This is a genomic window from Sphingomonas sp. SDUR79 (assembly GCF_056821745.1).
Map to the genome: position 1 here is coordinate 1356797 of NZ_JBPDIN010000001.1, position 57328 is coordinate 1414124.

General features: G+C 65.3%; 52 protein-coding genes and 1 other RNA gene (2 of these 53 cut by a window edge). 24 read left to right on the top strand and 29 right to left on the bottom strand.

Annotation, left to right across the window (positions count from 1 at the left end):
• From ACRYLO_RS06550 to eno, 3 genes are all read right to left on the bottom strand, one after another.
• Positions 1 to 615: the 5' portion of a hypothetical protein gene (locus ACRYLO_RS06550; RefSeq protein WP_482659419.1), read on the bottom strand. Its footprint begins 123 nt before the window's first position; the window shows 615 of its 738 coding nt (coding positions 1–615); the start codon lies at positions 613 to 615; the stop codon falls past the left edge of the window.
• A 90-nt stretch (positions 616 to 705) separates the two neighbouring features.
• A complete protein-coding gene (locus ACRYLO_RS06555; RefSeq protein WP_294016486.1) occupies positions 706 to 1017 on the bottom strand; it encodes an FtsB family cell division protein in 312 nt (103 codons plus the stop codon).
• Positions 1018 to 1048: 31 nt separating this feature from the next.
• Positions 1049 to 2326, bottom strand: a complete 1278-nt coding sequence (eno, locus tag ACRYLO_RS06560; protein WP_482659420.1) for a phosphopyruvate hydratase — start codon at positions 2324 to 2326, stop codon at positions 1049 to 1051.
• Between the two features lie 142 nt (positions 2327 to 2468).
• Here eno and ACRYLO_RS06565 point away from each other — a divergent pair, with 142 nt between their 5' ends.
• The 5 genes from ACRYLO_RS06565 to ACRYLO_RS06585 all read left to right on the top strand — a co-directional run bounded on the left by ACRYLO_RS06565 (position 2469) and on the right by ACRYLO_RS06585 (position 4349).
• Entirely contained in the window at positions 2469 to 2990 is a 522-nt protein-coding gene (locus ACRYLO_RS06565) for a hypothetical protein (RefSeq protein ID WP_482659421.1), read from the top strand.
• 18 nt (positions 2991 to 3008) lie between these two features.
• Positions 3009 to 3350 (top strand): phage holin family protein, encoded by a 342-nt coding sequence (locus ACRYLO_RS06570; RefSeq protein ID WP_482659422.1) that lies wholly within the window; start codon positions 3009 to 3011, stop codon positions 3348 to 3350.
• Positions 3347 to 3706, top strand: a complete 360-nt coding sequence (locus ACRYLO_RS06575; protein ID WP_482659423.1) for a hypothetical protein — start codon at positions 3347 to 3349, stop codon at positions 3704 to 3706. Before ACRYLO_RS06570 ends, ACRYLO_RS06575 begins: the two co-directional genes overlap by 4 nt.
• The gene (locus ACRYLO_RS06580) at positions 3703 to 4032 is read left to right on the top strand and encodes a hypothetical protein (RefSeq protein ID WP_482659424.1); all 330 of its coding nucleotides are present in this window, start codon (positions 3703 to 3705) and stop codon (positions 4030 to 4032) included. The genes ACRYLO_RS06575 and ACRYLO_RS06580 overlap by 4 nt, the downstream gene beginning before the upstream one ends.
• A 98-nt stretch (positions 4033 to 4130) precedes the next feature.
• Positions 4131 to 4349 (top strand): DUF4170 domain-containing protein, encoded by a 219-nt coding sequence (locus tag ACRYLO_RS06585; RefSeq protein ID WP_482659425.1) that lies wholly within the window; start codon positions 4131 to 4133, stop codon positions 4347 to 4349.
• Between the two features lie 39 nt (positions 4350 to 4388).
• Here the strand turns inward: ACRYLO_RS06585 and greA are convergent, their stop codons facing one another.
• The 3 genes from greA to carA all read right to left on the bottom strand — a co-directional run bounded on the left by greA (position 4389) and on the right by carA (position 9758).
• A complete protein-coding gene (gene greA, locus ACRYLO_RS06590) occupies positions 4389 to 4865 on the bottom strand; it encodes a transcription elongation factor GreA (RefSeq protein WP_482659426.1) in 477 nt (158 codons plus the stop codon).
• Positions 4866 to 4948: 83 nt separating this feature from the next.
• A complete protein-coding gene (carB, locus tag ACRYLO_RS06595; RefSeq protein ID WP_482659427.1) occupies positions 4949 to 8281 on the bottom strand; it encodes a carbamoyl-phosphate synthase large subunit in 3333 nt (1110 codons plus the stop codon).
• A gap of 316 nt (positions 8282 to 8597) precedes the next feature.
• Positions 8598 to 9758, bottom strand: a complete 1161-nt coding sequence (gene carA, locus ACRYLO_RS06600; protein WP_482659428.1) for a glutamine-hydrolyzing carbamoyl-phosphate synthase small subunit — start codon at positions 9756 to 9758, stop codon at positions 8598 to 8600.
• A 133-nt stretch (positions 9759 to 9891) separates the two neighbouring features.
• Between carA and ACRYLO_RS06605 the strand changes: the two genes are divergently transcribed.
• From ACRYLO_RS06605 to ACRYLO_RS06640, 8 genes are all read left to right on the top strand, one after another.
• Positions 9892 to 10344, top strand: coding sequence for a GatB/YqeY domain-containing protein (locus ACRYLO_RS06605; protein ID WP_482659429.1), 453 nt, complete (start codon positions 9892 to 9894; stop codon positions 10342 to 10344).
• A 105-nt stretch (positions 10345 to 10449) separates the two neighbouring features.
• Positions 10450 to 11679: a tryptophan synthase subunit beta gene (trpB, locus tag ACRYLO_RS06610; RefSeq protein WP_482659430.1), complete on the top strand. Its 1230-nt coding sequence runs from the start codon at positions 10450 to 10452 to the stop codon at positions 11677 to 11679.
• The gene (locus tag ACRYLO_RS06615; RefSeq protein WP_482659431.1) at positions 11679 to 11978 is read left to right on the top strand and encodes a hypothetical protein; all 300 of its coding nucleotides are present in this window, start codon (positions 11679 to 11681) and stop codon (positions 11976 to 11978) included. Before trpB ends, ACRYLO_RS06615 begins: the two co-directional genes overlap by 1 nt.
• Entirely contained in the window at positions 11975 to 12778 is an 804-nt protein-coding gene (gene trpA / locus ACRYLO_RS06620; protein WP_482659432.1) for a tryptophan synthase subunit alpha, read from the top strand. Before ACRYLO_RS06615 ends, trpA begins: the two co-directional genes overlap by 4 nt.
• Positions 12775 to 13632 (top strand): acetyl-CoA carboxylase, carboxyltransferase subunit beta, encoded by an 858-nt coding sequence (accD, locus tag ACRYLO_RS06625; protein ID WP_224920906.1) that lies wholly within the window; start codon positions 12775 to 12777, stop codon positions 13630 to 13632. The genes trpA and accD overlap by 4 nt, the downstream gene beginning before the upstream one ends.
• 229 nt (positions 13633 to 13861) lie before the next feature.
• A complete protein-coding gene (locus tag ACRYLO_RS06630) occupies positions 13862 to 15556 on the top strand; it encodes a hypothetical protein (RefSeq protein ID WP_482659433.1) in 1695 nt (564 codons plus the stop codon).
• A gap of 89 nt (positions 15557 to 15645) precedes the next feature.
• Positions 15646 to 16962 carry a bifunctional folylpolyglutamate synthase/dihydrofolate synthase gene (locus tag ACRYLO_RS06635; RefSeq protein ID WP_482659434.1) on the top strand — a complete coding sequence of 439 codons (1317 nt, stop codon included), beginning with the start codon at positions 15646 to 15648 and terminating at the stop codon, positions 16960 to 16962.
• Between the two features lie 66 nt (positions 16963 to 17028).
• Complete coding sequence (locus ACRYLO_RS06640) at positions 17029 to 17469, top strand: DUF6628 family protein (protein ID WP_482659435.1); 441 nt, start codon at positions 17029 to 17031, stop codon at positions 17467 to 17469.
• 140 nt (positions 17470 to 17609) lie between these two features.
• Here ACRYLO_RS06640 and ACRYLO_RS06645 read toward each other — a convergent pair whose 3' ends face one another.
• The 3 genes from ACRYLO_RS06645 to ACRYLO_RS06655 all read right to left on the bottom strand — a co-directional run bounded on the left by ACRYLO_RS06645 (position 17610) and on the right by ACRYLO_RS06655 (position 20538).
• Complete coding sequence (locus ACRYLO_RS06645; protein WP_482659436.1) at positions 17610 to 18359, bottom strand: tetratricopeptide repeat protein; 750 nt, start codon at positions 18357 to 18359, stop codon at positions 17610 to 17612.
• On the bottom strand, positions 18356 to 20038 hold the full coding sequence (locus ACRYLO_RS06650; protein ID WP_482659437.1) for an AmpG family muropeptide MFS transporter: 1683 nt from the start codon (positions 20036 to 20038) through the stop codon (positions 18356 to 18358). Before ACRYLO_RS06650 ends, ACRYLO_RS06645 begins: the two co-directional genes overlap by 4 nt.
• Positions 20039 to 20103: 65 nt before the next feature.
• Entirely contained in the window at positions 20104 to 20538 is a 435-nt protein-coding gene (locus ACRYLO_RS06655) for a response regulator (RefSeq protein ID WP_482659438.1), read from the bottom strand.
• 102 nt (positions 20539 to 20640) lie between these two features.
• Here ACRYLO_RS06655 and ACRYLO_RS06660 point away from each other — a divergent pair, with 102 nt between their 5' ends.
• On the top strand, positions 20641 to 22005 hold the full coding sequence (locus tag ACRYLO_RS06660) for a pseudouridine synthase (protein ID WP_482659439.1): 1365 nt from the start codon (positions 20641 to 20643) through the stop codon (positions 22003 to 22005).
• Positions 22002 to 22541 carry a 16S rRNA (guanine(966)-N(2))-methyltransferase RsmD gene (gene rsmD, locus ACRYLO_RS06665; RefSeq protein ID WP_482659440.1) on the top strand — a complete coding sequence of 180 codons (540 nt, stop codon included), beginning with the start codon at positions 22002 to 22004 and terminating at the stop codon, positions 22539 to 22541. Before ACRYLO_RS06660 ends, rsmD begins: the two co-directional genes overlap by 4 nt.
• Positions 22542 to 22579: 38 nt before the next feature.
• Here the strand turns inward: rsmD and ACRYLO_RS06670 are convergent, their stop codons facing one another.
• From ACRYLO_RS06670 to ACRYLO_RS06685, 4 genes are all read right to left on the bottom strand, one after another.
• Positions 22580 to 24682, bottom strand: coding sequence for a catalase (locus tag ACRYLO_RS06670; protein WP_482659441.1), 2103 nt, complete (start codon positions 24680 to 24682; stop codon positions 22580 to 22582).
• Positions 24683 to 24765: 83 nt separating this feature from the next.
• Complete coding sequence (locus tag ACRYLO_RS06675) at positions 24766 to 26031, bottom strand: MFS transporter (RefSeq protein ID WP_482659442.1); 1266 nt, start codon at positions 26029 to 26031, stop codon at positions 24766 to 24768.
• Positions 26032 to 26065: 34 nt separating this feature from the next.
• Positions 26066 to 26284 carry a hypothetical protein gene (locus ACRYLO_RS06680; protein WP_482659443.1) on the bottom strand — a complete coding sequence of 73 codons (219 nt, stop codon included), beginning with the start codon at positions 26282 to 26284 and terminating at the stop codon, positions 26066 to 26068.
• 60 nt (positions 26285 to 26344) lie between these two features.
• Positions 26345 to 27475, bottom strand: a complete 1131-nt coding sequence (locus tag ACRYLO_RS06685; protein WP_482659444.1) for a hypothetical protein — start codon at positions 27473 to 27475, stop codon at positions 26345 to 26347.
• A 106-nt stretch (positions 27476 to 27581) separates the two neighbouring features.
• Between ACRYLO_RS06685 and ACRYLO_RS06690 the strand changes: the two genes are divergently transcribed.
• Complete coding sequence (locus ACRYLO_RS06690; RefSeq protein ID WP_482659445.1) at positions 27582 to 29912, top strand: ATP-dependent helicase; 2331 nt, start codon at positions 27582 to 27584, stop codon at positions 29910 to 29912.
• 64 nt (positions 29913 to 29976) lie between these two features.
• Here ACRYLO_RS06690 and ACRYLO_RS06695 read toward each other — a convergent pair whose 3' ends face one another.
• Both ACRYLO_RS06695 and ACRYLO_RS06700 read right to left on the bottom strand, forming a co-directional pair.
• Entirely contained in the window at positions 29977 to 30288 is a 312-nt protein-coding gene (locus ACRYLO_RS06695) for a type II toxin-antitoxin system RelE/ParE family toxin (protein WP_482659446.1), read from the bottom strand.
• Positions 30285 to 30581, bottom strand: coding sequence for a ribbon-helix-helix domain-containing protein (locus ACRYLO_RS06700; RefSeq protein WP_482659447.1), 297 nt, complete (start codon positions 30579 to 30581; stop codon positions 30285 to 30287). The genes ACRYLO_RS06695 and ACRYLO_RS06700 overlap by 4 nt, the downstream gene beginning before the upstream one ends.
• 200 nt (positions 30582 to 30781) lie before the next feature.
• Here ACRYLO_RS06700 and ACRYLO_RS06705 point away from each other — a divergent pair, with 200 nt between their 5' ends.
• From ACRYLO_RS06705 to ACRYLO_RS06715, 3 genes are all read left to right on the top strand, one after another.
• A complete protein-coding gene (locus ACRYLO_RS06705; protein WP_482659448.1) occupies positions 30782 to 31477 on the top strand; it encodes a DUF433 domain-containing protein in 696 nt (231 codons plus the stop codon).
• Positions 31478 to 31482: 5 nt separating this feature from the next.
• Positions 31483 to 31875, top strand: a complete 393-nt coding sequence (locus ACRYLO_RS06710; RefSeq protein ID WP_482661690.1) for a PIN-like domain-containing protein — start codon at positions 31483 to 31485, stop codon at positions 31873 to 31875.
• A gap of 94 nt (positions 31876 to 31969) precedes the next feature.
• Positions 31970 to 32404 (top strand): hypothetical protein, encoded by a 435-nt coding sequence (locus tag ACRYLO_RS06715; protein WP_482659449.1) that lies wholly within the window; start codon positions 31970 to 31972, stop codon positions 32402 to 32404.
• 21 nt (positions 32405 to 32425) lie between these two features.
• Here ACRYLO_RS06715 and ACRYLO_RS06720 read toward each other — a convergent pair whose 3' ends face one another.
• Positions 32426 to 32872 (bottom strand): DoxX family protein, encoded by a 447-nt coding sequence (locus tag ACRYLO_RS06720; protein WP_482659450.1) that lies wholly within the window; start codon positions 32870 to 32872, stop codon positions 32426 to 32428.
• A 5-nt stretch (positions 32873 to 32877) separates the two neighbouring features.
• Positions 32878 to 33624 (bottom strand): triose-phosphate isomerase, encoded by a 747-nt coding sequence (tpiA, locus tag ACRYLO_RS06725; protein WP_482659451.1) that lies wholly within the window; start codon positions 33622 to 33624, stop codon positions 32878 to 32880.
• 152 nt (positions 33625 to 33776) lie between these two features.
• Here tpiA and ACRYLO_RS06730 point away from each other — a divergent pair, with 152 nt between their 5' ends.
• Together ACRYLO_RS06730 and trpE are read left to right on the top strand one after the other, a co-directional pair.
• A complete protein-coding gene (locus ACRYLO_RS06730; protein ID WP_482659452.1) occupies positions 33777 to 35723 on the top strand; it encodes a SurA N-terminal domain-containing protein in 1947 nt (648 codons plus the stop codon).
• Between the two features lie 5 nt (positions 35724 to 35728).
• Positions 35729 to 37243, top strand: a complete 1515-nt coding sequence (trpE, locus tag ACRYLO_RS06735) for an anthranilate synthase component I (RefSeq protein ID WP_482659453.1) — start codon at positions 35729 to 35731, stop codon at positions 37241 to 37243.
• Here trpE and ACRYLO_RS06740 read toward each other — a convergent pair whose 3' ends face one another.
• Positions 37244 to 37669, bottom strand: coding sequence for a hypothetical protein (locus tag ACRYLO_RS06740; protein ID WP_482659454.1), 426 nt, complete (start codon positions 37667 to 37669; stop codon positions 37244 to 37246).
• Between the two features lie 362 nt (positions 37670 to 38031).
• Between ACRYLO_RS06740 and ACRYLO_RS06745 the strand changes: the two genes are divergently transcribed.
• Positions 38032 to 39396: a class II 3-deoxy-7-phosphoheptulonate synthase gene (locus ACRYLO_RS06745; protein ID WP_482661691.1), complete on the top strand. Its 1365-nt coding sequence runs from the start codon at positions 38032 to 38034 to the stop codon at positions 39394 to 39396.
• 3 nt (positions 39397 to 39399) lie between these two features.
• Here the strand turns inward: ACRYLO_RS06745 and ACRYLO_RS06750 are convergent, their stop codons facing one another.
• The 11 genes from ACRYLO_RS06750 to ACRYLO_RS06800 all read right to left on the bottom strand — a co-directional run bounded on the left by ACRYLO_RS06750 (position 39400) and on the right by ACRYLO_RS06800 (position 55644).
• Positions 39400 to 41649, bottom strand: a complete 2250-nt coding sequence (locus ACRYLO_RS06750; RefSeq protein ID WP_482659455.1) for a TPR end-of-group domain-containing protein — start codon at positions 41647 to 41649, stop codon at positions 39400 to 39402.
• Positions 41650 to 42139: 490 nt separating this feature from the next.
• Positions 42140 to 46687 (bottom strand): CHAT domain-containing protein, encoded by a 4548-nt coding sequence (locus tag ACRYLO_RS06755; protein WP_482659456.1) that lies wholly within the window; start codon positions 46685 to 46687, stop codon positions 42140 to 42142.
• Positions 46688 to 46760: 73 nt separating this feature from the next.
• An RNA gene (gene rnpB, locus ACRYLO_RS06760) (RNase P RNA component class A) lies at positions 46761 to 47157 on the bottom strand.
• 17 nt (positions 47158 to 47174) lie between these two features.
• Positions 47175 to 47810 carry a DUF2306 domain-containing protein gene (locus ACRYLO_RS06765; RefSeq protein ID WP_482659457.1) on the bottom strand — a complete coding sequence of 212 codons (636 nt, stop codon included), beginning with the start codon at positions 47808 to 47810 and terminating at the stop codon, positions 47175 to 47177.
• Entirely contained in the window at positions 47807 to 48172 is a 366-nt protein-coding gene (locus ACRYLO_RS06770) for a hypothetical protein (protein ID WP_482659458.1), read from the bottom strand. Before ACRYLO_RS06770 ends, ACRYLO_RS06765 begins: the two co-directional genes overlap by 4 nt.
• Positions 48173 to 48197: 25 nt before the next feature.
• On the bottom strand, positions 48198 to 49919 hold the full coding sequence (gene ilvD / locus ACRYLO_RS06775) for a dihydroxy-acid dehydratase (RefSeq protein ID WP_482659459.1): 1722 nt from the start codon (positions 49917 to 49919) through the stop codon (positions 48198 to 48200).
• A gap of 7 nt (positions 49920 to 49926) precedes the next feature.
• On the bottom strand, positions 49927 to 50658 hold the full coding sequence (locus tag ACRYLO_RS06780) for an N-formylglutamate amidohydrolase (protein ID WP_482659460.1): 732 nt from the start codon (positions 50656 to 50658) through the stop codon (positions 49927 to 49929).
• Positions 50655 to 51383, bottom strand: coding sequence for an enoyl-CoA hydratase/isomerase family protein (locus ACRYLO_RS06785; RefSeq protein WP_482659461.1), 729 nt, complete (start codon positions 51381 to 51383; stop codon positions 50655 to 50657). Before ACRYLO_RS06785 ends, ACRYLO_RS06780 begins: the two co-directional genes overlap by 4 nt.
• A gap of 175 nt (positions 51384 to 51558) precedes the next feature.
• Complete coding sequence (locus ACRYLO_RS06790; protein WP_482661692.1) at positions 51559 to 52392, bottom strand: 4-(cytidine 5'-diphospho)-2-C-methyl-D-erythritol kinase; 834 nt, start codon at positions 52390 to 52392, stop codon at positions 51559 to 51561.
• A complete protein-coding gene (locus ACRYLO_RS06795; protein WP_482659462.1) occupies positions 52389 to 53957 on the bottom strand; it encodes a tetratricopeptide repeat protein in 1569 nt (522 codons plus the stop codon). The genes ACRYLO_RS06790 and ACRYLO_RS06795 overlap by 4 nt, the downstream gene beginning before the upstream one ends.
• Positions 53958 to 53982: 25 nt before the next feature.
• Complete coding sequence (locus tag ACRYLO_RS06800; protein WP_482659463.1) at positions 53983 to 55644, bottom strand: electron transfer flavoprotein-ubiquinone oxidoreductase; 1662 nt, start codon at positions 55642 to 55644, stop codon at positions 53983 to 53985.
• 115 nt (positions 55645 to 55759) lie between these two features.
• Here ACRYLO_RS06800 and ACRYLO_RS06805 point away from each other — a divergent pair, with 115 nt between their 5' ends.
• Complete coding sequence (locus ACRYLO_RS06805; RefSeq protein WP_482659464.1) at positions 55760 to 56491, top strand: uracil-DNA glycosylase family protein; 732 nt, start codon at positions 55760 to 55762, stop codon at positions 56489 to 56491.
• Positions 56488 to 57328, top strand: the 5' end (the start) of a protein-coding gene (locus ACRYLO_RS06810; RefSeq protein ID WP_482659465.1) for a lytic transglycosylase domain-containing protein. It continues 932 nt past the right edge of the window; the window shows 841 of its 1773 coding nt (coding positions 1–841); the start codon lies at positions 56488 to 56490; its stop codon lies off the right edge, out of view. Before ACRYLO_RS06805 ends, ACRYLO_RS06810 begins: the two co-directional genes overlap by 4 nt.

Here is a 57328-nt window from a genome sequence, read left to right on the forward strand (position 1 = left end):
CCCAAGGCCACCGGTTCGCACCAGTTCGATCGCCAGATCCGCTTCGCGCTGCGTCAGCCCGAACACCTCGCGCAGCACCCCACGATCGGGCAAATGGACGGTGCCGAGATCATAGATATGCACCGCGCATGCGACCTCGTCCCAGGCACGGCCTGTTTTCGGGGCCGTCGGCACCAATCGGACGAGATAGGGATGGCGACCCGAAGCGCGGGTGACCAGCATCTGCATCCGGACGATTTGCGACACCGTTGGCGACAAACACAGGCTGTTTGACACCATCTGCCGCAATCGGCGCGTTTCCGGCCCCCGTCCGGTTGCCAATCCGTCAATTGCCCACCACAGCCCGTCTCGCATGGTCAGGATCGCCAGCGCACCCGCATCCGCAAAGATGAGGTCGCCGCTCCGATCGAGCAGTACCAGCCCGCTGACCCGAGCCACCAACGCCTGCTGCAATAGCGCCTGGACCTCTTGCACCAATATGGCAGCAGGCGTGCGTCGGCCGATCCGCGGAACAGGCTTGCTCGCGCCGCAGGAAGCGCAGGACCCGTCGCCCTGCGCGTGCGCGGCAGCGTGAAGCATCGCCACGACATCGTCGTGAACGCCCTGGATGGCCATATTTCGGATACCCCGTCGGCACGGATATACCGCATGCGCAACGGTTAGGCAAAATCCGGCATCACGCCGTGCGCTGCCGACCCGCCCCGCTCAATCGAGGGTGACGATAACCTCGTCCGGGTGCACGACGTTGAGCTTCTTGCGGGTCAGTTCGTCCACCATGTCGGGATCGGCGCCGCTCTGCTTGAGCAGCGCCACCCGGTTGCGCAGCTGGGCGCGCTGCGCCTCCAGCTTGGCCAGTTCGGCCTGCTTGACCTCGAGCTGGCGCTTGTAATCGCCGTAGACCAGCACGCCGTTCGGACCCAGCACCGCCGAATAGGCGAAAAAGCCCATCAGGATGATCGCCACGGCGGGCAAGCCGGCGCGACGCAGGATCGTATTGAACGGAGTGGACCGGCTCATACAGTTAATCTCGCCTAAACCGACTCGGCGATCAACCCCGTAGAATGCCGCGACCGGCATAAACCGACGCATCACCCAGTTCTTCCTCGATCCGGATCAGCTGGTTATACTTGGCCAGCCGGTCCGAACGCGCGAGCGACCCGGTCTTGATCTGCCCGCAGTTAGTCGCGACCGCGAGGTCGGCGATCGTCGCATCCTCGGTCTCGCCCGAACGGTGCGACATGACGGCGGTATAGGACGAACGCTGCGCCAGGCTCACCGCTTCCAGCGTTTCGGTCAGCGTGCCGATCTGGTTGACCTTGACCAGCAGCGAGTTGGCATAACCGCCATCGATGCCGCGCTTCAGCCGCTTGGGGTTGGTCACGAACAGATCATCGCCAACCAGCTGGACCTTGCCGCCGAGCTTCTCGGTCAGCAGCTTCCACCCGTCCCAATCATCCTCGGCCATGCCGTCCTCGATCGAGAAGATCGGGTAGCCTGCGCACAAATCGGCGAGGAAATCGGCATTCTGCGCCGACGACAGCGTCTTGCCCTCACCTACCATCTTGTAGGCGCCGTCGCGATAATATTCGGTCGCGGCGCAATCGAGCGCGAGCATCACGTCATCGCCGGGCTTGTATCCAGCCTTCTCGATGCTGGCCATGATGAAGTCGAGCGCTTCGCGCGTCGATGCGATATTGGGCGCAAAGCCGCCTTCGTCGCCAACCGCTGTCGACAGGCCCTTGTCGTGCAGGCCCTTTTTCAGCGTGTGGAAAATCTCCGCGCCGCACCGCACTGCCTCGGCCAGCGAGTCCGCGCCGACGGGGACGATCATGAATTCCTGGAAGTCGATCGCGTTGTCGGCATGCTCGCCGCCGTTGATGATGTTCATCATCGGAACGGGCAGAACATGCGCCGACACGCCACCGACATAGCGGTAGAGCGGCAGGCCGCGCGCGTCCGCCGCCGCCTTGGCAACCGCCAGGCTCACGCCCAGAATTGCGTTCGCGCCCAGCCGGCCCTTATTCTCGGTCCCGTCCAGCTCGATCATCGCATAATCGATCTCGGCCTGATCCTCGGCGTCGAGGCCGGTGATCTCCTCGGCGATCTCGCCATTCACGCCCTCGACCGCCTCGAGTACACCCTTGCCGAGATACATCGACGTGTCACCGTCGCGCTTTTCGACTGCCTCATGCGCACCGGTCGACGCGCCCGACGGCACCGCCGCGCGCCCGAAGCTGCCATCTTCGAGCAACACATCGACCTCCACCGTGGGGTTGCCGCGGCTGTCGAGAATCTGGCGTGCATGGATGTCGATGATTGCGGTCACGAAATGGTCTCCCTACCTTGGGTCAAGACGGTGTCGCGCGGGCCTCTATCCCGTTCGTCGCCGCTGGGCAAATCACGGATGGCGGGGAACCCTCGCGCCGCGCCATGGTTGTCTGGATGAACCAGCAGAAGGGATTCGAGCGATGGCTGACGAAACATTCCCCAAGGACCAGAGCATGGACCCCGCGACCGACGCCCTCGTCGCCGCCCCACCGCTCAAGGACACCGGCGCCGCCGGTGAAGAGGGCAAACGCAGCGCAGGCGCATTCGTCCGTGACGAGGCCGGCAAGCTCGCCGGGCAGGCCGGCGACAAGGCCCGCTCCTTCGCCGACACCGGCAAGGAAAAGGCCACCGGCGCGCTCGACGAGTTCTCGACGATGATGCGCGACGCCGCCGGGACGGTCGATGAAAAGCTTGGCGAACAATATGGCCAATATGCCCGTTCCGCCGCTGACCAGATTTCCGGCCTCGCCGAATCGCTGCGCGGCAAGCAGGTCGATGATCTGCTCGACGACGCCCGCGAGTTCGTGAAGAAAAGCCCCGCGGTTGCCGTCGGCATTGCGGCTGGCGTCGGCTTCGTCCTCGCACGTTTGCTCAAGTCCGGGCTCGACGCTGCAGGCGACCTTGCGGACAAGGGTGATCCAAACGACAGCACCAAGGCATAATATGGCCTGGGGGGCATAGTGGACGAACGGGAAGACGACAGCATCGGCGCACTGGCGGCTCAGGCAGTTGCCGATGCGCGCGCCTTTGCCGATGCGGAAATCGGCTATTGGAAGGCACTCGCGCTCGCCCGGCTCAGCGACGCGCGCGCGGCTCTGATCTTCGGCGCGCTGGTATTCCTGCTCGCCAATTCGGCCGCGATTGCGCTGATCGTCGGTCTGGTTCTGATCCTCTCCCCCCATGTCGGCCCGGCCGCCGCGACATTGATCGTGGTCGTTACCGCCCTCGGCGCGGCCGCCGTGGCCGGGCGTGCCGCGTTCGTCCGCTACCGCCGCGCCATCCGACCCCGGAACATGCCATGACTGAAGTGCTTCCCACTGAACTGACCGAGGCCGAAGCCCGCAGTCGCAATGCCCGCGCCCGGCTGTTCGGCACGCTGGGGCGGATGCAGGACAAGCTGAACCCAATGGCGCTGGCGCAGGATGCGGTCGAGAATGTCGCAATCAATGTCGCCCGCGACACCGTAGCGACGGTCCGCGCCAATCCGCGCACCGTCGCGCTCGCGGCGGGCGCAGCGCTGCTCTTCCTCACGCGCCGTCCGCTCGCCCGATTGCTGGTTGGTGGTGCAACCGCTGCGGCCAAGGCGAGTTTGAAGAACCGTAGCACCGCCCCCAAATCCAGGACCAACGCCCGTCCGAAGAAAGGATCGTCGAAATGACCACGCCCCGCAACACACAGAAGCCCAGCACCGTCGAAGGACTCGCGAAAAACCCGATCGCGCTCGTCGCCGGCGGGGTCGCGCTGGGCGCTGTCATCGGCGCGCTGATCCCGCGTCCACAGCAGGAGAAGGACCTGCTCGCTCCCGTCGGCAAGCGCCTCGCGGAGGGTGCCACGGCCGCCGCCACCGCCGCGCGCGACGCCGGAAAAGCCGAGATCGACGCGATCCTCCCCCAGCGCGACGCCGCCAAGGAACAGATCGGCAAGATCATTGGATCGGCCTTCACCGCCGCCAAGGAAGCGGCGGCGAGCAAGACCGACGCATGATATCTCGCCGTGCCGCGCCGTTACGGTGCGGCACGGTATTGAGTGCAGTGCAACAACGCGGCTAAGGCACCCGGGTATCTCATTCCCCGGGAGCATTTATGAGCAAGCTGCACCTCGTCTTCGGCGGTCGCGTGAAGGACCCCATGACGCTCGATTTCCAGGATCCGACCAAGCTCGACGTGGTCGGCATCTTCCCCGACTATGCCAGCGCCGAAAAGGCATGGCGCGGCGCCGCGCAGCGCACGGTCGACGATGCCGAGATGAAATATGTGGTGGTCCACCTCCATCGGCTGATGGAGCCTGACGCAGAGGGGTGACCCGGAATCTCCCCTCCCGCAAGCGGGAGGGGGACCCGATCAGATAAACTCGATCTTGTTGACCTCGTACCAGCGGTCGCCGGCCGGAACGGTCACTTCGACCTCATCGCCCAGGCTCTTGCCGATCAGTGCGCGGCCCAGCGGCGAATTGTAGCTGATCCGCCCCGTCTTGGCGTCCGCCTCGGCCTGGCCGACGATCTGGTACTTCACCGTCTTGTCTTCCTCATCGAGCAACGTGACCGTCGCACCGAATACGATGCGGTCGCCCGACAGGTCGCGCGGATCGATGATCTGCGCGCGGCTCAGCTTGTCCTCGATATCGGCGATCGTCGCCTCGACCTGGCCCTGCCGTTCCTTCGCCGCATGATATTCGGCGTTTTCCGACAGGTCGCCATGCGCCCGCGCTTCCTCGATGGCGTCCACGATCAGCGGACGCTCGGCTTTCAGCACTTTGAGCTGCTCGTTGAGCTTCTCATAGCCTTCCGCCAGCATCGGCATCTTCTCGACCGTCGCCATTCAAACCCGTCCTTCGTCAAAAGCCCCGTGTCCCCGGCGTGCCTCAATCGGCCCGCTCGCACCCTAACCTTCGTTGTGGGGGATCAATTGTGCGATTGCGAATAGTAAGCCTGCAACGGACGGACTTCAAGGGACTGGCCACTCAGCGCCGTAATGGCCTGCGATGCGGCGACGCTGGCGGGCGCCGTGGTGAAGTACGGGATCTTCAGCGACAGCGCCGATGCACGGATCGATTCGCTGTCCTTCAGCGACTGCCACCCTTCGGTGGTGTTGAAGATCAACGCGATATCGCCGTCGCGAATCCGGTCGACGATGTGCGGGCGGCCCTGCGCGACCTTGTTGACCCGTTCGACCGGGACGCCTTGCGCGGCCAGATAATCGGCCGTCCCGCCAGTCGCAACGATGGTAAAGCCCTGTTCGACCAGCAGCTTCACCCCCGGCAGCACCACCGGCTTGTCGCTGTCCTTGACGCTGACAAAGACATTGCCACCGCTCGGCAGCACCGTTCCCGCGCCCAGCTGCGCCTTGGCAAAGGCCGTGGGAAAATCGCGATCGATCCCCATCACTTCGCCGGTCGACTTCATTTCCGGTGACAGCACCGGATCGACGCCGGGGAAGCGGCCCCACGGGAACACCGCTTCCTTGACCGCAATATAATCGATGTTGCGATCGATCTTGGGCAGGTCCTTCAGCTTTTCGCCCGCCATTACGCGGCTCGCGATCTTGGCGATCGGGATGCCGATGGCCTTGGCGACGAACGGCACGGTGCGCGAGGCACGCGGATTGACCTCGATCAGGTAGACCTCGCCGTCCTTGACCGCGAACTGGATGTTCATGAGGCCGCGAACCTTCAGCGCCCGCGCCAGCGCATCGGTCTGACGCTCGATCTCCGCGATGATCGCATCGGGCAGGCTATAGGGCGGCAGCGAACAGGCGCTGTCGCCCGAATGGACCCCCGCCTCCTCGATATGCTGCAGCACGCCCGCGACCACGACATCGTCGCCATCGCAAATCGCGTCGACATCGACCTCGATCGCGTCGCGCAGATACTGGTCGATCAGCACCGGGGCGTCGCCCGACACCTGCACCGCAGTCTGGATATAGTGATCAAGCTGCTCGACCGTATCGACGATCTCCATCGCGCGGCCACCGAGCACGAAGCTCGGCCGCGTCAGCACCGGATAGCCGATCCGCTCGGCCACCGCGATCGCCTCTTCACGGCTGCGCGCAATGCCGTTCTGCGGCTGCTTGAGCCCCAGCTTTGACACCAGATCGGCAAACTGCTCGCGGTCTTCGGCGAGATCGATCGCGTCGGGCGAGGTGCCCAGGATCGGAATCCCCGCCTGCTCCAGCGCGCGCGCCAGGTTCAGCGGCGTCTGCCCGCCAAACTGGACGATCACCCCCGCCAGCGTGCCGTTCGACATTTCGACTGCCAAGATTTCCAGCACATCCTCCGCCGTCAGCGGCTCGAAATACAACCGGTCCGACGTGTCATAATCGGTGCTCACCGTCTCCGGGTTACAGTTGACCATGATCGTCTCATAGCCCGCATCCGCCAGCGCGAAGCACGCGTGGCAGCAGCAATAGTCGAACTCGATCCCCTGCCCGATCCGGTTCGGCCCGCCGCCCAGAATGACGACCTTCTTGGCGGACGTCGGCATGCTCTCGCACTCGGGCGCGCCAAAGGACGGCGCCTCATAGGTCGAATACATATACGGCGTCTTGGCATTGAACTCGGCGGCGCAGGTGTCGATCCGCTTGAACACCGGGCGCACGTTCAGCTTGTGGCGCAGCTTGCGCACATCGGCCTCGGTCACGCCGCCGGTCATCGCCTTGACGACCTCACCGATCAGCCCCGACGACTTCGCCATCGCGTCGGTGCCTTCGCGCAGGTTCGCCGAGCGCAGCGCCAGCCATGCCAGACGCTTGTCGCTGAACCCCATCGACTTGAGCCGCCGCATCCCCGCCGCGTCCTGCGGCAGGCCGCCCCGGCACACTTCCTCTTCCGCCGCGATGATCTCGGCAATCCGCTCCAGGAACCACGGGTCGTACGCCGCCAGCGCATGCACTTCGGCGACCGTAAAGCCCTCACGCAGCGCCTGCGCCGCGATCAGCAGCCGGTCGGGCGTGCGCTGCGCCAGCGCCGCCTCGATCACGTCGCGCGGCGCGCCCTGCAGACGCTCGACATTGTTGAAGCCCGACAGGCCGGTCTCCAGCCCGCGCAGCGCCTTCTGCATCGATTCATGGATGTTGCGGCCAATCGCCATCACTTCGCCGACCGACTTCATCGCCGTGCCCAGCGTCGCTTCGGCGCCCTTGAACTTCTCGAACGCAAAGCGCGGAATCTTGGTCACGACATAGTCGATCGTCGGCTCGAACGACGCCGGGGTCGCACCGGTGATGTCGTTGGTAATCTCGTCCAGCGTGTACCCGACCGCCAGCTTCGCCGCGACCTTGGCAATCGGGAAGCCGGTTGCCTTCGACGCCAGCGCCGAACTCCGCGACACGCGCGGGTTCATCTCGATCACGATCAGGCGCCCGTCCTTCGGGTTCACCGCGAACTGCACGTTCGACCCGCCGGTTTCGACGCCGATCTCGCGCAGCACCGCGATGCTGGCGTTGCGCATGATCTGATATTCCTTGTCGGTCAGCGTCAGCGCGGGCGCGACCGTGATCGAGTCACCCGTGTGGGTGCCCATCGCATCGACATTCTCGATCGAACAGATGATGATGCAGTTGTCGTTGCGGTCCCGCACGACCTCCATCTCATATTCCTTCCAACCGAGCAGCGATTCCTCGATCAGCACCTCGGTCGTCGGCGATGCGTCCAGCCCCTTGCGGACGATCTCGATGAACTCTTCCTTGTTATACGCAATCCCGCCGCCGGTGCCGCCCAGCGTGAAGGACGGACGGATGATCGCCGGCAGCCCGACCTTCTCCAGCCCCTCCAGCGCCTCGGCTTCGCTATGAGCAATCGCCGAACGCGCGCTGTCCAGCCCGATCTTGTCCATCGCGTCGCGGAACTTCAGCCGATCCTCGGCCTTGTCGATCGCCTCGGCATCCGCGCCGATCATGATGCAGCCGTACTTCTCCAGCGTGCCATCATTGGCCAGCGCCAGCGCGGTATTCAGCGCCGTCTGCCCGCCCATCGTCGGCAGGACGGCATCGGGCCGCTCCTTCTCGATGATCTTGGCGACCACCGCCGGCGTGATCGGCTCGACATAGGTCGCGTCGGCCAGCTCGGGATCGGTCATGATCGTCGCCGGGTTCGAATTGACCAGGACGATGCGATAGCCCTCTTCCTTGAGCGCCTTGATCGCCTGCGTGCCCGAATAATCGAACTCGCACGCCTGACCGATCACAATGGGACCAGCGCCGATGACGAGGATGGAGGAGATGTCAGTGCGTTTTGGCATTATTTCTTCTCGTAAGCAGTCAGCTTCGGGATCGCTCCGAGCCGATTGATCGTGCAAGTGCGTGCAGGCTGGGTCACTGCGGGTTCGAACTTGAACACAACCCAGTCATACCCGTCAGGAACCGGCTCATGGTGAGCGACTGCGCCATGCGTCGTCGCCGAGCAAGCTGTCGCCGCTTCGACAATTTGTGTCGCGGATGTGCCTTTCGGAACCCAGTACCATCCGGTTTCCGGACGCCTCCAAGCATAGGACGCATCCTGCGGAGGCGTTACGCCTGTTGTGCACGCGCTCAGGAAAAAGAGAGCCAAAACAGCTCTCACCGCAACATCCCCACAAACCGCTCGAACAGATAGAAGCTATCCTGCGGCCCCGGCGACGCCTCGGGGTGATACTGCACCGAAAACGCCCGCCCGCCGTCGATCTCGATCCCGCAATTGCTGCCGTCGAACAGCGACACATGCGTCTCGACCACGCCTGCGGGCAGGGTCGCGCTCTCGACCGCAAAGCCGTGGTTCATCGACGTGATCTCGACCGCGCCGTCGCTCAGCCGCTTGACCGGATGGTTCGCGCCGCGATGCCCCTGGAACATCTTGGTCGTCTGCGCGCCCACCGCCAGCGCCAGCAACTGATGGCCAAGGCAGATGCCGAACAGCGGCTTCTTGGTGGCCAGCAGCTCGCGGATCACGGGCACGGCATAGGCGCCGGTCGCGGCCGGATCGCCCGGCCCGTTCGACAGGAAAATGCCGTCGGGGTTGAACGACAACACCTGCTCGGCAGTCGCGGTCGCGGGCAGCACCGTCACCTTCGCCCCGGCCTTCACCAGATTGCGGAAGATATTGTGCTTCGATCCATAATCGATCGCCACGACATGCGGCCGCGCGCCATCGCCATCGACCTCATAGCCAAAGCCCAGCCGCCACACGCCGCCTTCCCACCCGAAATGCGTTTCGGTGGTGACGGTGATGGCCAGGTCCATGCCCTCCAGCCCCGGCCAGGCCTTTGCCTGTTCGATCAGCGCGGGAATGTCGAACTCACCCGAAGCCGAATGCGCGATCACGCCATTGGGCGCGCCCTTGCCGCGAATGCGCCGCGTCAGCGCGCGGGTGTCGATGCCCGACAGGCCGATGCGGTTATGCTTGCGCATCCAGTCGTCCAGCCGCTCGACGCTGCGGAAGTTGGACGGCGCAGTCACATCCTCACGCACGATCATGCCGAGCGCGTGCGGATTGTCCGCCTCGACATCATCGGGGTTCGCGCCGACATTGCCGATATGGGGGAAGGTGAAGCAGATCATCTGGCCCGCGAACGACGGGTCGGTCATGATCTCCTGATATCCGGTCATCGCGGTGTGGAAGCAGACTTCCCCCGCCGCCGCGCCCTCGGCCCCGAATCCACGGCCCCAGATGACCTCGCCGCTCGCGAGAACCAGAACGCCTGTAGCTCCTTCAGGCACGATAATGGGCGTGGCTTCGGCCATCAGAGAAGGTCGCTCCTGTCAGTTTTTCCGGCGATGTCGCTAAGCGCTGCCCGCTAGACCCCTACCCCCCTCGCGTCAACCGCCTGTCGCGACTATCTGGGGACAATTCCGATTCAGTTGAGAGATAAATCAAATGATCCGCGACGACATCAAGGCAGCCCTGATCACCGCGATGAAGGGCGGCGACAAGGACGGCACCGCCGCCATCCGCCTGATCCAGAGCGCGATCAAGAACCGCGACATCGAAGCGCGCACGCAAAGCCCCGTCGCCGACGACGACGCGCTGGTCGTCGAAGTGCTGCAGAAAATGGTCAAGCAGCGCCGCGAATCGATCGAGATGTTCGAAAAGGGCGGCCGCCAGGAACTCGCCGACAAGGAAAAGGCCGAAGTCGCGGTGATCGAAGGCTTCCTCCCCGCCCAGATGAGCGCGGAAGAAACCGCCGCCGCGATCGAGGCGATCAAGGCCGACCTCGGCGCCACCGGCATGAAAGACATGGGCCGCGTCATGGCCGAGCTGAAAGCGCGGCATGCGGCCAGCCTCGACATGAGCAAGGCCAGCGCAGCGGTGAAGGCGGCGTTGGGCTGAGTCCGAGCTGATCCTCCCCCGCCAGGGGGAGGATAACCAAGCCAAGAATTCCTTCCGCCAACAATGCTTGGCGTCGCGGCAATCCCCGCCTAAACGCCCCTCATCATGAACCAGCCCAACTCCTTCCGCGCCCAGCCCGATGACCGCGGCCATTTCGGCCAGTTTGGCGGGCGCTACGTCGCCGAAACGCTGATGCCGCTCGTCCTCGACCTTGAGCGCGAGTATCGGGCCGCGAAGGCTGACCCGGCCTTTGCCGCGCAGTTCGACGACCTGCTCGAACATTATGTCGGCCGCCCCAGCCCGCTTTATTACGCCGAACGGCTGACCGACGCGCTGCGCGAGAACGCGCCCGAGGGGATGGGCGCCGAAATCTGGTTCAAGCGCGACGAGCTCAACCACACCGGCGCGCACAAGATCAACAATTGCATCGGCCAGATCCTGCTCGCGATCCGCATGGGCAAGACGCGGATCATCGCGGAGACCGGCGCGGGCCAGCACGGTGTCGCCACCGCCACCGTCTGCGCGCGCTTCGGCCTGCCCTGCACCATCTTCATGGGTGCCAAGGACGCCGCGCGCCAGCAGCCCAACGTGTTCCGCATGAAGCTGCTCGGCGCCGAAGTCCGCCCCGTCACCAGCGGCGCGGGCACGCTCAAGGACGCGATGAACGAAGCGCTGCGCGACTGGGTCGCCAACGTCCACGACACCTTCTACATCATCGGTACCGCCGCCGGCCCGCACCCCTATCCGGAGCTGGTCCGCGACTTCCAGAGCGTGATCGGCAAGGAAGCGCGCGCGCAGATGCTCGCCCGCACCGGTCGCCTCCCCGACCTGCTCGTCGCCGCGATCGGCGGGGGCAGCAACGCGATCGGCCTGTTCCACCCGTTCCTCGACGACGCGGATGTCGCGATGCTCGGCGTCGAAGCAGCGGGCGAAGGGCTGAACAAGAAGCACGCAGCGTCCCTCGCGGGCGGCGAACCCGGCATCCTCCACGGCAACAAGACCTATTTGCTGCAGGACGAGGACGGCCAGATCACCGAAGCGCATTCGATCAGCGCCGGCCTCGACTATCCCGGCATCGGCCCTGAACATGCCTGGCTCAAGGACATCGGCCGCGTCACCTACACCAGCGTGACCGACACCGAAGCGCTCGACGCCTTCCAGCTGCTCTGCCGCACCGAAGGCATCATCCCCGCCCTCGAACCTTCGCACGCGATCGCAGCCGTCGCGGTCAAGGCCCGGGAAATGCGCCGAGATCAGGTGATCCTCGCCAACCTCTGCGGCCGCGGCGACAAGGACATCTTCACCGTCGCCGAGGCGCTGGGGGTCGCAATTTGATGGATGCGTCTCTCGCGGTCGGCCTGCTCTTCATCGTTCTGGTCGTCGTGCTGCCATTTCTCCTCGCCGTTATAACTGGCTACGAAGCACCAGCATCATTTGGCGAATCCGTGCAGCGTTGCGTTCAAGGAACGCTTACCGGGTGCATAATGATGGCCGGACTGAATTTTGGTCGAGTAGGTGCCGATTTTGACCAATGGTACTGGGAAATGTTGCTGGTCATCCCCGTGATGGCGGGACTGCAACTGGCCATCGACTATCTGGCAATGCGCCGGCAAGCTAAGCGAACAACGATATGACCCGCCTCGCCACCACCTTCGCCACCGCCGCGCGCGACCACCGCGCCGCCCTCGTCACCTTCGTCACAGCGGGTGACGGCGACACCACCGCGATCCTCGACGCGCTCGTCGCGGGCGGGGCGGATGTGATCGAACTTGGCATGCCGTTCACCGATCCGATGGCCGATGGCCCGGCGATTCAGGCCGCGAACCTGCGCAGCCTCGCCGCCGGCACGCGCACCGCCGACGTGCTCGCCATCGCCGCCGCCTTCCGCCAGCGCCATCCGGAAACCCCGCTGGTGCTGATGGGCTATGCCAACACCATGACCCGTCCGACGCCCGAAGCCTTTGCGCAAAAGGCCGCGGACGCAGGCGTCGATGGCGCGATCATCGTCGATATCCCGGCGGAGGAAGCCGACGAGATCGCCGCCTTCGCCCCGCACGGCATCGCCACCATCCGCCTCGCCACCCCCACCACCGACGCCGCGCGCCTGCCCGCCGTGCTCGATGGTGCGAGCGGCTTCCTCTACTACGTCTCGGTCGCCGGCATCACCGGCAAGCAGCAGGCGGCACAGGACAGTATCGAAGCCGCCGTCGCCCGCCTGAAAGCCGCAACCGACCTGCCCGTCGCGGTCGGTTTCGGCGTCCGCACGCCCGAACAGGCGGCCGCGATCGGCCGCGTCGCCGATGGCGTGGTCGTCGGCTCGGCGATCATCGACATCATCGCGGCAGAGGGCGCCAATGCGCCCGCCGCCGTCCGCACCTATATCCAATCCCTGTCGGCCGCGCTGGCCGCAGCACGCAAGGAAACCGCCGCATGAGCTGGCTCACCCGCGTCCGCAACGCGATCTCGCTCGTCATCCCCAACAAGGCGGAATCGCCCGACAATCTCTGGCACAAGTGCAAGGGCTGCGGGCAGATGGTGTTCGTAAAGGAACTCCAGGAAAACCAGTCGGTCTGCCCGATCTGCGACCATCATGAGCGCATCGGCGCCCGCGCGCGCTTCGACCAGCTGTTCGACCCCGGCTACACATTGCTCGCCAATCCCAAGGTCGCCGAAGACCCGCTCAAGTTCCGCGACCAGAAGCCGTATCCCGCCCGCATCAAGGCCGCCCGCGCCAGCACCGGCGAGCAGGACGCGTTCCTCAACGCCAGCGGCACCATCCTCGGCCAGCGCGCGGTAATCGGCGTGCAGGATTTCGCCTTCATGGGCGGATCGATGGGCCAGGCGGTCGGTGAAGCCTTCATCGCCGGAGTCGAAGCCGCAATCGGCGCCCGCGCGCCCTATATCGTCTTCACCGCCAGCGGCGGCGCGCGCATGCAGGAGGGCATCCTGTCGCTGATGCAGATGCCCCGCACCACCGTCGCCATCTCGATGCTCCACGACGCCGGCCTGCCCTATATCGTCGTGCTGACTGACCCCACCTCGGGCGGCGTGATGGCCGCCTATGCGATGCTCGGCGACGTCCAGATCGCCGAGCCCAAGGCCACCCTCGCCTTCACCGGCCGCCGCGTGATCGAAAGCACGATCCGCGAAAAGCTGCCCGACGATTTCCAGACCAGCGAATATTATCTCGACCACGGCCTGATCGACATGGTCGTCCACCGGAAAGACCTGCGCGACAAGCTGGGGGCACTGATCGGGTTGCTGGTGGAGGAAAAGGCGGCGGCGTAGGCTATCTAAAAGCCCTCTCCCCTCCGGGGAGAGGGTTGGGAGAGGGGCAGAACGCCAAGGCGGGGGAACACGGCAAATGCCAAGCACCAACCCCAAACTTCTCGAACGCGCCCGCCAGATGCGCAGCGAGATGACCCAACCCGAACGCGGCCTCTGGATCGCCCTGCGCGCCAAACGCCCGCCGGTGTCTTCGCCTTGCTCGCAGCCGGTTTGCAGATAACATGGGCGAATGGCACTTTTTGATATCGACGAGTTTCTGAAACTATCGCTTCCGCCCAAGGAAGGTGACACCGACTGGTTTGAAAATGCCGCGGACGGCGCCGGTTATCTACAGGCCAACGCACGCTCGTCTGAGATCATACTCTATACCGGCGTAGGACAGAGTTATGTTCACGCGATTCTAGCCCCCCTTGGTAACGTCACGCCCCCTGACGGCGACGATCTGCAACGCGCACATATCGGCCCGGATAGTTCGTGGGCGCTTGGGCATAGTTCTGGTGGTGGAGAGCCGGACCGAATGTATCTGGCTGACCCGCTGGATCACCCCGGCTGCAAATCCCTCATCGGCGGGGAACAACTGGTTTTCAGGCGCAGCTTTAACGGCGTCGACAAAGGGCTAGTGCGAACCGAATTGTCACAGCGCCTTGTGCAATCTCTCGACCTCTACTGGCTAGAAGAGGAAAGAGCATATTGCCGCTTGAATGATGATGGCGATATCGAACCCATCATCCGCGTGCGAGATATGGGCAAACACACCGGCGAGTCACATGACGTGCTTGTAACGATCGATGCTCATCAGCTTCATCGATACATGGCGGTAACGGAGACCGCCCTCGTGATGAAATTTGACTTCACACGCTACAGATCTGGTGATTTCGGGGGATGGCATGATCCCGACCGTCAGGAATTCGCAGACGGAGACTTGTTCTATCATGGTGGGGTGCAATCGGCGTGTAGCTTTATCAACGGCGTGTTGATTGTCAGGCCTGCACTCACAAAAGAAATGATGATCGCGCGCAGTCTCCGAAGGTGGACGGACGAAGGAAAAGAATACGCCACGTTCAAAGCGCATGACTGGAAGAACGGCCGCTATGCCGAGATTTCCTGTGCGCCGTCCGCTCTTGCGAGTTATTTTGAGAAGGACTCGCCGCTACCTTTTCAGGTGACACCCGCATTCTTCAAGCCGGACGTCCTGCAGCGCTATAAGGCAGATCCTGACAAATACACGCTGGAACATCGATCCGTTCAGTCTCGAGCGGGCTGGTATCTCAAGACCTATGACGTGAATGAAGCTGGTCAGGTTCACACCTATCTGTGTTACCTAGCAGATCTTCCCTACAGCGAACAGATTTACTGGCAGTCTTTCAATGAGTGGCCGAAAGCGCCGCTGTCCAAACGTGCCATCGAAACTGATTTTGAGGGCCGTTTCAGTAGCATGCCCGATCCGCTCGTCGAGATGAAATATGAGATTTCCAAACTCGACAAGATTGCGCCGGACTACTGGCAACCGCGCGGCGAGAATCTTGCAGCGGCTCTGCACTATCCGCTGACTGCGTCGTCAGAGGAGTGGGCCACCGCCATCCTTGCGCTCGATCATCTCGTCGTCGAAGGGTTCGTTTCTAAGGCGCTTCGGCAACGCCTTTCAGTGGCGGGCTGCACTGTGGATAGGCAGTGGGGCACGATTAAACTCCTACAAGAGTGCCTCCTTGCGGCCGGCCTTGACGATAAGGAGGCAGCAGAGATCGTAGAGCCTCTGAAAAGGACGCATTACCTTCGCTCGAAGGTCAAAGGTCACTCCGCAGAGGCGGAAAAGACCAAGCTGGTTAAGCAGGCTAAAATTGACCATGGGTCGTTACCTGCTCACTTCCGCGCGCTCACGACGGAGGTGCAGGCAGGGTTAGATCGTATTATTGAGCTACTGTAACGCTACCAGCGGGTTATGCGGGATCGGCGTAAGCCAGATGTATAATCTTATAGTCTCATCTGCCCCCACACCCGCTATATCCCCCCACGATGCCCGACCACGCGACCTCCTCCCACCCCGCCGTCCAACGCCAGCTCGACCGTCTCTGGGCGCTCGGCCCTGGTGCCGATGTCCTCGGGCTCAGCCGCATTACCGCGCTGCTCGACCGGATCGGCAACCCGCATCTGCGCCTCCCCCCCGTGCTCCATGTCGCGGGGACCAACGGCAAGGGTTCGACCTGCGCCTTCCTGCGCGCCGCGGTCGAAGCCGCCGGCCTCACCGCGCATGTCTATTCCAGCCCGCACCTGGTCCGCTTCAACGAGCGTATTCGCCTTGGCGGTAAGCTGATCGACGACGCGACCCTCGCCACCCTGCTCGAACAGGTGCTCGATTCGGGCGGCGATATCGGCGCGAGCTTTTTCGAGGTGACCACCGCCGCCGCCTTCCTCGCCTTCGCCCGCACCCCGGCGGACGCCTGCATCATCGAGGTTGGCCTTGGCGGTCGCCTCGACGCCACCAACGTCATCCCGGCCCCCGCCGCCTGCGCCATCGCCCAGCTCGGCATCGACCATCAGGCGTTCCTCGGCGACACCGCCGAAGCCATTGCCGGGGAGAAGGCCGGCATCGCCAAGCCCGGCGTCCCGCTGGTCACCATGTCCTATGGCGACAGCGTCACCGCCCGCATCGCACAGGTCGCCGCCGCCGCGAGCGCCCCGGTCCACGCGCGCGGCACCGCCTGGGACTTCACCGTCACCCCCGATCGCCTGCTCTACCGCGACGTGCAGGGCGAGGTCGCAACCCCGCTCCCCACCCTCGCCGGCCCGCACCAGCCCGCCAATCTCGCGCTCGCCATCGCCACGCTCCGCCACCAACGCGCGCTAACCATCCCCGACAGCGCCTTCGCCGCAGCCGCCACCGCCGCCCGCTGGCCCGCGCGGATGCAGCGTCTGACCACCGGCCCGCTCCACGCGCGCCTGCCCGCCGGAGCCGAAATCTGGCTCGACGGCGGCCATAACGAAGCCGCCGCCCAGTCGGTCAGCGCCACGCTGGCCCAGGTCGCGAACGGCCGCCCCGCGCACCTGATCCTCGGCATGTTGTCGAACAAGGACGCGACCGGCCTGCTCGCCCCCTTCGTCCCGCTCGCCGCCAGCTTCACGGCGGTCCCCGTCCCCGACCACGCGCATCACGATCCGGTGGACCTCGCCGCCACTGCCCGCGCGCTCGGCATCCCCAGCACTGCGACCGCGGCCGACGTGCCCGGCGCCCTCGCCAAGCTGCAAACCGCCGACGCCCCGCTCGTCCTGATCCTCGGCTCGCTCTACCTTGCAGGCGAAGTGCTCCGGGAAAACGACGAACTGCCCGACTGATCCTTATTGCGATTGACTATCAATAGAAGAATGGCAGACTGGCAGTCCCGATCAAGGAGTCGCCCGTTGCGCCAATCCCCCGCCCGCGCCGAAACCCTCGGCAACCTCCTCCCCCGGCTCCAGCCCGAGGATCCCGCCGCGCGCCTGTTGCTGTTCGGCATCCGTCAGCTCGGCGCACACGGCCTCGGCGACGCCGCCGCCGCCCACGCCTTCATCACTGCGTTCGGCAAGGAATTCCGCCGCCCGCTCTTGCTACTCCGCACGCTGATGGCCGAAATGTCGACGGCCAGCGCCAGCCCGATTCAGATCGCCCCATGGTGCTGCGCGCGCATGACCGCATCGGAAGGCGCGCTGGTCGAAGTCATCGCCAGCGTCGAACGCGACAGCGAACGCGCCCGCATCCTGCTCGGCGACCTGCTCGGCATCCGCCGCGTCGATGGCGTGCTGGCCACCGCCCACGCGCTCGCCAACGCCTTCGCCGATGCGGGAATGCCGGTCGAGGTTTAACTGTCCCGCGTCTAATTTGGGTGGTTCTACAGCCGTTTGCCCTGAGCTTGTCGAAGGGCCACTCCCGACAAGCGTAGTATGCGGTGCTTCGACAAGCTCAGCACAAACGGCCGTGTGTGTCGGGTCTAACGCGCAATGCTCTAACCGCGCGCCCTTAACTGCGCGAGCGTATCGGCGGCCCAGCGATACATGTCCGCCTCCGCCATACGCTGCCCCCGGTCAAGCCGCCGCGCCCGCGCCTCGACCTCTTCCAGCTGTTTGCGCGCCTTGTTCTCCCACCCCTGCACCAGCAGCAGCGCAGCATAGCGACACCGCGCCTCCTCTCCGGGCAGGCGGGTGACGATGTCGGCGTAGAGGTCAAGCGCCTCCTGCGCGCGGCCAAGATGCTCCAGCATGCGCGCGCGCAACAGCGACGTCCGGTCCCGTTCGGACTGACCGGACGGCGGATCGAGCGCGTCGATCAACGCCAGCGCTTCTGCGGCATGTCCTTGCTCGAACACGACCCGAGCGATCTTGCGCTCGATCGCCGCATCGCCCGGCGCGCCGCTGCGCGCATCGCGATAGGCGGCCTCCGCCTCGCTCCATCGCCCAAGTTCGGCATAGGCGTCGCCCAGCCGAACCTTGTTCGCGACCGTATCGGCCAGGTCGAGCGCGTCGCGCGCCGCCCGCAACTCACGCTCGGGGTCCAGCGCGGCAACCGCCTTGGCCCGCACCGTCCGCACATGCCGATTGCCCGACAGCCCCGGCAGGATCTCGACGATGATATAGGCGATACTGCCCACCACCGGCAGAAAGATCAGCGCCGCGAGCCACAGCGTGTTGCGGCCCGTCTTCACCAGATGCACGACCAGCGCGACCTGAATGCCGATCACCGCGAGATAGGCGATCATGCCGGGTTGCGGATAACCGGGGCCTCCGGTTCGTCCTCGCCTCGCGCAACCTCGCCTTCGGTCCCGGCATTGCCGATCGACCGGTCGACCAGCCCCGACGTCATCATCCACCAGAACAACAGTACCCCCGGCAGCGCCAGCACCGTCGTGAACAGATAATAGTTCACATAACCCATGCCCTCGATCAGCAGCCCGGCGGTCGTCCCCGACAGGAAACGCCCCAGGATGCTCGCCGCCGCTGACAGCAATGCGAACTGCGTCGCGGTGAAGCTGAGGTTACACAGCGCCGAGAGATACGCGACCACGCAAACCCCGCCGACACCGCTCGCGAAATTCTCGAACCCCATCGCCGCAGCCATGCCGATATTGCTCTTGCCGCTCGCCGCCAGCGCGGCAAATGCGGCGTTGGAGATCATCATCAGGAACAGGCTGAGCATCACCGACCGCTTCATGCCAAGCTTCACATACAGCACGCCGCCGACAAAGATGCCGGCCAGCAGCGCCACGAAGCCCACGCCAACGTCGTAGAACGCGATCTCGGTCTTGGTGAACCCCAGATCGTTGAACAGCAGCCGCAGGGTGAGGTTCGCCAGCGTGTCGCCGAGTTTGTGGACGAGCACGAACAGCAGCACGACCGCGCCACCCTCACGCCGGAAAAACTCGATCAGCGGCCCGACCTTCCCGCCATCGGCGGGCGCAGCAGCAACCGGGCGCAGCAACCCGATGCCCAGCAGCGCGACGGCCCCCAGCACCAGCAGCACGATCGCCAGCGGATCGCTCCACCCGCGCCACAGCCCGACGCCAACCCCCGCGACCGTCACCAGCCCCAGCCAGGTCAGCGCGCTCGGCTTGCCCGCGTCGCGTGCGCGGCGGGCGGTCAGGTCGAACAGGGGGAACAGATACCCGACCAACACCATGTTCGACAGGATGTTGACCCCCAGCACCCCGTCGATCCAGCGTCCGACCAGATACAGCGGGACGAACGACAGGATGAAGATGAGATAGGGCCGCTGCGCCATGCGCTCGGGCCATTCGCGGCTCACCTTGCGCTCCGGCTCACCGACGATCAGCCCCGCCAGGATCGCGGGCAGCGCAAAGATCGCGCAGGCGGCATAAGCGACGCCCCACCCCGCGCCATCGGCGACATACAGCGCCAGTCCGCCCGCACCGGCCGACCCGATGCGCCAGCCATATTGCGACATGCCCGACCCGACGCCCAGCTGGCGCGGCTCAAGCAATTCGATGCGATAGGCGTCGATCACGATGTCGAACGTCGCGCCGGCCAGCCCGACCATGATCGCCGCCGCCACGAGCCAACCAAGCGAGTCCGTCGGATCGAGGCTGCCCAGGAACACGACCGCCGCCGCAACCAGCGCCCCGGTAACGATCAGCCAGCTGCGCCGCGCGCCGATCGCGCCCAGCACCGGGATGCGGAACTTGTCCACCACCGGCGCCCACGCCCATTTGAGATTATAGGCCAAGAAGGTCAGCGCGAACGCCGTGACCGCCGACTTGGTGATTCCGTCCTGCGCCAGCCGCGTGGTCAGCGTCGCGCCGATCATCGCGAACGGGAAGCCGGAGGATATGCCGAGCGCGAGCGCGGCGAGCGGCGCCTTTTCGAAATAGGGCCGGATGCCGTCGATCAACGATCCACTAGCCGGCGTCACCGCGTCACTCATGCAATCCCCCAAGCTTTGGCGGCGACCCTAGCGCGAAAAACGCCGCTGCAAAGCCCGGGGACGGATTATTGCGCGACGGGCTGGAACAGCCGCAGGGCGGACGGAATGCGTTTCGGCGTGCGGCCCTCGGTCAGCGCCTCGCAAATGTCGATCGCTGCCACCAGATCGCGCTGCTTGTACGGCTTGCTCAGGCAGCCAAGACCGATTGGCTCGAACTCCGCCGGATCGCGACCAGTGATGATCAGCACCGGAATGTTGTCGGCGCACGCCGCATGCGCCACATCCGCACCACTCCCATCGCTCAGGCCCAGGTCGACCAGCACGATATGGGGCTTCTCAACCGCGATGATGTGGCCGATCGCCTCGCCCACCGAATCGGTCGTCGCGACCACGGTAAAGCCTTCATCCGACAGGAAATGTTCGGTGTCGAACGCCACCAGCGGCTCGTCCTCGACGATCAGCACCCGTACGATCCGCCGCTTTTTCTTGCCGAACACCATGACCCACCCGAACGTTACGCCCTGACAACGCGTTAAGCGCCCCAGAGTTCGTCTCCGCACAAGATTTTTGCGCGAAAGCCAAACCCGCTGTATCGCGCCTCAATGTCCCCCTCATCAACCAATCAACCTGAACGGCAACCTGCCAAGGCCGGCGAACGCATCGCCAAGCTGCTCGCCCGTGCCGGAATCGCGTCGCGGCGAGAGATCGAGCGCATGATCGCCGATGGCCGCGTGGCGATCGACGGTCAGATCCTGACCACGCCCGCGACCGTATTGACCTCGCTCCACGGCGTCACCGTCGATGGCAATCCGGTCGCCGCACCCGCGCCGGCGCGCCTGTTCCGCTTTCACAAGCCCGCAGGTTTGCTGACTACCGAACGCGATCCCGCCGGCCGCCCGACGATCTACAGCCGCCTGCCCAAGGGCCTCCCCCGCCTGATGCCCGTTGGCCGCCTCGACCTTTCGACCGAGGGTCTGTTGCTGATGACCACCGATGGCGAGCTGAAGCGCCAGCTCGAGCTCCCCGCCACCGGGGTCGAGCGCAGCTACCGCGCGCGTGCCTATGGTCAGGTCAGCCAGGAGCAGCTGGAAGAGCTGATGCTCGGCGTCGAGATCGACGGGGTCCGCTACGGCTCCATCAACGCCAATCTCGAACGCCGCACCGGCGCGAATGTGTGGATCGAGCTGACGCTGACCGAAGGCAAGAACCGCGAGGTCCGCCGCGTCCTCGAACATCTCGGCCTCAAAGTCAGCCGCCTGATCCGCACCCGTTACGGTCCGTTCGAACTCGCCGACATGCCCGTCGCTGCGGTGGACGAGATTCGCCAGCACGACCTGATCGTGTTCCGCAAGGCGCTGACCGGCCCCGGCGGCGGCAAGGCGGCATCGAACCTGCAACTGTCGGGCAAGTCCAAAGCAGTAGACGCCGATCCAGAAGAGGCAGCTCCCGAACCCGCGGCGGCGCTCTCGGCCAACCGCGCCGAACGCCGCAAGGTCGTCGCGCAAACCAGCGAGCCCGAGGCCTATAAACCCGCACGTCCGCAACGCCCCAAGGCCGAGAAGAAAGGCCCCGAGAAATTCGGCGTCGCCCAACGCCGCCGCCATCAGGCTGTAGCGGAACGGAAAGCCAATGCCTCGCCCGCGCGAGAGGGGATGCAACAGGATCAGCGCCGACCGCAGCGCGATCCCGCTGGGGGCGCGCCGAAGCCGGAGCGCCGTCCGCGCCAGGACTCGCCCGGTCGTCCTCCGCAGCAAAAGGGCAAACCGTTCGCCAAGCCCGGCGCCGCGCGCCATGCCCAGCATGACGATGACGGCAGCCCGCTGCTCGACCGGCCCAAGCGCGCCCACCGCCCCGATGATCGCCGCCCCGGCGCGATGCCAGGCAAGCGCCCGCCGACCGGCAAGGGTGGCCCGACCAAGCCCTCGCGCGGCACGCCCGCGCCCAGCAAGCGAGGCCCGCGCACATGAGGATCATCGCCGGAACCTGGCGCGGCCGCCCGCTCGTCGCGCCGAAGGGCGACGCCACCCGCCCCACCGCCGATCGCACGCGTGAGGCGCTGTTCTCGATGCTCACCAGCCGCGTCGGCAGCTTTGATGGGCTGGCCGTCGCCGACCTGTTCGCCGGCTCCGGCGCGCTCGGGCTGGAGGCGCTGTCGCGCGGCGCGGCCTCCTGCCTGTTCGTCGAACAGGACCGCGCCGCACTCGACGCCCTGCGCGCCAATGCCGACAAGCTCGGCATCCGCCCCGAAATCCGCGCTGGATCAGTCCTGTCGCTCGGCCCGGCGGCCAAGCCGCTCGACCTGATCATGATGGACCCGCCCTATGGCACCGGCGCAGGCGCGGTCGCACTCGACAAGCTCGCCCGGCTCGGCTGGACCAGCCCGGCCACCTGGATCAGCGTCGAAACCGCCAAGGGCGAAAAGGTCGAGGTCGACGGCTTCGTCACCGATACGGAGCGGGTTCACGGCAAGGCGATGCTGACGATCTTGCGCGCTGCAGGCTAACGACGGCGGCTCCCCACCGGGAAGCCGCCGCCTGAGCATCAGGGCAACATCCGCACTCCCGGCTCCCGGTCCCAATACCGCTTCGCCGCCGCCGCGATGAACCCGTCATCCAGACCCATCACACCATCGTCAGGCTCCACGCCCGCCTTGTCGAGCAGCGGCTGAGCTTCGTCACTCGCCGCAATCGCCTTCAGATGCGCGAACGCATCCATCACGAACTGCACCGCTGCGCCTTCCTTGAGCAACATCGCGGTGCCCTCTTCCGACAGTGCGATCACCACCGCATCCGCCATCACCGACGGATAACCCGCCAGCTGCGCGTCTGCCTTGAGCAGTGACCCGTCCGACATCTTGGCACCACCGACCTTGGGCGCGACGATCACCGCGCGCGCACCCGCGCCCTCGATCGCCTTGGTCATCTTCGCCACCGCAGCGGCATCCGATCCATCGGCGACCAAAATCGCGATCGACCGGCCGACAATGTCCTGAGGCTCGAGCGGTCCGTCGATGATCCGCAGCGCCGGCGACAGGTCGAAATCCTGCACCTCCGCCGCAGCCTTCGACGCCTTGGGCACCGGCATCCCCATCCCGTCCGCTACGCGCTGCGCCAGCTCCGGATCGACATTCACCAGATTGGCCACCGTCCGAACCCGGATATGCTCGAGCCCGACCTTCGACAGCTCGAACACCAAAGCGAACGCGACATGCGCCTGCTCCGCCTCGGCCAGCGAGCGATAGAACATCCGCGCTTGGCTGTAGTGATCGGCAAAGCTCTCCGGCTGCAGCCGCAGCTTGTCGCCCTGCTCCTGCTCGGCAGCGCGACCCGGATGGGTCTCGAACCCCGTCACCGGGCATTCGCGCGGCCCGGTCTCTTCACCCGCCATGTCGAGGCTGTTAGGCTCATAATTCGCGCGCCCCTTGGGCACGTTCATCTGCATATGCCCGTCGCGCTGGAAGTTCATCACCGGGCATTTCGGCGCATTGATCGGCAGCTGGTGGAAGTTGGTCGACCCCAGCCTCTTGAGCTGCGTATCGAGGTACGAAAATAGCCGTCCCTGCAGCAGCGGATCGTTGGTGAAGTCCAGTCCCGGCACGATGTTACCCGGGCAGAACGCAACCTGCTCGGTCTCGGCGAAGAAATTGTCGGGATAGCGATCGAGCACCATCCGCCCGATCGGGCGAACGGGAAGCACTTCCTCGGGAATGATCTTGGTCGGGTCGAGCACGTCATAGGGCAGGCTGTCGGCGAACTCTTCGTCGAACGCCTGGATGCCCAGCTCCCATTCGGGGAAATTGCCCATGTCGATCGCCTCGAACAGGTCGCGGCGATGGAAATCGGGGTCGGCCCCGGCGATTTTCACCGCCTCGTCCCAGCACGTCGATTGCACGCCCTGCTTGGGCTTCCAGTGGAATTTGACGAAGGTCGACTTGCCCTGCGCATTGACCATGCGGAAAGTGTGGACCCCGAACCCCTGCATCGTGCGCAGCGAGCGCGGGATGGTGCGATCGGACATCTGCCACATCACCATGTGCATCGATTCGGGCATCAGGCTGATGAAGTCCCAGAAGGTATCATGCGCCGATGCCGCCTGCGGATAGCCGCGATCCGCCTCCATCTTCACCGAATGGACCAGGTCGGGAAATTTGATCGCGTCCTGGATGAAGAACACCGGGATGTTGTTGCCTACCAGATCCCAATTGCCCTCTTCGGTATAGAATTTCACCGCGAACCCGCGCACGTCGCGCGGCGTATCGACCGAGCCCGAGCCTCCCGCCACGGTCGAAAAGCGCGCGAACACCGGCGTCTTCTTGCCCTTCGCGGAGAACAGCCCCGCCTTGGTCAGGTCGGAGAAATCCTCATAGCTTTCGAAATAGCCATGCGCAGCCGAACCCCGCGCATGGACGATACGCTCCGGGATCCGCTCATGGTCGAAGTGGAAGATCTTCTCGCGCAGCACGAAATCTTCCAGCAGCACCGGCCCGCGCGCACCGGCCTTCAACTGGTTCTGATTGTCGGAAACGCGAATGCCCTGGTTGGTCGTCAGGTGATCTGCGCCGTCATGATCGCCCTGCTCGGGCACGCGCTGGTGGGTTTCGCCACCGTTACCGAAGTCGGTGTCGAACTGTGTTTCGTCTGTCATGTGTGGGAAGCCCCTTGCGATGCCGTGCCCGCTCAACGGGTGGCAACCGGCAAGGGTCCGCCGACTAACCTCGATCAGTGCGATTATGCCGCGCTTCGACCTTTAAGCGCCAGCAGAGCAATCAGGCTCAGCACCGCAGCCCCGCTCAGATACCAGCCAACGGGGGCCAGCCCCGCGTCCATCGCCAGCTTCTGCGCGATCACCGGGGTCAGCCCGCCGCCGATCACCCCTGCGACGTTGAACGCCATCGACACGCCGGTATAGCGCACCCGCGCCGGAAACAGATCGGTCAGCCACGCGCTTAGCGGCCCATAGACAAACCCCATCGCGAACAGCAGCAGCGCGAGGAATGCGAACACCCCGCCCAGCCCCGCGCCCATCAGCGGCGCGATCACGAATCCCGCAAGCGCTACCATCACGCATCCGCCCGCCAGCACGCGGCGTGGATCCCAGCGCGCATCCGCCGCCCATGCCGCAAGGTAAATGCCCGCCGCCATGAACAGGATCGCAACCAACTGGACGCCCAGGAAATCCTGCATCGGATAGCCCAACGTCTTGGTCCCCCAGCCGAGCAGGAACGCGGTCGCGATATAATAGGTCGCGAAACAGCATACCGCGCCGAGTGTCCCGCCGATCAGCACGCCGCCATGCCGCCCGACCACTTCGCCCAGCGGCACCTTAGCCGGCGGCGCTTCGGCCAGCGAAGCCTTGAACTCAGGCGTCTCGCCCAGCTTCAGCCGCACCCACAGCCCGACCAGCACCAAAGCCGCCGACAGCGCAAACGGAATGCGCCAGCCCCAGTCGGCAAATTCAGCGGGACTCATCCAGCTCAGCAGCAGCAGGAACAACCCGTTGGCCGCGATGAACCCCGCCGGCGCGCCCATCTGCGGCGCGCTCCCGAACCGCGCGCGCCATCCCGGCGGCGCATTCTCCACCGCCAGCAACGCCGCCCCGCCCCATTCGCCGCCCAGGCCAAAGCCCTGCCCGAACCGCAGCACGCACAGCGCAAACGGCGCGATCCATCCCGCCATTTCATAGGTCGGCAGAAACGCCACCAATGTCGTCGACAGCCCCATGGTCAGCAGCGACGCGACCAATGTCGCCTTGCGCCCGATCCGGTCACCATAATGGCCAAACACCGCCGCGCCCAGCGGGCGGGCAAAGAACGCAACGCCGAGCGTGGCAAAGCTCAGCATCTGCTGAACCCCGGCGTCGGTCTTGGGAAAGAAGATCTGCCCGAACACCAATGCCGCGGCGGTCGCGTAGATATAGAAATCGTAGAACTCGATCCCCGTCCCGACAAAGCTCGCCCACAAGGCGCGCCGCCGCCGCGTCCGCTCAGCGTCCATCAATCTCTCCCCTTACCGACGCCCCCCGGCGCCGTTACTTCTTCGCGTCTTCATAACAGGTCGTGCGCGTCACCTGCACCACCTTGCCATCCTTGTCCTTGATCTCGTTGCGTCCCTCGACGCACGGCTTCTGCTCGGGCTGCTGCCCTTCGAACCCGTTCGTCCGCCACCCGACATACAGCGCCACCCCGGCCAGCGCCGCGATCAGCACCAGCCTGCGTTTGTCGAACCTGCGCTTCAGTTTCTCCAGCATGGCCCCTCCCTGCCTCAACCAGGGGCGCTGCGCAACGCGTCCGTGGGGGCGAGCGCCCCGTTAGAGATAATCCGCCAGCACCAGCGAAACCTGCCGCGCCGCCCCGCCCTGCCCGACGGTCAGCGGCAGCACGGTGCCCACCGGCCCGGAAGTCTGCCTGATCAGTTCCTCAAAGCGCATCCCCGACAGCCGGTCGCCCGCCTTGATCCCGGCCTTCTCCGCAGGACTACCAGCGCCGACCACGCCCGCCACCATCCCGCTTCCCGCCCGATCGACCCACAGCCCCGCGCGATTGTACCGCGCCGGCTGCGGCGCTTGCCGATTGCGGGTCAGGAACAGCGCACCGTCGCGATTGCTGGTCGCAATGTTGAACAGGCGCAGGATCGGCAGACCGATAATCCCGGTGTCGAACTCCTCCCAATCCACCGCGTCGCGCATCTGGACCACCGCACCCTCGATCGTCGCCCCCGCCAGCTCCAGCCGGTCGACCCGCACCATCCGCGTCTTGCCCTGCGGCGCCGCCGGGCTCCAGCGCGGCGCATTCCACAGCCCCGCCGCCTCAGCGGTCTTGCGATAAATGCGCATCACGCTCGGCATCCCGGTATCCAGCCCGAAGCGAAAGCTCCGCCCATTGAGCGCCGCATCGGCGAACAGGAACTTCTTGTCCGCCGTCGCGCCCTTCTGCACGATCCCCTTGTCGAACCGCGTCGCACCGGGAAGCGCGGGCAGCCCCGCCCCATGCGCACGCCACACCCCGGCGTCGAAATCCACCTCGCCATCGGCCAGCGTCAGCACCCATGCCGGGAGCGACCCGATCGCGCCATCGCCCAGATCGCGGTCGATCCCGCCCATCTCCAGCGTCTCCAGCCGCAGCCGCTCGCCCAGCATCACATTCTTCGCCTGAAAGATCGGATAGTCGGTGTGCCCGAATGACAGCTTCAGCCGCCGCGCGCCCACCTTGGTCAGGTTCAGCGTCTCGGCAATCCCCGTATTGATCAGCCCCATCTGCCCGCCGGTATCGAGCGCGAGCAGGAAGGCGCGCCCGCCGCCGAACGTCGCTTCGACCAGTACGCGATCGTCGGTCAGTCGAATCGGCACCGTGACCCCGGATGCCGCATTCGCCCGCTTCGCCCCGCCCAGAATCGCCGCAGCAGCAGCCCCGATCAACAATGGCCGTCGTGCGATGTTCATTGCCGATCTCCTTGAAGCAACTGGGAAAAGTGTCCCCCAGCTTCATGACGATAGCAAGACGGCAATCCCGCTTGCCCCGACTCGCGTCGTTCCCTACCTGTTCACAATGTCCGTACCTCAGCCTTCCGCCGACGACCCCCCTTATCTGCGCGGCCTCAATGCGCCGCAGCGCGAAGCCGTGCTCACCGTCGACGGCCCGGTCCTCGTCCTTGCGGGTGCCGGCACCGGCAAGACCGCCGCGCTCACCGCGCGCCTTGCGCACCTGCTGTGGACCCGCCGCGCCTATCCGTCGGAGATCCTCTCGGTCACCTTCACCAACAAGGCCGCACGCGAGATGCGCGAGCGCGTCCGCCACCATGTCGGCGACGCGGTTGAGGGGATGCCGTGGCTCGGCACCTTCCACGCGATCGGCGCCAAGATGCTGCGCCGCCACGCCGAACTGGTCGGGCTGCAAAACAACTTCACCATCCTCGACACCGACGACCAGCTCCGCCTGATCAAGCAGCTCATCGTCGCCAACGACCTCGACGAAAAACGCTGGCCCGCGCGCCAGCTCGGCGGCCTGATCGACGGGTGGAAGAACAAGGGCCTGACCCCCGACATGCTCGATGCGGGCGAGTCCGAACATTTCGCCAATGGCAAGGGCCAGTCGCTCTACCAGCAATATCAGGACCGTCTGCGCGCGCTCAACGCCTGCGACTTCGGCGACCTGCTGCTGCACATGCTCACCATATTGCGCACCCACCGCGACGTGCTGGCGCAGTACCAACAGCGCTTCCGCTACATCATGGTGGACGAGTATCAGGACACCAACAGCGTCCAGTATCTCTGGCTCCGCCTGCTCGCACAGGAGCGCAAGAACATCTGCTGCGTCGGCGACGACGATCAGTCGATCTACAGCTGGCGCGGCGCGCAGGTCGAAAACATCCTGAAGTTCGAAAAGGACTTTCCGGGCGCCAAGGTCATCCGCCTCGAACAGAATTACCGCTCAACCCCCCACATCCTCGCCGCCGCCGGCGCGGTGATCGCCAACAACAGCGGCCGCCTCGGCAAGGAATTGTGGACCGAGATCGACGAGGGCGAGAAGGTCCGCGTCATCGGCGTGTGGGACGGCCCGGAAGAAGCCCGCCGCGTCGGCGAAGAGATCGAATCCGCCCGCATCCGCACCGGAAAATCGCTCGACGATTTCGCCATCCTCGTCCGCGCACAGCACCAGACGCGCGAGTTCGAAGACCGCTTCATCGCCACCGGCCTGCCCTATCGCATCGTCGGCGGCTTCCGCTTCTACGAACGCGCCGAAATCCGCGACGCCCTCGCCTATCTGCGCCTCGTCCACCAGCCCGCCGACGACCTCGCCTTCGAACGCATCGTCAACGTCCCCAAGCGGGGTCTCGGCGACAAGGCGATCGCCAAGATCCACATGCTCGCGCGTGCCGAGGGGATTCCCCTCCTCGTCGCCGCCGCGCGCATCCTCGACACCGACGAACTCACCCCGCAGGCCCGCCGCGCACTCGGCAGCTTCGTCGGCGACGTCGCCCGCTGGAGCCAGATGCTCCGCGCCCCCGTCCCTGAAGGCGAGGCGATGCCCGAAACCCGCATCGGCCACCTCCCCCACACCGAACTCGCCCAGATCATCCTCGACGAAAGCGGCTACACCGCGATGTGGCAGGCGGACCGCACCGCCGAAGCCGCCGGCCGCCTCGAAAACCTCTCCGAACTCGTCCGCGCGATGGAGGAGTATGAAACCCTGGGCGCGTTCCTCGAACACGTCTCCCTTGTCATGGATAACGAGAACAACGCCGACGAGCCCAAGGTCACGATCATGACCATCCACGCCGCCAAGGGCCTGGAATATGACACCGTCTTCCTCGTCGGGTGGGAAGAAGGCGTCTTCCCCAGCCAGCGCTCGCTCGACGAAGGCGGCCTCGCCAGCCTCGAGGAAGAACGCCGCCTCGCCTATGTCGCGATCACCCGCGCCCGCCGCCTCGCCACCATTTTCCACGCCGCCAACCGCCGCATCTACGGCCAATGGACCAGCAGCATCCCCAGCCGCTTCGTCGGCGAACTGCCCAAGGCGCATATCGAGGAGGAGAGCACGATGACCGGCGGCGCGAGCCTATGGCGCGCCAACTGGAGCGAACACGCCGACCCCTTCGCCCATGTCGGGAGAGGCACCGGCCGCGGCCCCGGCTGGCAACGCGCCGCCGCGCCTTCTTCGTCCTTCACCACCGCTCCCAAGCGTGTGGTCGAAAACCGCGGCAGCGCGGTGAGCCTCGGCAACAAGGGCCGCGACGACCTGTCGCTCGGCATGCGCGTCTTCCACCAGAAGTTCGGCTATGGCGCGATTGTGGAGATCGAAGGCAACAAGCTGGAGATCGAGTTCGAGACGAGCGGGCGGAAGCGGGTGATGGACAGCTTCGTCACCATCGACGCCTAAAAAAGCCCCTCCTCTTTAGAGGAGGGGTTGGGGTGGAGGAGTCATGGCAACGCGAAGCGCGCCCTCAAGCGTCCCTCTCAAACACCCCGCGCAAGTCCCGCCCACCATAGGACAGGCCAACGACCCATACCGCATCGTCGTTGACGAGGTAACCAATCACTACCCGCCGATCGAACGACAATGTCCGCAATCCCGGCATCAGATCATCGCGCGGAGTTCCTCGAAAGGGAAACACGTCCAGCTTCCGGCAATGCGCGACAACCGAGGTGACGTAGCGCGCGCCGGTCTCCGGATCGCCCTGCTCGCCGATATACAATTCGAGCGATTCCAACTGGTCGATCGCATGATCGGTGAACTGGACGGTGTAGCGCTTCACTTGTCCGCCGAACGCTTCGCGCGACGCGACTCCAGTTCGAGCAACACCTCTTCGGGCGAGTAAAGCCGCTCCTTGCCCTCCCGCACCCGCTGCGCCGTCGGCACCACCTCTTCGCGCAACCAACGCTCAACGTCGGCATCCCAGGCCGGATCATCGTCCCGCTCAGCCAGCGCCCGCAACCCGTCCGCGACCATGTCGCTCACACTCGCATACTCCCCCGCACTGACCCGCGCCTCAACGGCGTCGGCCAGATCTTCGGGCAGTTCGATATCAAGGCGGCGGGTGGATTCCATCGGGGGGCCTCTGGCGCTATGCCGGGATGGTATGACGGAAGACGCGGCGGTTCAAGCGCGCGCCGTCGGTGAGAACTTTCTCCCCCCTCTCTCTGCTCGCGGGGAGAGGGTAAGATCCGCCTGATGCCCAGCGGGGTCAATGTGGCGGTCATGGCCATTTTTTTGGATTGCGTTTAACCTAGGCGTGGTAAGGCAACGCCATGAGCACCGCAGCTTTTGGCATTGGCGCATACTCGCCTCCTGAAGCAGCCCGGCTTACGGGTGTGCCAGCGTCGGCACTCCGCCGATGGTTGTTTGGGTACTCATACGATCATCACGGGCCACAAACGACTCAAGCGCCCCTTTGGACACCAGAGTACGGGACGGAGCAGGAAGAGCCGGTCCTTGGTTTTCGCGATCTAATTGAAGCCAGGATGGTAGGAAATCTTCGTAGGCTTGGAATTGGAATGCCGACAATTCGGGCATGCCTGAGGACAGCAGCCGAAATTGCGCAGGACGATCATCCATTTTCTAGCGCGAGTTTCCGCACTGATGGCAAGCGGCTATTTCTTGAACGCGTCGGTGATGACGGCAAGCATGACGTGATCGACCTGAGATCACAGCAGCATGCCTTTGCGAAGGTGATTGAGAGGTCTTTTCTGGACCTTGTGTTTGACGAGCATCGAGCGACCCGATGGTTCCTGCTTCCGCAGAAACAAACAATTGTGGCCGATCCAGAACGCTCGTTTGGGCAGCCAATCGCAAATGACAGCGGCATTCCGACGAAGCGGCTAGCGGAGGCAGTGGGCGCTGAGGGCTCCGTAGAAAAGGTCGCAAAGCTCTTCGAGATCGCAACCGCGACCGTGCGGGACGCGCTCAAGTTTGAAAGCCAGCTAAAGGCTGCGATCGCCGCGTGAAGGTGATGGTCGACAATGACCTGCCGCCTCGGCTCACCAGAGCACTTCACCTAATATTTGAAACAGATGGCGACGAGATAGTTGCGCTGAGAGACAAGTTTGGACGCAGCGACCTTAAGGACGCCGAGTGGATCACTGCGTTAAGCCGTGAGGGACGCTGGGCCGTGCTGTCCGCTGATCGCCGTATCGCGAAGCAACGACCGTCGCGCGACGCTTTTATCGGCGCTGGACTGGTTGGCCTTTTCTTCCCACCGTCGCTACAGAAAGCGCCTCTCTACAAGCAGGCCTCCCGCGTTATTGATCTCTGGCCCGACATACGGGACCAAGTACGACTAAACGCCAATGGCTGTTTCGAAATGCCCGCGAGCGGACGACGGTTCAGGCAGATCGGGCGATAATTGACCAACATCGCTCAACCGCCGCAGACTCACGAGAACAAATCGCAAACAAACCCCTTTCCTACAACCCCCATCCCAGCACATAAACTGGTGGATGAACGACTCACCCACCCCGCCCGCCGCGTGTGACGAGGATGAAGCCATCCTCGCCTTCACGCCCGCCCCCACCTGTGGCCGCGCCGATGGCTGGACTGCCCGCCGCCAAACGGACTTCATCCACGCCCTCGCGGTCATGGGCACCGTCACCCGCGCCTGCAAAGCGGTGGGGATGAGCCGCCAAACCGCCTACAAGTTGCGCGAGCGGCCCGAGGCGGCCGACTTCGCCCGCGCATGGGATGCGGCGTTGATGATGGGCTATGACCGCTTGTTCAGCATGGCGATGGACCGCGCGCTCAACGGCGTCACCCGCCCGCGCTATTATCGCGGGCGTCAGATCGGCACGATCACCCGCCCCGATTTCCGCATGGCGATGGCCGCGCTGGCCGAGCCTCCCGAACCGCCAAAGCGCCGTCCGAAGCTGACAGAATGAAGCGCGTTGCGCGGAACTTCGTCAGTTTCCCGCCGCCGTCACACTCCGCTCCACCCGCACCGCACCAACCGCCCAAAGCGCCCACGCGATCAGCACCGGCTGCGCCAGCAATCGCGGCACATGGTACCACGCCGACAGCCCCGTCCCGCTCCCGCCCAGCCACGCCAGGTCGATCATCGCGTGCTTCACATTGGCCGGCCATACGCACAGCGCATACAGCGCCAGCGCCCAGCCCGCCGCCAACCGCCACTTGCGGGTCATCAGCCCGGCGACACAGATCAGCTCGGCCGCGCCGGTGGTCAGGACCACCTCGCGCGCATCCCATGGCACCCATGCCGGCACGATCCGCACCATCGCGTCGGTGAACAGGAAATGCGCCACGCCAGCCGCCGCATAGAAGATCGCCAGCGCCCAGCGCCCAATCCGCCGCGCCCGCGTCTCCGGCACATCGGGGGGCGCGTCTGCCATCCGGGCTACAGCGTCGCCGCCGCAGCGATGATCGGCACGAACTTCTCGGCGGTCAGGCTCGCTCCACCGACCAGCGCGCCGTCGACATTGTCGACCGCCAGGATACTCGCCGCATTCGCCCCGGTCACCGATCCGCCATACAGGATCCGGATCGCCTCGGCCTTCTCCGCGCCGACCATCATGCCCAGCTTGGCGCGGGCAATGGCGTGGATCAGCTCGATTTCCTCCAGCGTCGGGGTGCGTCCGGTGCCGATCGCCCAACGCGGCTCATATGCCAGGGTGAACCAGCTGCCGTCCGCATCCTCGGGCACCGATTTCTCGATCTGCGCCTGCACCACCCGCTCGGCGCGCCCGGCATTGCGCTCCGCCTCGGTCTCGCCGACGCACAGGATGACGTTCAGGCCATGGCGATGCGCCGCCGCCGCCTTGGCCCAGGCGTCATGGCTGGTCTCGTTCTGGTCCGCCCGCCGCTCGCTATGCCCGACGATCGTCAGCGTGGCGCCCGCGTCCTTGAGCATCGGGGCAGAGATGCACCCGGTATGCGCCCCGCTGTCATGCTCATGGCAATCCTGCCCGCCGATCGGCATCCCGCCCGAGACCGCGACCGCCGGGCCGATCAGCGTCGCCGGGGGGCACAGCGCGACATCGACGCCGGGATGGTCAGCCGCCGCCTTGGCAATCGCCGCCACCTCGCCCAGCGAGTCGGTGACGCCGTTCATCTTCCAATTGCCCGCCACCAGCTTGCGCCGCATCCCGCTTCCCCTTTGTCCACTATTGGACAGGCGGATAGGCCGCACGGCCAAGCGGCACAAGCACCTTGCCATGGCCAGCTACCGTTGTCGCTTGATGCCCGTCGCCCTGCCCCCTAAAGCGGGCCCAATTCTTCCCATTTCAGCGGGTTTCCATGCTCACCAATTTCCGCCGCATCATCTTCTCGACCCCCGGCAAGATCGTTGCCCTGCTGCTGCTGGTGGCGCTCGGCGTCGGGTTTGCGATGATGGACGTCCAGAATCTGGGCGTGGGCGGCCCCTCGGCCAGCGGCGCGCTGGTCCAGGTCGGCGACAAGAAGCTGACGCAGCAGGAGATGCAGGACCGGCTGCGCAACGCGCTGGAGCGCGTCCGCCAGCAACAGCCGATGCTCGACATGGCTCAGTTCGTCCGCACCGGCGGGTTCGAACAGGTGCTGAACCAGGTGATCGACGGCATGGCGCTGGAGGAATATGCCGGCCAGCACGGCATGGTCGTCTCCCCCGCCGCAATCGACGGACAGATCGCGTCGATCCCGGCATTTCAGGGCTTCGATGGCAAGTTCAGCCAGCAGCGTTTCGACCAGTTCCTGTCCGAACAGCGCATCACCGCCGAACAGGTGCGCAGCGACATTCGCCGCGAAACCCTGGTCCAATGGCTGATGGCCCCGATTGCCGATCCCGGCCCGGTGCCAGCCGAACTGGCGCTGCCCTATGCTTCGCTGATGCTGGAACGCCGCAAGGGCTCGGTCGGCTATATTCCGATCGGCGCGATTCCCCCGGGCAATCCGCCGACCGAGGCGGAGCTGCAGGCCTATTACAAGAAGAATGTGGGCCGCTACACACTGCCCGAACGTCGCGTGGTCCGCTACGCCGTCGTCACTCCGGCGCAGTTCGAAGCCGGTGCAAAGGCGACCGAGGCGGAAATCGCGGCCGAATACAAGAAGAACGCCGCGCAATATGCCGCCACCACCCGTCGCAATCTGGCGCAGATCATCGTCGCCGACGAAAATGCCGCCAAGGGCATCGCGGCGAAGGTAAAGGCCGGTACGTCGATGGCAGACGCCGCCAAGGCGGCGGGCCTCCAGGCATCGACCGTGCAGAATGCGGAAAAGGAAGCGTTCGCCCGGGCCAGCAGCGCCGCGATCGCCAACGCCGCCTTTGCCGGTGCGCAGGGCGCGGTGGTCGGCCCGCTGCGCTCGCCGCTCGGCTGGCACATTGTCCGGGTCGAAGGGATCGAGCAGGTCGCCGGCAAATCGCTTGATCAGGTCCGCGACGAACTCGCCCAGACGATCGCCAAGACCAAGCTGGCAACCGCGCTCTCCGATCTGCGCGCCAAGATTGACAGCGAGATCGCCGGCAATTCGACCTTTGACGAGGTGGTCGCGGGGGCGAAGCTGAAGGCAGAGACCAGCGCTCCGCTGTTCGCCGACGGCCGCACCGCGATGGCCGGTGAAGCCGCGCCCGATCCCACGCTGGCGCAGATCGCCCAAGCCGGTTTCTCCATGGAGGCGAGCGACGATCCCCAGCTGATCCCGCTTGGCGAGGAAGGCGCGTTCGCACTGGTCAAAACGGATCGGGTCGTCGCCGCCGCCCCCCGTCCGCTTGCCGAAATTCGCCCCAACGTGGCCGACGATCTCGTCCGCAGCCGCCAGCTCGACGGCGCGCGCACGGCCGCCAACGCGATTGTTGCCAAGCTGAGCAAGGGCATGCCGATCGCTCAGGCGATGAAGGAAAGCGGTCTCAACCTGCCCGCGATCCAGCCGCTCGACGCCTCGCGCGGCCAGCTCGCCCAGATGGGCGAGCAGCTGCCCCCGCCGGTCCGCCTGATGTTCAGCATGGCCGAGAAAAAGGCCAAGGCGATCCCCGCACCCGAACGTGGCGGATATTGGATCGTCCAGCTCGACGACATCGAAGAGGGCAATGCCAAGGGCAACGCCGCATTGATCGGTCAGACCCGCGGTCAGCTGGGCCAGCTGATCGGCAATGAATATGCCGAACAGTTCGCCGCCGCCGCGCGCAAGGCGGTGAAGGTCAAGCGCAACGAAGCCGCCATTGCCGCGCTGAAGGCGCAGCTGAGCGGTCAGGCGACGGGCGGCAATTGATCGCGATGCGCGGGGGGACTGAGGGGCTCGACGCCGCCCGCGCGGAACTCGCCGCCGGTCGGCCAGCGCTAATCTGGCGGCGGCAGCTGGCGGATACCGACACCCCGGTTGCCGCCGCGCTCAAGCTGATCGAGCCGGGCCGCGGCGATTTCCTGCTGGAATCGGTCGAGGGCGGCGCGGTGCGCGGTCGCCACAGCATGATCGGCCTCGCCCCCGATCTCGTCTTCCGCGCGCAAGGCCAGACCGCCGAGGTCAATGCGCGCTGGCTGACCGACCACGACGCCTTCGTCCAGACCGATGGTCCGACACTCGAAGCGTTTCGGGCGCTGGTCCAGTCGTGCCGCATCGACGTCCCGGCCGAACTGCCCCGCGCTCTCGCCTGTCTGGTCGGCTATTTCGGCTATGAGACGATCGGACTGGTGGAAACGCTGCCCCGGGCCGCGAATGACGCACTCGGTTTGCCAGACATGATCTTCGTCCGGCCGACGGTCATCCTGATCTTCGATCGGCTGGCGGATTCGCTGTTCCTCGTCGCACCGGTTTGGCCCGATGCTGCGCGCGATCCGGAGCAGCATATCGAGATCGCCGCCGATCGGATCGAGGCGACCGCCGCCCGCCTCGCCGCCGCACCGCTGCCTTCCCGCGCGGTTGCCGACGCGGTGGACGTGATTCCGCAGCCGGTCGTGCCCGCCAGCGACTACGCCGCCATGGTCGACCGCGCCCGCGACTATATCACCGCGGGCGACATATTTCAGGTTGTCCTCGCCCAGCGCTTCACCGCGCCGTTCACCCTCCCACCGATCGAGCTGTACCGCGCGCTGCGCCGCGTGAACCCCTCGCCCTTCCTCTATTTCCTCGACCTGCCCGGCTTTGCCCTGACCGGGTCGAGCCCCGAAATCCTCGTCCGCGTCCGCGACGATGAGGTTACGATCCGCCCGATCGCCGGCACTCGCCCCCGGGGAGCATCGCGCGAGGAAGACGAGGCGAACCGCACAAGCCTCCTCGCCGATGCCAAGGAGCGTGCCGAGCATCTGATGCTGCTGGATCTCGGCCGCAACGATGTCGGCCGGGTGGCACAGGCCGGATCGGTCACCGTCACCGACAGCTACACCGTCGAATTCTACAGCCATGTCATGCACATCGTGTCGAACGTGGTGGGCAGGCTGCGCCCTGACGCCGACGCGCTCGATGCGCTGTTCGCGGGTTTTCCCGCCGGAACCGTCAGCGGCGCGCCAAAGGTGCGCGCGTGCGAAATCATCGCCGAACTCGAATGCGACCAGCGCGGTCCCTATGCCGGTGGTGTCGGCTATTTCTCCCCCGACGGGTCGATGGACAGCTGTATCGTCTTGCGCACCGCGATCGTGAAGGACGGGACGATGCACGTCACCGCCGGCGCGGGCATCGTTGCCGACAGCGACCCGGTCTATGAACAACGCGAGTGCGAGGCAAAGGCCGGCGCCCTCTTCGCCGCCGCCCGCGAAGCGATCGCCCGCGCCGCCGAACCCGGCTTCGGCCAGTAACTAATCGTCGAGTTCGGAGCCGCGCGGCATCGCCGCTTCCTCATCCTTCTTCGCCTTCATCTCCGCCTTCCACTGCTGCAGCATCCGGATGGTGCAACCGCTCTGGCCATAGCTGCCGATCGGGCTGCAGCTGCCGGGCAACGTCGCGCGATTGACCTCATCGACCAGCTCGGCGCGGCGCACCCAGCTTGTGCCTTCCGGTCCCGGCTCGGTCTTCCGCAGCGCCTTGGGAATGCGGAACGGCGAGTCGCCGGGACGGGCGCAGATCACGACTTCGTCCGGGCTCTCGGCTTTGGGGCAGGACTCTTCGCCATAGAGCAGCACGCTACGCACCCGCTGCGGCGGTGCGCCGCTGTCGGTCCCAGCCTGATCCTGCGCCATTACAGGAGACGCGGCCAGCGATGCGATAAGAAGGGTTCGGAACATGCTGGTCTCCTTGGCTGTCCCGTCTATCGCACATTGCTCGATTAAGCTCGGCTGAACCGCTAAATCCACGCAGCACCGCATTTACCCCCGGCGGGTGAATTTGAGGGTTGCAATGACTTACCCAACGCGGGTAAGGCCGCCGCATGACGACGTTAGCCGGTTCAAAAATTCGCCGCTTCCGAGAGGAACGCTCAATGTCGCGCGCTGCATTTGGCGCGTGGTTCGACACGCCCGGTTCGACTGTGCAGGGCTGGGAAGAGGACGGGAAGCGCGCCTCTCCCGCCGTGCTCAACCAGATTGCCGCGAACGGCATTGCACATCATCAGGACTGGTATGTCCATGTCCGCAACCTGGAGCAGGCGATGGACTGGACCCCTGACAGCTGGACCCGCGCCGAAGCTCGACAGCTGCCAATTTACCCCGACAGGGCCGCACTGACAGCTGCAACCGATACATTATCCAATTTCCCCCCGCTGGTCTTTGCCGGCGAGGCGCGCGCGCTGACGCAGGAGCTGGCTCGTGTGTCACGCGGCGAGGCGTTCCTGCTGCAGGGCGGCGATTGCGCCGAGAGCTTTGCCGAGTTCCACCCGAACAATATCCGCGACACATTTCGCGTGATCCTGCAGATGGCGGTGGTGCTGACCTTCGCGTCAAAGCTGCCGACGGTGAAAGTCGGCCGCATGGCGGGCCAGTTCGCCAAGCCGCGTTCGGCAGATACCGAGACGATCGACGGGGTCGAACTGCCCAGCTATCGCGGCGACAACGTCAACGACATCGCCTTTACTCCGGAGGCGCGCATTCCAGACCCGCAGCGGATGATCCGCGGTTATACCCAGTCGGCGGCGACGCTGAACCTGCTGCGTGCCTTCGCCAGCGGCGGCTACGCCAATTTGCATCAGGTGCATAAATGGACGCTCGACTTCATGGGCCGCAGCCCCTGGGCCGACAAGTTCGCGGATGTCGCCGACCGCATCGGTGAAGCGCTGGACTTCATGGAGGCGTGCGGGATCAATCCCGAGACTGTGCCCCAACTCAAGCGCACCGATTTCTACACCAGCCACGAAGCGCTGCTGCTCCCCTATGAGCAGGCGCTGACCCGGCAGGACAGCCTGACCGGCGACTGGTACGACACCAGCGCGCACTTCCTGTGGATCGGCGACCGCACCCGGTTCGACGGCTCCGCGCATGTCGAGTTTCTGCGCGGCATCGGCAATCCGATCGGGATGAAATGCGGCCCGAGTCTTGAGCCCGACGCGCTGCTGCGCCTGCTCGATACGCTCAACCCGACCCGCACCCCGGGCCGGATGACGCTGATCACCCGCTATGGCCATGACAAGATCGAGGACGGCCTGCCCAAGCTGGTCCGCGCGGTAAAGCGTGAGGGGCATCCGGTCGTGTGGAGCTGCGACCCGATGCACGGCAATGTGATCAAGGCGGCGAACGGTTACAAGACTCGGCCGTTCGATCGCATCCTCGCCGAAGTGCGCGGCTTTTTCGCCGTCCACCGTGCCGAAGGGACCTATGCCGGCGGCATCCATGCCGAGATGACGGGCCAAAATGTCACCGAATGCACCGGCGGCATGATCGACATCGGCGAGCACGATCTCGCCGACCGCTATCACACCCATTGCGATCCGCGCCTGAATGCGGGCCAGAGCCTGGAGCTCGCCTTCCTGCTCGCGGAAATGCTGAACGAGGAAATGGCGGAGCGGCGCAAGGCAGCGTGACGTTCAGCAGCCGAGTTCCGCAAGCACCTTGCGGAATTCAGGCTCGTCTCTAATCCGGTCGAAATCCGAGTCAGCGGCGATGTGCGCGCAATCGGGGAAGGCCGAGCTCTTATCCTTCCCCAACCTCAGCCACTTAATCGCCGCCGCTATATTACCCCGCTGCGCCTCGATACATGCAAGGTTATAGCTGCCGCTCCCCTCCTTGATTGCTTCCACGCGCAGGAGAATTTCCTCTGACTGCGCGAACAGCGCATCCGCCTCCGCTCCCTGCTTCTGCTTCGCCCGATCGGAAAGCATCACCCCCCAATTGTTGAACGCTTCATGCTTGTCCGGCTTGATCGCTAGCGCTGCAGCGTATTTTTCGCTCGCCTGCGCGAATAACGCGTCCGCCTCCGCTCCCTGCTTCTGCTTCGCCCGATCGGAAAGCATCACCCCCCAATTGTTGAGCGCTTCATAATCGTCCGGCTTGATCGCCAGCGCCGCAGTGTATTTTTCGCTCGCCTGCGCGAACAGCGCATCCGCCTCCGCTCCCTGCTTCTGCTTCGTCTGATCGAAAAGCATCACCCCCCAATTGTAAAGCGCTTCATGCTTGTCCGGCTTGATCGCGAGAGCGGCGGCGTATTTTTTTCCCGCCTGCGCGAACAGCGCATCCGCCTTCGCCCCCTGCTTTTCCCTCGCCCGCTCGGAAAGCGCCACCCCCCAATTGTTGAGCGCTTCATGATCGTCCGGCTTGATCACTAGCGCTGCGGCATATTTTTCGTCCGCCTGCGCAAACAGCGCATCCGCCTCGGCGCCCTGCTTCTGCTTCGCCCGATCGGAAAGCGTCACCCCCCAATTATAAAGCGCTTCATGCTTGTCCGGCTTGATCGCGAGAGCGGCGGCGTATTTTTCGCCCGCCTGCGCGAACAGCGCATCCGCCTCCGCCCCCTGCTTTTGCTGCGCCTGATCGGAAAGCGCCAAACCCCAATTGTTGAGCGCTTCATGCTTGTCCGGCTTGATGGCTAGCGCGGCGGCATATTTTTCGCCTGCCTGCGCAAAAAGCGCATCCGCCTCGGCTCCCTGCTTTTCCTTCGCCTGATCGTAAAGCGCCAAACCCCAATTGTTGAGCGCTTCATGCTTGTCCGGCTTGATCGCTAGCGCGGTGGCATATTTTTCGCCCGCCTGCGCAAAAAGCGCATCCGCCTCGGCTCCCTGCTTCTGCTTCGCCTGATCGCAAAGCGCCACCCCCCAATTGTAAAGCGCTTCATGACTGTCCGGCTTGATCGCTAGCGCTGCGGCATATTTCTCGCCCGCTTCCGCGAATAAAGCGTCCGCCTCAGCCCCACGCTTCTGCTTCGCCTGATCGGAAAGCCCGTTACCTCCCATGATCGCCGCCCAAGCGATTAGATCTCGCTCGGCTTCGTTGCGCTCCGATGCACCAGCGCCGAACTGAGCCCACACATCGTCATACCGCTCCTCGCCCATCAATCGCGCGATGTCCGACTGGTCGGGTGCCTTTTGTTGCTGCGCGCTCGCAGCCTGGCGCAACATTTCGCGTCCTTGTTCGAGCAGATCGACTCCACGGTCGTCCAAGGTCTTATATGGCCTGATCTCCTCCAGCACCCCCAGCATGTGCGCGAACGGATCGATAAGGAACTCCGGCTGGGGCAATTCCAAGTTATTTGCCAGTTCCGTGAAAAACTGATCCGCGCCCATCCCACGCACGACGTGACAATCCTGGAAGCGGTCGATCAAGGCATCGCAGACCGTTTCACACGGATCGGCATCATCATGACGTACCCAGATCAGCTTGTGCGGAAATGCGCCCATCCGCGCGATCCGCGTGACCAGGGGATCATTCTCGCCGCTATAACCGCACACGATCACTACCCGCCCGCCCATCGCCTCGCGCAGCGCCTGCTCTACCCGGTCCGCCTGCTGCTCCAGCAGCTCATTCGTATTGAGCAGCAGGAAACCGGTATGCTGACCATGCAGATGGTAGATCGCTGAGCCCTTGACGAAGGCCGGGATGAATCGCGCATTTCGGCCTTCCCCGTCGTCGTCACGAAGCGCCGCCAAGTCATAGACGGCGGGAAAGCGGTTGAAGAGCGCGCAGGCACGGGACGCGAGCGGGTCGAAATTAGTAGTCAGAATACGATCGACGATGCCCGCACGCTCCAGCCTGCCGATACCGATATGCGCCCAATTGGTCTTCGCTTCGTCGACAAATTTTCGCACCAGATCGGCGCGGTTAGCCTCGCCGATCTCTGCCATGCAATTGCCATAGTCGGGCTCGGAGTCTCCGTTTGTGCGCTTTGCTCGCGCATAGGCCTGAGGATGCAGTTCCTTAATCTTGGCCACAAACCCTGCGCCCAATGGAATCCCCGCACTCAGGGATGCGCCCGCACCAATCAAAAGGCAGCAGGGATGAACTTTACCCTCGCCATCCCTCAAAAGACCGGCAACGTCTTCGACCGTCCAATCGCTCCTCGACATGCACCCCCCTATTTCCGCACAATAAATAGGCCATTGGATGCACCCGCAACCCTAAAATTCGACGATTGCCCTCCCTTTTTTCTTTCGAGCGAAGTCGCGATACATCGTTATCACTACGCCTGCGCAATCCACGGCGAAGATATCATCTCCCCCGCTTCACCTAACCGTCACTCCACCAACGAGCGAGCCGCCGCTCATGAGGTCTCATCACGGCGCTCTCGCGCGCTGGGGTGATCAGCAAGGCCACACCTTCGTACTTCCCCCGCTATCACTGCCAATTGCCCAACAGCACGAAGGGCGCCCAATAGAATGGATGGGCATAGCCGGTAACGGCCGGCCCGGTCGGACCATCCTGTCGCGCGCGGCCATTGCCGCGGTCGGTGCCGGTTCCGCCCTGCGTTGTCATCAGGGCGATCTGGGCCTGGCGCAACGATTCGGCCTTGCTTGACCCACCCTTGGCGTGGATCGCGTAGAAGCGCTGCATCAGCACGGCAGTGGATTCGTCCGCAACGGACCAGAGTGAGGCCAGAACCGCCGACGCGCCCGCCCCTTGCGCGATCTCCGCCAGGCTCGCATCGACCTCCGACCCGTTTTGGTTTCCGCCGGGTACGCCGGTCTGACAGGCCGAAAGCGCAATCAAATCGACCTCATAGGCCGTAAAGCCCCCGTCTTTAATGAACTCGGTGAGTGGCAGTTCCTGACCCGTCCCCAGCAGCAGGAACGACTTATCCGCTCGCGCCGGATCGAGCGCGAAGTGCGACGCAATATGGATCACAGTATAACTGCCGCTCATCGCTGCGCCCAGCGCCGCGCGGTCGAACGCACCGTCCAGCTTGACCACCCCCGGCAGCACCCCGGTTGCCCCACCCTCGGCACGGACAATCCCCGCCAACTCGGCCGGAACCGCAGGCAATGGGCTAAGCCCCGCCCCGCCCTGGCTCGCGCCCAGCGCTGCTACACTCCATGCGGTCGCATTGGACGGGCCCGTCTGAACCTCCTCAATCGAGCGGAATGCGCTGAACGCATAGCGCTCCGCCAGCCACTGTTTGCCGTCATGCAGCGCCGCCATCGGCAGATAGCGCAGCGCATCGTCGAGGGAGAGCATCACATGCTGAATCCCCGCTGCACGCAGGGCCCTGTCCACCGGCTCGAACAGCGACCGATAGAGCTTCGCGGCAGGGTCGGTGATGAACACCGCTTTGTCGCTGATCGCCTGGCGATAGAGGCCGATGTCCTTGCGCATCGCGATCATGTCGACCGGCACCACGACCGACTTCTGAAAGCTGGCGGTGGTGATGAGCCAGTGAATACGATCGGGCAACACGACCGCGTGCAGTGCAGCAACTCCCTTTCCCAACCGTCGCACGGCGGGCATGAGGCGCGGCTGGATCTGCGCGACCCGATCCGCCTTTGCCTGCCGATCCGGGGCTAGCGCAATATCGAGCTCGGCGACGACATTGGCGACTTCGCCCAGCTCGCTGCGAAACGCAGTTTGCGCAGCCGCCAGCGCAGTGACCGCAGCGGCCAGTTCCTGCTGCTGCGCGGGGGTCAAACTGCCCTGTCGCTGAAGCACAACAAGCCGGTCGCGCGCCGCCCCCGCCTGCGCCAGCGCTGCAGTGGCCGCGTCGAATGCAGCCATGCTCTGCGTCTGCTTGGCGTCGAGCGGCATCTGGTCGAACGCCTCGCCCTCGCGCCGCTTGTCGCGGGTATAGTTATAGCTCTCGAAATCCTTGAGCATCGCCAGCACATGCTCGGCCTCGCCGAACCGGCCCATTTCCATGAAAATGCCGGCGAGATAGCGGTAGCGGTCCTGGTGCACGCGGATGAAACATTCGCGGATCGACGGATCGAGGTCTGATATCCGCTTGCGTGCGTCCTGCAGCTTGTTCACCGCGATCTTGGCGAAGAACAAGGCCGCCTCACGCCGACCGCCGCTGCTGGCCTCATTGGCGGCGCTCGACCAATGGCATGAGGATTCAATCAGGGCGAAATAATTGTCGCGGCTGCCGAACCGGCTGGCGAGCGCCGCTTCCTTGATCGCCAATGACCGGACCTTGGTCGCCAGATACTGGTCCATCTTGCCATAGAGGAGATAATGTTCCTCCAGACTGCGAAACCCTTCGAACACGGCATATTCGGACCCATTGTCGACCGCAGTGTCGAGCTCTTTGCGCAGCACCGCCTCGCGCGCCTCGAACGTCGGCTCCGCCGCTAGCCCCTCGGTCTGCGGGCCGATCGGGATCGGGGTGAAGCCTTCGATCTTGAGCAGGCATTTGATCGTTGCCTGTGCCCCGCACGCGGCCTGCCATTGCTTGGCATCGTAGCCGCCGCGCCGCACCGCCTCGGACAACCAGTAGCGCGCCTGCTTGACATCGGCGCTCATGCCCCAGCCCAAGGCCGAAGCCCGCACCATTGCCTCGGCGCCCCCGCTCCACTGCGTCGCCGCTGCATGCCGGAACCAGCGCAGCGCCATCGCCGGATCCTTGGCGACGCCCGATCCATGAAGATATGCCTCACCCAGCGCCACGCGTGCGCTGTAATCGCCACAATGCACCGCCCAGCGCAGCAGCCGGATCGCTTCCTTCGGATTAGCCTTGGTCCCGTCGCCCGCGAGATACATACGCGCCAGCATCACTGCATTGGCAAAGCTGAACGACGCCGCACGCTGCATCCATTCGAACGCCTGCGCGCGGTCATATTGCGGTGCGCCGGCCCGCTCGGCCTCTGTGAACTCCAACTCGCCCTTGTAATAGAGCGCCAGGCTCATCGCCGCGCTGCTCTCACCCCGGCGATAGGCTTCCTCCCATGCGCGCACCGCCTTGACTGCGCTCTTCTCGACCCCGAAGCCCCTGAGGTGCAGATAGCCGATCGCGCGCTGCGCATCTGCCGAACCACGTTCGGCGGCGATCTCGAACCATTTCAACGCTGCGGTCGGGTCGCCCGCGCCATCATCGAGCAGCCGCCAGGCATATTTGGCGGCGGCCTCTCGCATCCCCAGCTTCGCCAGCGCTTCGAACAGCGGAATGTAGGATGCATCGCCGTTGAAGTTGAACGCAGAGGGCGTGTCGAACTGCGCAAGCAACGCGGTCCTGCGACCCTCCGGCAGCGCCTTGAACTCGTCCCCCTCGGCATAACGCGCCAGCTCGCGCAGCGCCGCTTCCTGCAGCTTTAGGTCGAGCATCAGCTTGAGCTGATATTCCTTCGCCACCGACGGGTCGCTGGCGGCCTTGGTATATTGCACCGCCAGCCCGAACTGCTGCGTCGCGAGCTTGCCCGCCTGCAACGCCTGGGCGACATCGATCAGCACCTTCGGGTCCGTCAGCGCTACAATCTTGCGGCGCCATGGCGCGCTATCGATCTTCAGTCCGCCCGCCTCGATCAACGGTCCGGGATGGGCGAGCGCGGCAAGCGCCCAGCCCGCCCCTAGTTCGGCGCGCGCGGTCAGAACACGCAGCGCCTCGGCCCGATCGGCATCATCGGGCGCGTCACGCAGGATCACTTCGACAAGGTCCCGCGCAGCGCTGTCCTCACCGGCCGCGAGCGCCTTTTCATAATATTTGCGCGCGGCCTTGAGGTCCATCGGCACCTGCTTGCCGGCCGCGAACACATCGGCGGCCATCGCAATGTCCGTTGGATCATCGCTGTCCGCCAACTTGTGATACAGCCGGATCGCCGCCGGATTGTCGCTGGGGACACCGGTGAATTCGCCCGCTGCCAGATCCAGGGCCAGGCTACGCGTCGCGCTCATGCTGCCGAGCTCGGCGCCCTTGAGAAACCAGGCGCGGCCGGCTTCCAGGTCGCGGGGCATGCCCCTGCCGGCCTGGGCCATGACGCCAAGGCGTACCATCGCGTCGGTGTCGCCGGCATCGGCAGCTTTGCGATACCATGCGATCGCCATCTGAATATCGCTGACGACGCCGACCCCGTGCTCATAGAAGGACCCGAGGCGCCGCATGGCACTGGTCGAGCCACGATCGACCGCCAGACGCACAAAGTCCGCGGCGCCCTTTTCATCCTTCGGACCGCCCTCGCCGAACTGGAGCATCACGGCGTAATTCTCCGCGCCCCAACCCGACCCCTGATCGGCCGCGAGCCGGTACAACCGGCGCGCCTCGACCGGATCCTTGGGAACTCCCTGTCCCTCCTCGGCCATGTACCCCAGCGCCGCTATGGCGTCCGGTTCGCCCAGCTGCATCGCACGTCGATACCATTTGCGGGCAAGCGCAAAGTCCTGGGGCAGCCCGCTGGTGCCTAACCGATAATGTTCCGCCAGGGTCTCTGCCGCGCCGGCGTGGCCAAATTCGGCCGCGCGCGCATAGGTGGCGATCGCCGCCGGTACGTTCGCCGGCGTCCCGATGCCGTTCAGATAATATTCGGCCAACCGTCCGAGCAGCCAGACGTTGCGACCTTTCTCCCCCGACTTGGCCAATGCAAAGGCGCGCTGAGTATCTTTCGGCACGCCACTGCCGGATTCATACATCTGTGCCAGCGTGTTGATTGCTTGCAGGCTACCTCCGGCAGCGGCTCGCTCGATCAGGCCCAACGCCGCCTGGTCCTCGCCAGCCTTGCTCAGGGCGCGCCCGAGATTGGCCATGACCGCCGCGTCGCGCGGATGGGCTTCGAGCGCGCGACGACACAGTTCGATGGCCCGCTCGGCGACCATGTCGTCGAACTCGACGCCGGTCTTGTCGTCGGGGGTCGGCAGCCGCGCTTCTTGCGCGCACGCCTTGCGCAGATCGCCCTCCCGCGCCGCGGCAAGGCCGGGGGTCATCACGGCGAGCGATGCGCCCGCAAATAGGACGAAGCTGCGTTTCATCTGTCCCACCTTCGCCGTCCACTATCGGTCAGCGGGGGCGGCGGTGACAAGCCCCGCAATTCAGACGAAATTGGATGCCAGAGGGCCTGTAAGCCGGGTTCTGTCCACGCGGCCCTTTCCCCTTGCAGAGAGGTGCGCGCGATAGGCGACCATTCCTCTAGGCCCACATTTACATGGGGGCTCAAGCAATCAACCCGGGCCGCCGGGCGGAACTCCCGATGCGCGGCCCCTATTCGATCTTGCTCCCGGTGGGGTTTGCCGTGCCGCTTCCGTTGCCGGTCGCGCGGTGCGCTCTTGCCGCACCCTTTCACCCATGTCCTTACCCGAAGGCAGTGGACGGTCTGCTCTCTGTGGCACTTTCCCTGACCCCGGCGAACCGGGACCGCCGGGCGTTACCCGGCACCGTGTTTCCGTGGAGCCCGGACTTTCCTCGGTGCATTTGCATGCAACGCGGCCGCCCGGCCCTCTGGCAGCAGCGGCGATAGGCTCAATCGCGGCGCGGCGCAAATAGCGACTTCGCGGCGGGCCACCAGTGCAGCCAGAATTCCACCGCAAGCAATGGCAGGACAAAGCTGAGCCAGCCCCGCGTCGCCGCGCGCACCTCCGCATTTTCGATAAAGCCGAGCATGACCCCATCGCCCGCCGCCATCATCCGCACCCACACGAACGACAATGCGATCGCCGTGGCGCGGATGACGAACGCGCGGTGGAAGTCGAACCGTCGCCGCCGCGCCGCCTGCCACGCGATCAGCACGAAGCCGATCCACACTGCCGCGAACAGCGTCAGGGGCACCTGCGTCTCCTGCGCCGCGATCGTGCTGCCCAGATGCAGCGCAAACACCCCGGCCAACAGCGATGCCGCGAGATAGGCCCGCCCCAGCGCCCGGTGCAACCATGGCCAGCGCGCGCGCAGCGATCCCGCAAACTGGATCGGCGCGATCAGCAGCACGGGTATCGCCAGCGCGACATGCGCGAAATACCAGACTCGGCGCCCCCACAAGGTCTCACCCGTCGGAGCTTCCCGCGTGGCAATGAAGGCGAATGAGTCGGTCAGGAACCAGCAGGCTGCGACCGCGACGATCAGCCAGAACAGCGCCCAGCCCGATCGCCGCGCTGCGCTCACTTTCCGCCCGCGCCCTTTACCGTAGCGGGCAAGCGATAGCGCGCGTCGTCGATTTCCACCTCGATCGCATCCTTGTCGATGATCGTCACGCTCGCCGGTTTTGCGCCGTCGGCAGCAACTACCCCGCGCCCATCGCGCGTGACCCGTAGCCGGTGAAAGCCGCCATCGGGATGGCGCACGGTCAGGATCAGTCCATCCTGGGTCTGCGCCCGGTCGATCGTGCAGCGCGTGGTGAAGTCATCGCCGCCACCCAGCGCGCAGGGGATACGCCCCTCCGCTGCGTCGCGCGCCGCCTGCGTGCGCGCGTCCTGCGCGTGGTCCGCCTTGGTCTTGACCGGCCCCGGATCGCAGGCGGCGAGCATCAGCAACGCCGCCGCGCCCAAACATTCAGATATCCGCAAAGACATGCGTTTCGGACTTCGCCCCCGGATGCGTTACCGCGCCCTTATAGGCAGGTCCGACATTCTGCGCATAGCGCCACAGCGCGCCCGACTGATAATCGTTGCTTCGCGGCTGCCAGCGCGCTCGGCGCTCGGACAGCACCTCTTCAGCGACGAGCAGGTCGATCGTCCCAGCCTCGGCGTCGATGCGGATCGTGTCACCGTCCTCGACCAGCGCAATCGGGCCGCAATCGGCAGCCTCGGGCCCGACATGGCCGATGCAGAAACCGCGCGTGGCGCCGGAAAAGCGTCCGTCGGTGATCAGCGCGACCCTCTCACCCATGCCGAGGCCATAGAGCGCGGCGGTGGTCGACAGCATCTCGCGCATGCCCGGCCCGCCCTTCGGCCCTTCATAGCGGATCACGACGACTTCGCCCTCCTGGATCGACCGTGCTTCGACCGCGGCAAAGGCGTCTTCCTCACAATCGAAGCAGCGCGCCGGCCCCTCGAACTGCAATCGCGCCATCCCCGCGACCTTTACGATCGCGCCATTGGGGGCCAGGCTGCCGCGCAGGCCGACAACGCCGCCGGTCGGGGTGATCGGGGTCTTGACGTCGTAGATGACCTTCTGGTCCGGGTTCCACGTGACCTGATCGATATTCTCGCCCAGCGTCTTGCCGGTCACGGTCATGCAATTGCCGTCGAGCAGATCATTGGCGAGCATCGTCTTCATGAGCATGTACACGCCGCCTGCCTCGTACATGTCCTTTGCCACATATTTGCCACCCGGCTTGAGGTCAGCGATGTAAGGTGTTGATTTAAAAGCGTCTGCAACGTCGAACAGGTCGAAGTCGATGCCCGCTTCATGCGCCATTGCGGGCAGGTGCAACGCCGCGTTGGTCGATCCGCCGGTCGCCGCCACAACGCGTGCGGCATTGATGAAGGCTTCGCGTGTGCAGATGTCGCGCGGTCGCAAATTGCGCTCGATCAGCTCCATCACCTGGTACCCCGCAGCAATCGCGATCTGCTCCCGACTGCTATAGGGCGCAGGGACCATGTTGCTGTTGGGCAGCGACAGGCCGATCGTCTCGCCGACACAGGCCATGGTGTTGGCGGTGAACTGGCCGCCGCACGCGCCATGACCGGGGCACGCGACCTTCTCCATCGCATGCACTTCGCTGATCGGGCAGTTGCCCGCAGCAAAACGACCGACGACTTCGAACACGTCGACGACGGTGATGTCCTTTTCGTGGAAACGGCCGGGCAGGATCGAACCGCCATAAACGAAGATCGACGGGATATTGAGGCGCAGCATCGCCATCATCATCCCGGGCAGCGACTTGTCGCACCCGGCAAAGCCGACCAGCGCGTCATAGCAATGGCCGCGGACGCTGAGCTCGACCGAGTCGGCGATGACTTCCCGGCTGACGAGCGAGGATTTCATCCCCTGATGCCCCATCGCGATGCCGTCGGTCACGGTGATCGTGTTAAAGCGGCGTGGCATCCCGCCATTGTCCTGCACGCCCTTACGTGCAGCATCGGCCTGCGCATCCAGCGTGGTGTTGCACGGTGCGCTGTCATTGCCGGCGCTGGCGAGCGCGACGAACGGGCGGGCGATCTCTTCCTCGCTCAACCCCATGGCATAATAATAGCTACGGTGCGGGGCGCGCTCCGGCCCGACGGAGACGTGGCGCGAAGGCAGGCGGGATTTGTCGAAACGGTTGGTCATGGCGCGCCTATGTCGCCGCAGCCCGCCCCTGCGCAAGATGATCGCGCACGAATGTTACCAGATTTGCGAGAATTTCGCACCAACGCGCCACTCCGGCTGGATCAGAGATCAGGTCGTTCCGGATTTCGATGCCCAGATAGGGCGTTCCCGTCCCCTCGGCGTGCCGATTCATCGTCGCGTTGAGCAGGCGACCCGAATAGGGTTCATTGTCTCCAGTGACGATGCTCTGCGCCGCCAGCCAGTCGATCGCCGGGCGCGCCGCGCGCGCATCGCGGTTGTACAGGATGCCGGCCTCCCATGGGCGCGGCGCTGCGATGCCGTTCTCGAGCGCTGGGGTGAAGCTGTGGACCGAAACGATCAGCGCCGGGCGCTGCGCGCGCACCTGCGCCGCAATCGCGCGATGATAGGGGGCGTGGAAACGTGCGATCCGTTCCGCGCGATCTACACCTTCGTTGCCCGGGATCGCGTGACCGTCGCTGACGTGTGGGATCAGGCCGGGCGCATCGACCTCGCGATTAAGGTCGATCACCAGCCGCGACACGGTGGCGAGCAGCGCGGGCGCGTCCAGCCGCTCGGCCAGCCCCCGGCTTACCGCCGCCGCACCAATGTCGATCGCGATATGCTTGTCGCGCAAAACCGGATCGATGCCGAGATCGATGTCGCCGGGCACTTGGTTGCTGGCGTGATCGCACAGGATCAGCACATCGCCAGTCCCAGCGATCCGCTCCACCACGCTCACCTCTTTCCTCCCAGAAATGCGTCGAGGCGTTCCGCAAAGCCGGTTGCGCCGAACGCATCCTCGAACGCCTGATCGTGCGCCGAGGCCAAAGGGTCGCGCAGGATCGACTTTAGCAGACGCACCGCGTCGGGATCGTTGGCGCAGATCGTCGCGGCCATCGCCCGTGCCTGCTCGGCAGCATCGCTTGCACGGCAATGGGCGAGCCCGATCCGCAGCGCCTCGTCCGCGTCGATGCGGTCGCCGGTGAACAGCATCCGCGCCGCCTGCCCCGCTCCGACGCGCGCACGCAACCGTGCGACATCGCTGGCGGGATAGCCGATGCCGAGCTTCGCCGGCGTCGTCGCAAGCAGCGCCGCATCGCCGGCGACGACGATATCGCATGCGAGCGTCAGCGCCACCGCCGCGCCGAAGCATCCGCCGTCCACTCCAGCGATCACCGGGATCGGCAGCGCAGCCAGCGCCTCGATCCCGCGCTCCATCGCCAGCCGAAAGCGGGTGCGCAGTGCCGGGTTGGCGATCAGCGCAGGAAATTCGGATAGGTCCGCGCCGGCGGAGAAGGTGCCGGGCATCGCGGATTCGACGATCAGCACTTGCGCGCCGCTCGCCGCCACCGTCGCCGCCGCATCGGCAATCGCGTCCCACGCTGCGATCGGCAGTGCATTGCGCGCGCCGCCCCGGTCGAGCGTCAGCAGCGCGGTGGCTTGATCGAACTGAAGCCGGATCATCGGCGACCCAAAGGGCGAGGATGGCGCCCGCCCGAAAGCGGGGGCCACCCACGGGCGTCTCGCTCCCGGCGCATGACCCGCAGCCATCCCAAGGCAAGAACGGGGCCAGTTGCTCCACTCCTCCTGCGCAGGGAGCCGGGTATCGGGCCCTGCCCCAGTTCGGCACAGATAAGTGTCACGCGAGTTCCGTTTCGAGACACCACCAGCCCGGCGCCACCTGCCCGATGACCTGCGCCGCCGCAGTCCGATCCTCGATCGTGTCAAACAGCGCAAAGCAGGTCGCACCCGACCCCGACATCCGCACCAGCCACGCATTCGTCCCCCGCAGCGCCGCCAGAACATCGGCGATCACCGGACACAGCGCGATGGCTGGCTTCTCGAGGTCGTTGCGGCCCGCCACCGCGATCTCGCGCGCGCTTCCCTCGGGCAGGGGGCCACGATCGATGCCGTCCCAAGCCTGGAACACAGGCCCGGTCCCCAATGGCACGCCCGGGTTTACCAACAGCGCCGGGCACCCGGCGAGATCGTCGCCAGCCATATGCAAATCCGCACCGACCCCACGCCCCACCCGCGTCCGTCCGACGATGCATGCGCCGATGTCCGCGCCAAGATGCGCCGTCGCCAGCACCAGCTCCTTCCCGTCGCCATTGTGCACGTAATGGCGGTCAAGCAGCCGGATCATCGCTGCGGCGTCGGCGGAGCCGCCCCCAATACCCGCCGCCACCGGCAAATTCTTGACCAGCGTGATCGCTAACGGCGGCACGCCCCCGAACGGCGGCTGCCGCATTACATCCAACGCGGCGAGCACAAGGTTGTCGTGGGTCGACAGTCCTTCGGCAAAGGGGCCGACAATCGCCAGCTGGTCGGACTCGGCCTCGGCGATTGACAGGGAATCGCCATCGCGCACGAACGCGAACAGCGTCTCCAGCTCATGATAGCCATCGTCCCGCCGCCGCCGCACGTGCAGCGCCAGGTTGAGCTTGGCCGGAGCGGGCTCGATCAGGATCAGTTTGCCGCCATCCTCTCCACGACGCCATCGGCCAGTTTGGTCGCCAGCCGCGCCTTCTGCGCATCATCGGCATAGATCGACGCCGCGCGCCAGGCATAGCGCGCCTCGAACCGCCGCCCGGCGCGCCAATACGCATCGCCGAGATGCTCGTTGATCGTCACGCTGCCCGGCTGTCCCTGCGCCGCCTGTTCCAGCAACGGGAGCGCGCGAGCCAGATCGCCGATGCGAAAATAGCCCCAACCAAGCGAGTCGGTGATCGCCGGATCATCGGGACGCAGTCGGTTGGCGCGTTCGAGCAGCGCGACTGCGGCGGTCAGATTTTCCCCGCGCTCGACTTGCGCATAGCCGAGATAGTTCAACGCCACCGGTTCGTCGGGTGCCAGCTCCGCGGCTTTGCGCAGATGCGGCAGCGCGCTGGCCCAGTCCCCCGCCCGTTCGAGGGCACCGCCAAGCTGCAAATGATGGATCCAGTTGGCCTCAGCACCCGCCCGTGCCAGAGCCTCCGCATAGAGCGGCGCGGCCTCGGCATCGCGCCCCTGATCGGCCAGCAGGTCGGCATAGCGCCGGAGATCCCGCTGGCTCGCACCTTGTGCGGTCGCGAGCGATTGCGCGAGCGCCAGCGCGCGGTCGGGATCGCCCTGTTTGCGGCGCAATTCGATCTGCTCAGCCACCGCCGCACTATAAAATGGGCTTGCGGTCCGGATCGTCCCCAGCACGAGCTGCGCCCGGTCGATCGCACCCTCGTCACCCAGTGCGGCAGCGAGCAACAGCCGGGCGCGATCATCGCGAGCGTCGAGCGAGAGGGCAGATCGCGTCAACAGGATCGCAAGAGTCTGCGTCTCCTGCCCCTGCAAATCAGCGGCAAGCCGCGTCAGCAGCCGACTGATCCCGAACGCAGCGCCGGGTCGCGCCGCAACCAGCGCCTCGCGCAGCCCGACCATCGTGGGATCGTCCCCCGCCAGCAATTCGCGCGCCGCACGCCGGTCACCGATTCCCGCCAACAGGCTTGCCGCGTTCCAGCGCAAGTCGATACTGCCCGGGTCGCTCCCCAGCGCAGCGCGCAACGCCGCCACCCCTTCATCGCGCCGGTTCGACGCGAGCAACAGCAACGCGCGATGCTCGGCGATGTAGCGGCGGCTAAGTCCGCTCTCCGTGGCGGCGTCGAGGAACTGGAACGGATCGCCCCCGCGGTCGAACGCCAGCCAGGCGCGCAGGACCGGGGCGAGGAAATCGAGTGGCCCGGCCCCGATCCGCCCCAATGCATCGTCGGCAGCAAGCTTGTTCTTCGACCGCACCGCATCGGCGAAGGCAAGGATCGCGGTGTCCGGCGGGGCCACGTTCGAACGGAGGAGTACCGCCGCTGCCCGTCGCGCCAGCACCAGATCGCCCGCCGCCAGCGCATTGCGATACGCACGGATCGCGACCACCTCGTCCCCCGGCGCGGCCGTGAGCGCAGCGGCATAGCCCGCAGCGGCGGTATCGACCGCACCATCCGCTGCCGCCGCGCGCGCCTTTACATAGGCACCCAGATCGGCCTGCGCCGCCCCGGGCAACAGGACCGCCAACGCCGCAGCAGACCAGGCGAGATGCTTACATATTGGGATAGTTCGGACCTCCGCCGCCCTCCGGGACGACCCAATTGATATTCTGCGTCGGGTCCTTGATGTCACAGGTCTTGCAGTGGACGCAATTCTGCGCGTTGATCACGAACTTCGGGTCGCCCGTTTCCTCGCCGACAATCTCGTAAACACCCGCCGGGCAGTAACGCTGCGCCGGCTCGTCATACATCGGCAGGTCATAGGCGACCGGGATGTCCGGGTCCTTCAGCGTCAGATGGACCGGCTGATCCTCCTCATGGTTGGTGTTCGACAGGAACACCGACGAGAGGCGGTCGAAGGTCAGCACGCCATCGGGCTTGGGATAGTCGATCGGCTGGACCAAATCCTTGCGCCACAGGCTCTCATGGTCGGGCTTGTGGCCGAGCGTGAAGGGCATTTTGAAGCCCCAGCTTTCGAGGAACATGGTGACATTGGCGAGGCCGGAGCCGACGAGGTCGCCGAATTTCTTGACCAGCGGCACGACGTTGCGAACGATGCTGAGCTCCTTGTAAAGCCAGCTCGCTTCGAACGCTTCCGGATAGGCGGTCAGCTCGTCACCCGAACGATCGGCAGCGACCGCCGCGAAGGCTGCCTCAGCCGCCAACATGCCGCTCTTCATCGCGCCATGCGTACCCTTGATACGCGGCACGTTGAGGAAGCCCGCGCTGTCGCCGATCAGGGCGCCGCCGGGGAACACCAGCTTCGGGATCGACTGCAACCCGCCATCGCTGATCGCGCGCGCGCCATAGCTGACGCGCTTGCCACCCTTCAGGATCTCCGCAATCGCCGGATGCGTCTTCCAGCGCTGCATTTCCTGGAACGGCGAGAGATAGGGGTTGGAGTAATTGAGCCAGGTGACGAAGCCCAAAGCCACCTGCCCATTCGCCTGATGGTACAGGAACCCGCCGCCATTCGACCCGGCGGTCTCGTTGAGCGGCCAACCCTGGGTATGGATCACCTGGCCCGGCTCGTGCAGCGCGGGGTCGATGTCCCACAATTCCTTGACGCCAAGGCCATAGATTTGCGGCTCGACACCCTCGCACAGCCCGAACTGGCGCTGGATCTGCTTCGACAGATGGCCGCGCACGCCCTCACCGAACAGCGTGTAGCGGGCATGCAGCTCAAGCCCGGGCTGATAATCATGCTTGCGCGTGCCGTCGCGCGCCACGCCCATGTCGCCGGTCGCAACGCCCTTCACCGACCCGTCTTCATGGTAAAGGATTTCGGCCGCGGCAAAGCCGGGGAAAATCTCGACGCCCAGCCCCTCGGCCTGTTCGGCCAGCCAGCGGCACAGGCTGCCGAGGCTTCCGGTATAGGTGCCCTCATTGTGCATGAATTTGGGCGTGATGAAGTGCGGGATCGCCCATTTGCCCTTTTTCGACAGCAGCCAATGCTGGTTGTCGGTCACCGGCACCTGCGCCAGCGGGCAGCCGGAGTCGCGCCAGTCGGGCAGCAGTTCGTCCAGCGCCTTGGGATCGATCACCGCGCCCGACAGGATATGCGCGCCGACCTCGGACCCTTTTTCGAGCACGCAGACCGCGATCTCGCTGCCCGCTTCATTGGCCAGCTGTTTCAACCGGATCGCCGCCGCAAGGCCCGCCGGCCCCGCGCCCACGATCACCACGTCATACGGCATCGACTCGCGTTCGCTCACTTCCTGTCTCCTCTCGGAACACCGGCGTAACATCTCGTCGTGTGTCCGGCGCGTTCCGTCCCTCCCCCGATGAAGGCAGATTGACGCTGGCGTCAAGGCATGACTCTGTGAACCGATGGGTATCGAGGGGGCAACCGACTGGCGCGCCGAAGCCGCAAGCGCACTGAACTGGTGGCGCGACGCGGGCGTCGATGTGCTCGTCGAGGATGACCCGCGCGACTGGGCCGCGCGCCCTGCCGCTACGGCACAGCCTGACGCCCCGGTTCGTGTCGCCAACGCCGGCCCGGAACCCGAAGCGCCGCTCCCGGCATCGATCGAAGCGTTTCTCGACTGGCGCTATGGCGCCGGCGCGCCCGAAGCCGCGATCGGTGAACCGATCGTTGCAGCGGAGGGCAATCTCGCCGCCCCGCTGATGATCGTCACCGATCTGCCGGAGTTCGACAGCGTCCCCGCCTTGCTCGACGGCGCGGCGGGCCGCTTGTTCGACCGAATTCTCGCCGCGATCGGCCAGTCGCGCGAGTCGATCTATCTGGTCCCGCTTTGCGCCGCGCGACCGATCACGGGTCAGGTGCCGCGCGATTTCGAAGAGAAGCTCGGTGAAGTCCTGCGGCATCACATCGCACTGACAGCGCCTTCGCGGCTCCTGCTGCTCGGTCAGGCGACGAGCCGTGCCGTTCTCGGGACTGACGCAGCCAGAAATGCTGATGGTTTAACGCCATTTAACTATTCCGGGGGTAAATGTGACGTCGTCGCCATCCGACATCCGCGCTTTCTGTTGAATAAGCCGGCGGCCAAGGCCGACGCCTGGAAAGACCTGCAATTGCTAATCGGGGAGCAGAGCCTGTGACTGCGCGTATCCTGCTAGCCGCTTGTGCATTGATCGCACCGCTGACGGCCCATGCCTCGGACGAACGAACAGCCCCAATTGAGCGGCGGGAGGCGAGCGATGGCGTTCCCGCTCAGCTCGCCCGCGAAGAGCGCGAGGCTTATCGCGCCGTGTTCGCCGCGATCCGCGAAGCGCGCTGGTCCGATGCTCAGATCAAGCTCGACGCGATGCGCCCCGGCCTGCTGCATGCCACCGCGCGCGCCGAACTCTATCTGGCCAAGGGGTCGCCCAAGGTTGAGCTGCCGCAGCTGATGGCACTGCTCGGCGAAGCGCCCGAACTGCCTCAGGCCGACCAGATCGCACGCCTCGCCAAGCTGCGCGGGGCGAGCGAGCTGCCCAGCCTGCCCGCAGCTCAGCGGATGATCTGGCATGCCGGTGCGCCGATCCGCAAACGCTACCGCTCGGCCAAGTCGGACGCTGCAGCGGCGCAGGTGGCGACCGCCATGGCTCCGCTGATCAAGCTCGACGACGCCCCCGGGGCCGAGGCGCTGCTCGATACCCGCGCGGCCGACCTCGACCCGGAAACGCTGACCGAATGGCGGCAGCGGATCGCGTGGATGTACTACACGACCGGTCGCGACGCCGATGCCCGCCGCGTTGCCGCACTGGCGCAGACCGGGAGCGGCGAGTTCGCGCCGCTGGCCGATTGGGTTCAGGGCCTCGCCGCGTGGCGCCAGAATGACTGCGCCGGTGCGCAGGCTGCGTTCACCGCCGTTGCGCAACGCGCCGCCGACACCGAAAAGCGCACCGCCGGCCTGTACTGGGCCTCGCGCGCCGACATGGCATGCGGCCGCCCCG

Bases quoted from the DNA above. Each gene is read 5' to 3' on its own strand.
- ACRYLO_RS06635 (WP_482659434.1), top strand. From the start codon at position 15,646: ATGCCCGACCACGCGACCTCCTCCCACCCCGCCGTCCAACGCCAGCTC.
- ACRYLO_RS06660 (WP_482659439.1), top strand. From the start codon at position 20,641: ATGTCCCCCTCATCAACCAATCAACCTGAACGGCAACCTGCCAAGGCC.
- ACRYLO_RS06715 (WP_482659449.1), top strand. From the start codon at position 31,970: ATGAACGACTCACCCACCCCGCCCGCCGCGTGTGACGAGGATGAAGCC.
- ACRYLO_RS06710 (WP_482661690.1), top strand. From the start codon at position 31,483: ATGGTCGACAATGACCTGCCGCCTCGGCTCACCAGAGCACTTCACCTA.
- carB (WP_482659427.1), bottom strand. From the start codon at position 8,281: ATGCCAAAACGCACTGACATCTCCTCCATCCTCGTCATCGGCGCTGGT.
- ACRYLO_RS06745 (WP_482661691.1), top strand. From the start codon at position 38,032: ATGGACTGGACCCCTGACAGCTGGACCCGCGCCGAAGCTCGACAGCTG.
- ACRYLO_RS06580 (WP_482659424.1), top strand. From the start codon at position 3,703: ATGACCACGCCCCGCAACACACAGAAGCCCAGCACCGTCGAAGGACTC.
- ACRYLO_RS06705 (WP_482659448.1), top strand. From the start codon at position 30,782: ATGAGCACCGCAGCTTTTGGCATTGGCGCATACTCGCCTCCTGAAGCA.
- trpE (WP_482659453.1), top strand. From the start codon at position 35,729: ATGCGCGGGGGGACTGAGGGGCTCGACGCCGCCCGCGCGGAACTCGCC.
- trpB (WP_482659430.1), top strand. From the start codon at position 10,450: ATGAACCAGCCCAACTCCTTCCGCGCCCAGCCCGATGACCGCGGCCAT.
- ACRYLO_RS06615 (WP_482659431.1), top strand. From the start codon at position 11,679: ATGGATGCGTCTCTCGCGGTCGGCCTGCTCTTCATCGTTCTGGTCGTC.
- ACRYLO_RS06750 (WP_482659455.1), bottom strand. From the start codon at position 41,649: ATGGCAGAGATCGGCGAGGCTAACCGCGCCGATCTGGTGCGAAAATTT.
- ACRYLO_RS06770 (WP_482659458.1), bottom strand. From the start codon at position 48,172: ATGCTCGCCGCCTGCGATCCGGGGCCGGTCAAGACCAAGGCGGACCAC.
- ACRYLO_RS06785 (WP_482659461.1), bottom strand. From the start codon at position 51,383: ATGATCCGGCTTCAGTTCGATCAAGCCACCGCGCTGCTGACGCTCGAC.
- ACRYLO_RS06670 (WP_482659441.1), bottom strand. From the start codon at position 24,682: ATGACAGACGAAACACAGTTCGACACCGACTTCGGTAACGGTGGCGAA.
- ACRYLO_RS06700 (WP_482659447.1), bottom strand. From the start codon at position 30,581: ATGGAATCCACCCGCCGCCTTGATATCGAACTGCCCGAAGATCTGGCC.
- ACRYLO_RS06655 (WP_482659438.1), bottom strand. From the start codon at position 20,538: ATGGTGTTCGGCAAGAAAAAGCGGCGGATCGTACGGGTGCTGATCGTC.
- accD (WP_224920906.1), top strand. From the start codon at position 12,775: ATGAGCTGGCTCACCCGCGTCCGCAACGCGATCTCGCTCGTCATCCCC.
- ACRYLO_RS06605 (WP_482659429.1), top strand. From the start codon at position 9,892: ATGATCCGCGACGACATCAAGGCAGCCCTGATCACCGCGATGAAGGGC.
- ACRYLO_RS06565 (WP_482659421.1), top strand. From the start codon at position 2,469: ATGGCTGACGAAACATTCCCCAAGGACCAGAGCATGGACCCCGCGACC.
- ilvD (WP_482659459.1), bottom strand. From the start codon at position 49,919: ATGACCAACCGTTTCGACAAATCCCGCCTGCCTTCGCGCCACGTCTCC.
- ACRYLO_RS06690 (WP_482659445.1), top strand. From the start codon at position 27,582: ATGTCCGTACCTCAGCCTTCCGCCGACGACCCCCCTTATCTGCGCGGC.
- ACRYLO_RS06740 (WP_482659454.1), bottom strand. From the start codon at position 37,669: ATGTTCCGAACCCTTCTTATCGCATCGCTGGCCGCGTCTCCTGTAATG.
- ACRYLO_RS06585 (WP_482659425.1), top strand. From the start codon at position 4,131: ATGAGCAAGCTGCACCTCGTCTTCGGCGGTCGCGTGAAGGACCCCATG.
- ACRYLO_RS06755 (WP_482659456.1), bottom strand. From the start codon at position 46,687: ATGAAACGCAGCTTCGTCCTATTTGCGGGCGCATCGCTCGCCGTGATG.
- ACRYLO_RS06650 (WP_482659437.1), bottom strand. From the start codon at position 20,038: ATGAGTGACGCGGTGACGCCGGCTAGTGGATCGTTGATCGACGGCATC.
- greA (WP_482659426.1), bottom strand. From the start codon at position 4,865: ATGGCGACGGTCGAGAAGATGCCGATGCTGGCGGAAGGCTATGAGAAG.
- ACRYLO_RS06685 (WP_482659444.1), bottom strand. From the start codon at position 27,475: ATGAACATCGCACGACGGCCATTGTTGATCGGGGCTGCTGCTGCGGCG.
- trpA (WP_482659432.1), top strand. From the start codon at position 11,975: ATGACCCGCCTCGCCACCACCTTCGCCACCGCCGCGCGCGACCACCGC.
- ACRYLO_RS06805 (WP_482659464.1), top strand. From the start codon at position 55,760: ATGGGTATCGAGGGGGCAACCGACTGGCGCGCCGAAGCCGCAAGCGCA.
- carA (WP_482659428.1), bottom strand. From the start codon at position 9,758: ATGGCCGAAGCCACGCCCATTATCGTGCCTGAAGGAGCTACAGGCGTT.
- ACRYLO_RS06720 (WP_482659450.1), bottom strand. From the start codon at position 32,872: ATGGCAGACGCGCCCCCCGATGTGCCGGAGACGCGGGCGCGGCGGATT.
- ACRYLO_RS06575 (WP_482659423.1), top strand. From the start codon at position 3,347: ATGACTGAAGTGCTTCCCACTGAACTGACCGAGGCCGAAGCCCGCAGT.
- ACRYLO_RS06645 (WP_482659436.1), bottom strand. From the start codon at position 18,359: ATGATCGCCTATCTCGCGGTGATCGGCATTCAGGTCGCGCTGGTCGTG.
- rsmD (WP_482659440.1), top strand. From the start codon at position 22,002: ATGAGGATCATCGCCGGAACCTGGCGCGGCCGCCCGCTCGTCGCGCCG.
- ACRYLO_RS06675 (WP_482659442.1), bottom strand. From the start codon at position 26,031: ATGGACGCTGAGCGGACGCGGCGGCGGCGCGCCTTGTGGGCGAGCTTT.
- ACRYLO_RS06555 (WP_294016486.1), bottom strand. From the start codon at position 1,017: ATGAGCCGGTCCACTCCGTTCAATACGATCCTGCGTCGCGCCGGCTTG.
- ACRYLO_RS06730 (WP_482659452.1), top strand. From the start codon at position 33,777: ATGCTCACCAATTTCCGCCGCATCATCTTCTCGACCCCCGGCAAGATC.
- ACRYLO_RS06630 (WP_482659433.1), top strand. From the start codon at position 13,862: ATGGCACTTTTTGATATCGACGAGTTTCTGAAACTATCGCTTCCGCCC.
- tpiA (WP_482659451.1), bottom strand. From the start codon at position 33,624: ATGCGGCGCAAGCTGGTGGCGGGCAATTGGAAGATGAACGGCGTCACC.
- ACRYLO_RS06680 (WP_482659443.1), bottom strand. From the start codon at position 26,284: ATGCTGGAGAAACTGAAGCGCAGGTTCGACAAACGCAGGCTGGTGCTG.